The organism is Stenotrophomonas sp. STEN023 (assembly GCF_056760135.1).
Genome location: NZ_JBRREF010000033.1, coordinates 1 through 48,540, shown reverse-complemented (window position 1 = coordinate 48,540; position 48,540 = coordinate 1). Strand labels below are relative to the sequence as shown.

Sequence of the window (48,540 nt, the reverse complement as noted above, 5' to 3'; positions counted from 1 at the left end):
AACAACACGCAGGCCGCATTTCCCGGGGCCAAGCTCGGCCAGCGGGGGTGCCCGGGGGGCCCGGGGGGGGCCGCGGACTTTTGTGGCCGCGGGGAACCCCGCCAAGCCACTGATGCCTGACGCAGCGGTGCGTCCATCCGAACTGCTGGATCATCAGCTTCGCGGCTTACGCCGCTCCCACAAAAGTCAGCGGCAGCCCGCTGGCCCCGCTCTCACCCGCGCTGCCCTAGCTTGCCAGCGGCAATGACGAACTGCTTCTTGTACTCGATGCTCGGGCAGCATCGCGAATCATCGTCGGCATAATCCAGATAGCTGACCTGCAGCTTGCCGCCGGCAATATCGAAGTCGGCCAGCTTGCCCGCTTCCGCGGCGCTGCTGTCGACCAACACCAGCTTGCCGTCGCGCTGCTCGAAGACAAACAGCTGCTGGAAGTCGGTATTGCTGCCTTCGATGGCAAACAAGGTGCTCGCCACCAGATCGGCCAAACCATCACCATTGATGTCGCCACGCACCAGCTTGCGGAACTCTTCCGACTCGATCAGCGAGGTCTCGATGGCTTCGGCCTTGCTCTGTGCGATGTAAGCGGCGACGGCCTGCGCGAGCGCGGCCTTCTCGTCATCAGCAGAAATATGCGCTGCGGGAACGCTGGCCGTGATGGGTGCTGGAGCCTGTTCGGCCACCGTCGCAGCCGGTGCAGCACAGGTGCCGTGTTCGCAGATCCGGTCCCCCTTGCAGTCAATGTCCTTCTGACATTGGCCCGCGTTGGCGTTGGGCAACGCCGGCGCTGACGCCTCGATCGCACCGCAGGCCGACAAGGCCAAGGCAATGGAAGCGGAGAACAGAAATCCACGAACAGCCATGCAACATCCCCTGTGTATGGTGCGTGGAGCGTATGGGCTGCGTCCTGAATAGGCAAGATCAACAGGTGAAGGCGCGGGCGCCAGCTATCGGTTTGTAGGAGCGGCGTCAGCCGCGAAGCTGAGAATGCCGCAGCACAGGTGGTCTCAGTCACCGCGAGCCCGTCAACCACTACCAGTTTCGCGACTTACATCGCTCCCACAACACCGGCTTCGGCCCGCAGACGTTGCACAAACCGCAACTCTGTTTCCCACCGCGTCCGGTTGTGGCAGCTCGCTCCCATGCCCATGTTTTGGCCATGCATGCCGCGACAGCTGCTTGCTTGCAGTCGTCTGCGAACCATCGTCCTTCCCCGCTCAGATCCACCTGGAACACTTAAATGACCAAGCTATTCGAGTCCTACGACCTCGCCGGCACCAAGCTCTCCAACCGTATCGCCATGGCGCCTATGACCCGTGCACGCGCGCCGGACGATATCGCAGACGAGCGCGTTGCACTCTATTACGCGCAGCGCGCCACGGCCGGCCTGATCGTCAGCGAAGGCACGCCGATCTCGCGCGAAGGCCAGGGCTATCTGTTCAACCCCGGCATCTACACCCCCGAGCAGATCGAAGGCTGGCGCCTGACCACCAATTCGGTGCACGCGCTGGGCGGCAAGATCGTCGCCCAGCTGTGGCACGTCGGCCGTATGTCGCATCCCTCCATCCAGCACGACGGCCGCACGCCGGTCAGCGCCAGCAGCAAGCAGCCTGCGAACGCCAAGGCCTTCGGCTACAACGAAGAAGGCCAGCCGGGCATGGTCGATGCACCCGCGCCGCGCCAGCTGAGCACCGAGGAAGTCGCGCGCGTGGTCAACGACTTTGCGCAGGCCGCGCAGAACGCGATTGATGCGGGTTTTGACGGCGTGGAAATCCACGGTGCCAACGGCTACCTGCACGAGCAGTTCCTCAACCCGCTGGTCAACGACCGCAGCGATCAGTACTCGGCGGCCACGCTGGAGAACCGCATCCGCTTCACCCTGGAAGTGATCGACGCCATCGTCGCGCGCATCGGTGCGGACCGCACCGGCATCCGTCTTTCGCCCTACGGCAACATCTTCGACATGCCGGCCTACCCGCAGACCGATGAAACCTACACCGCGCTCGCCGACGCCATCGGCAAGCGCAAGCTGGGCTTCGTGCACCTGATGAACCAGGCCGGTTACTCAAGCAGCGCGCCCAGCCAGGCCGGCTTCAACAACCTGCTCAAGACCATTCGCAGCAAGCTGCCGGAAACCACCTTGATCCTGGCCGGTGGACTGGACCGCGAATCAGCGGAGACGTTGATCGAAGAAGGCTTGATCGACATGGCCGGCTTCGGCGTCCCGTTCATCAGCAACCCGGATCTGGTCGAGCGCCTGCGCCACGGCCACCCGCTGGCCAAGGCAGATCCAAGCACCTTCTACGGCGGCACCAGCAAGGGCTACATCGACTATCCGCCGTACAGCGCCGCAGCCTGATCCTGCTGTTTGTAGGAGCGGCGTAAGCCGCGAAGCTGGAAATCCCAAGGCCGCCAAGTCCATGCAATTGCATCGCACGCGGGCGCGCAACGATACCCAGCTTCGCGACTCACGTCGCTCCTACAATCCCCGGTTCAAGCGGCTCGCCACGACTATAATTCCCGCATGGCCTACGGACTGCGGCACATCCGCGACGGACGCCACTCCCGCAATCCGGATCCAGACTTGATGTCGATCTCGCTTCTGCCGCAGAACATGCTTGGCCATTGGACCGGGCAAACACCCGAGGTCTGCGAGTTCCAGCATGGATCCACGCTGATCTTCGTCGAGTACGTTGACGCCTACCCCATGCAGCGCAAGCTCGCCGCCGCCCGGCAGACCATCAACGAAGCCTTCGCGGAGATTCCATGCGCGCTGGCCTTTGCATCAGCGGTGTCCGCGGCACGACACCCTTCGTTCTGGAAGCATGCCAATCGCCTGGAACTCACACAGCCATTGCTGATCGTCTTCAGCGTTCGCTACACCGCTGATAGTGACCAGCCCATCTATGAGATTTCCTGGAACCCATGCTTCCAGACAGAAACAGGCGTGGTGTATTCCGACGAATGGGTCGAGGAGACGATTGAAGTGAACACACCAGAGGATGGTGAATTCCTGCGCGTGAAGCGCATCGGCACGAACCAGTATCAACTCCTCGACTGATCTCCAGCCTTGAACTGCCCCCGCTCCACACCCTGCTTCCACGACTCCGGCCGCGGCGTCCACTCGCCTTCACCCAATACCGCCTCAAGCAGGTTCTGGATGGGATAACCGAGGTGCTGCTCCGCTGCCAAACCGCCATCGTTCATCTGCGCTGCCACCACGAACCTGCGGAATGCACGCTCATCACCGGCCGCAAGCGCGGTGATCTTCTTCGCCAGATCGTAGGAGAGCCGGTTGCCATCGTCCGCAGCCAGAAATGACTTCCCCGACCAGAACGCCTGGATGCTCTCTTCGTTCCAGTAAGCCGCATGTTGCGCTGCAATCTCATGCGGGAAGTACATCTGTGCGCCAGGGGCCGCCAGCTGTGGATACAAGGTGTGCTCGGTGTTGACGGCCAAGCCCTCGTTCAACCACGCCGGAATCGGCAGGTGTTGCAGCAGGCAGTGCGTGAGCTCATGGGCGATCACCGGCTCCATCGAATCAAGGATCTCCAGCGGCATCACAAAGTGCCCGTATCCCGCCTTGATGAACATGCCCGATGACATGGCGTACTCGCCGCCATCCGGGTAGTAATGCGATACGTAGGCGTAATAGTCCTCCTGGTCGGCAAACACCATCACCACATGCTTGCCAAGGCCAGGCGCGACTGCAAGATCGCCAAGGCTGCGATTGATCCGCGATAGCAGCCGCTGACAGGTCGCGAGGAATACCTCGCCGGGCCTGTCCATCAGGTTCGACAACAGCAGGAAGTCGGCGGACTCGGTGATCCGGTAATGCTCCCCCAACTGCTGGTTGAGCGCTTCCAGCCACTCCTTGGCCGCCGAGGTGCGGTGGATATGCGTGGCGTCGGCATCCAGTCCCGCCGGCGCGTCCTCACTGATACGGTCCCAATCCGCGATTGGCAGCTGGGTGCCGTCATACCAATGCATGCGCACCGGAACACGCGGTAGTGGCGGCGCCGCTTTCCCGGCCTTCTCACGCGAAAAGTGGGTTGCCAGCCATCCAATCAAGGTGAAGATCACCACGAAGCAGGCCACCAGGAAGAGTACGCCCTTGCCCATGTCCCGCCGCTGCTCTGCTTCAGCGTCAGGCTGCGGCACAACCGCAGCAGAGGCCATTGGTGCGATCACTGCGGTGGCGACAGCAGGCGTTACTGCAGTCAATCCAATCCCGATGACGGCACCAGGTTGCGATACCGCCGCAGTACTCATCCCTGCGTGTGCCATCAGAAGGAACAGGGTCAGCAGGTAGCTCATGCGGCGCCCCTCTTTGCCGCCGACGTATGCCGCGCCACACCAATCTCGACTCCATGCATCTGCTTGATCACATCACCTCTCCCTGTGCCTGGCCGCGCATGATAAAGCCTTCGCAATATGGACGGCATCGCAACGCCAGCACCCAGTCCTTATAGCCACGCACACTAAAGAAACCACTGCGCTGGCCGCTGTATCGGGCGGTCGTGTGCGCTATGCACGGGAAAACGGCCGGTATCATCCCCATCGAGATCCAAGGAGTTCCAATGAAGACGACATTGACCGTCGCACTGATCACACTGCTCGCATCGCCTGCCCTGCTGGCTGCCGACTATGGCTCCTACAAAGGCAGCGGCGGCATGAGTGCCCACAAGATCAAGGCCAACGTCTATGAGTACCACTATGACAACGGCTTCACCGGTGCGGACGCGATGGGCTGGGATCCGAACCTGCAGTTCGCCTGGTCACGTGTCGCCGCGGCCAGCGCCTGTGGCGTTGCCGTGGACAAGGACAAGGCCATGGACGCCTTGCAGGCACAGTACCAGCAGGATCCGATGATCCAGGAGATCGTTGGCATCGGCTTCCACGAAGCGCAGGTCAAAGCTAACCCCAGCTTCTGCAGCGAAGCGCGTGTGGCAGCCCTCCGTCAGCTGGTACCCAGCCTTGAGGAAGGCAGCTTCGAGAAGCCCTTCAACTGAGGGTGGCGGACTGCGGTCCGCGCATCAACGCATTGCAGGCGGTGGCACTTACTCCGCGCCTTCGCAGGTGCCGTCGTCCTTCAGCAATGCTGGGTCCAGCGGCCGTATCTCGTCGATGAGCACACGCTGTTCGGCGGTGGGGTTACCCAGCCAAACCGCCTTGCACTGCGAAACCAGTCGGGCAACCAGACGCATCTGTTCAGGCTGATAGAGCATTGCCAACTGGTGCGTCCCGCACTGATGTGCCTGGCAGGCCGTGTAATACCACCAGGTCTCGCGGCCCAGTGTCTTCGGCACGCCCGGTGCACTGGGGCCGCTGAGCAGCCGCTCACGCAGTGATGGCATGTCCGGATCGGCAAGGTCATGCGCGGCAGCTTCCTTCAGCAGCGCATCGAACGCCACCGTCACCTTGGCATCGGCACGGCCGCAGTTGTCAACGGTATTGCCACCCACCAGGGTAAAAAAGTGCGTCGCCAACGGCGCTTCCTCGCAGCTTGGCTCGTAGTCGAATGCCGCCGGTGTCGGGGCGTCGCCCTCGGGGTCGCCTTCTTCATAAGGGGAGGACTCCGTGTCCACGATCTCGGCAGCAGAATCCACGCTGGCCTTGGCAGGTACCCCGGGCGGCGGCGCTGCAACAACGGTGCTCCCCGCATCGCCTGCTGGCATCTGTTTGCAGCCCAGCAACAAGCCGACAAGCAACGACACACCCAGAATCCTGACCGTCATTCTCCCCCCCAAGTAGTAAATTCTCTGCATCCATGTCATTCCCGAGCACAATCGGGAACCGGCTGATTGTAGCTGCTGGGTGCATCAGCTGAATGTGCGGCTGCAGATGCATCATCTCTTGCAGCCCTGCGGATCAGGGACATTGACCAGATGACCGGGCACCTACATTCGGGATCTCCGCTTTTCCCTACGACAAAACCTTCCGCTTCCCAGCTTCAACCAACAGACTGTGATAAAGCTGCAGTCGGATACGCATCAGATTCGAACTCGTCGCAATGAAGTACAGCAGCACAAGAAAAGCCGAAAGAATGGCTTGCCACGCAGGCATGGCAAGGGGATTGCTCCACTGACGAATGAAGAGGAACGCCGAGACAACAACCGGCAGCACGCCTAGCTTGTCCAGACCACCGGCAATCAGCCCGATCTTGGCCGTAAGCTGTGTCAACGACAGTCGCGCCACACGCTCGTTCTCATCCAGCTCGGTCTCTGGGAACCTCGCCAGCCAGTCCAGGATGTACTCGAAGTACTCGCGATCATGATCAAGCTGCCGAACCTGATCATCGCGCCAGCGCCAGAAGCGCAGACCCATGACACCGCAGTTCCTGATGAAGTCGGGAAGACCGGCTAGGACAAGGACGATCAACCCCGACCTGGCCATCCAAACCATCCAGTCTGTCGGCTCCAACCACTTGATTAGAAAGTACGGCGTAGCACCCACCATGGCGCCAACAAAGGCAATGACATTCAGCACCTTCAGTAACGGCGGTGTATTCAGCACCCCGGCCGGCCCCTCTGGAATTTCACGTAGCCGCTGGTCCAGCGCTGCAAATGACAGCCTGGTTGTGTTGCTGGCATCCATACCATTGCTTCCTGACCGGTTGCCGGCAAGCATATCGCGCAAACCCACCTACCGCTGGCCGTAGACGCATGCCGAGGTGTCAACGCCAGGTCCTGTGTACTTTCCTGTTTCACGCCCTGAGAACCCGAGGCGGCTCACTCTTCCCCTGCTTCCAACTGGCCTGTGACTTTGTAGGCCTTGGTTGCAACACCACGAACGTCGTTACCTCAGCGCACACCTTGCAGGAGCCGTTCAATGAATGCCATGAATCGAATCGCTTTCGCTGCTTCAGTCGCACTCACCACGGTTGGCATCGCATCTGCGCGCGGCCAGCCGATCGACAGTTGGCCGGCCAGCAAGGTGGGCGAAGCAACTCCCACGGTGCAGGGAATGCCATCAGCCCTGGCCAGGAACCTCGCCACCTTCGATGACCTGGATTTTCGCGTCTACACGAAGCAGCAATGGGATGACCTGCACCTGAGCCATGCCAAGAACATCGTCGTGCACTACCCCGACGGTCACACCACCACCGGTTTGCCCGACCACATCAAAGAGTTGGACTTCATGTGGACCTTCGCGCCCGACAACCGGATCACCGAGCATCCGGTGCGCTTCGGCTCAGCGAATGCCGAGTGGACGGCGGTCGCCGGTTTCATCGAAGGCACCTTCAGCAAACCCATGGTTCTTGCCGACGGCACCGTGATCCAGCCGACCAACAAGACGTACCGCCTGCCGATGGTCACCATTGGGCATTGGAACGAGGCGGGACAGATGACGGAGGAGTTCCTGTACTGGGACAACGCCGCTTTCATGAAGCAGATTGGCGTTGGCAACTGAGGGCAATATCCGCGCAAGCAAGCCGCTTGCAGTGCCGGGTCAGCCTTGCGGTCCGGGTGGACGTGGTCTGCCCGGATCACGGGAGCAACATGGAAGCTGATGCCGCTCACTAGCGGCGCTGTTCCGGCATGCAGCGCCGCGTGGCGAGCCAGAACACTCCGGCAGCGCCACAGGTCGCCGCGCCAAGCACGCACACACCACTCCAACCTGCCCGTGCATACGTCGCCGTCGTGGCAATCGCGCCGGCCCCGCTGCCTATCGCATAGAACAGCATGTACAGCCCAACCAATCGGCTATGCGCCTCAGGCCGCAAGCGAAGAATCATGCTCTGGTTGGTCACATGCAGCGCCTGACCACCGAGGTCCAGCAACACAATGCCGAACGCCAGCGCCCACAAGGAGGCAGACAACAAGGACAAGGGCCACCACGCCAGCAACAGCACCAGTAGCGCCATCGCGGTAATGGCCTGGCCGCGCCCCTTGTCCACCCAGCGACCCGCACCGGCAGCGCCCAATGCGCCGACCACACCCACCAGGCCGAATGCGCCGATCACCGCGTGTGAGTAGCCATAAGGTGGCGCGTTCAACGGCAATACCAGTGCGCTCCAGAAGATATTGAACGCAGCAAACATCAGCAGTGCCAGCATTCCGCGGATCTGCAGCACCCGCTCCTCTCGCAGCAGTCGCGCCATGGAGCCGATCAGCTGCAGGTAGCCAAGCGTCACCGGTGCTGCAGGCAAGCAGGGAAGTTTGCGATGAAGCACGCCAGCCAGCAGCAGCATTGCCAGCGCGGAAACGACATAGACGCTGCGCCAACCGCCCAGGTCGGCTACGCCACCGGCGACCACCCGCGCCATCAACAGACCAATGAACACACCAGCCTGCGCCGCGCCGACCACACGCCCGCGTTCGTTGTCGCCAGCGGCACTGGCGGCATAGGCAATCAGCCCCTGCGTCATCGCCGTGCCGAGCAGACCAACCGCCAGCATGCCCAGCAACAACAGCCAAGGCGATTGTGCCGAGGCCACCCACAGCAACGCGACCACCAAGGCCAACAGCTGCACCAGCACCAAGCGGCGCCGCTCCAACCTGTCGCCCAAAGGCACCAGCAGCAGCAAGGCCAAGGCACTGCCGATCTGGGTTGCGGTCACCACGCCGCCGACAGCCGCCAGGCTGATGCCCAGCGATGCGGCAAGCAGGTCCAACAAGGGCTGCGCGTAATAGACATTGGCCACGCATAGCCCACTGGCGATGGCGAACAGCAGTACCAGACCTGCCGGCAACGCATCGCCTGCCAATGGCGCAATGGTCTCGCGGTGTTCCATAGCGCTTTGCGAAGGCAGACTCACTGCCGACTCCATTCTGGTTGCAAATCGCAACCAGATAGATGCTAGCGGACCGTGGTTTTAAAATGCAACTACAATGGATGCAGCCACAGGAGCCGCCATGTCCCGCCGCAGCCTCGAACCCGACTCACTCTGCCCGGTAGCCCGCAGCCTCGACCTTGTCGGCGACCGCTGGTCACTGCTCATCCTGCGCGATGCCTTCGACGGCGTACGTCGCTTCGGCGACTTCCAGCGCGGCCTGGGCGTGGCCCGCAACATCCTCACCGACCGCCTGCGCAAACTCGTGGATGCCGACATCCTGCAGCTGCATGCCGCATCGGACGGCACGGCGTATCAGGAGTACGTGCTTACACCCAAGGGCGAGAGCCTGTTCCCCATTCTGGTCGCCCTGCGCCAGTGGGGCGAACAGCACCTGTACCAACGCGGCGAGCGGCACTCACAACTGCTGGACAACCGTACCGGCAAGCCGGTTCCGTTGATGCGCTTGCAGGGTTCGGATGGGTCGGTGTTGGTAGCGGCGGATACGCGGGTTCGCAAGCTGAAGTGATGCCGTGGATGTGGCTTTGAACTACGTGCTGCAGAACATCCAAAACCCGACTCTGACCCCGGTTTTCTTTCAGCTGCCGAAGCGTTGGGCGTAACGGCTGACTACCTCGATATTCTGCTGCGCTACGGCCTGAATCTCCGGGGCAACCTCCGATTCCGCTACCCGCTGCCAGAACCGCATGGCCAGCTGTGCGGCCCAGGCAATGAATGGTGCTTGCCCGGCTCTGCTGGGCGCATTGATGTTTATCGGTGCGAGTGCGCGAATATTTCCGGTTTGCGCGGATGGCGCCATATACATCGGCAGCATGTCGTATGCAGGACACAGGGGTAGCGGGCCATCGTCGATCAGGTGGAAGCCGATGTTGCCGAGATGCATGTCGGTATTGCCAATCAGCCGGCCGAACCAATGCAGCCGGGCCATGTTCTCGGCGGTGTCGTGAGTGATCAATCGCTCGTCAACAAGCTGTTCACCGGCCAGACCCCAGTCACGTGGTCCCTCACCGATGAATGCCGCATCCAGCGCCAACAACGAAACGAAACCGCGGCGGCCCAGTACGTCCGCAGTGCGATCAAACCGCTCCACTTCAAGGAATACATGTTCGTCGCTGCGCAGCAGCTGCGTGCGCGAAGCCGGGAAACCTGCCTCGCGCAGCGTGGATAAGGCCAGATGCTCGCAGACGAGCAGATCCGCCCAACGCGCGCCCAACGGGTTCAACGACGGCAACGCGAACTTGACCAAGGCAGCGTAGCGACCAGTAGTAGTAAAAACAGTCGCGGTGAACTTGGGCTGCTCGCCGCCTGGAGACGAACCAACTTCCTCGCCATCGAGGGCTTCCTTGGCGCGTATAGCGTAGTCGTCGTGCCGGCTGGCTACGTCCACGCGATCCAGTGGCGCATCCACATCCAGCAACGCACGGTCGATGGCAGCCTGTCCCAACAGCAGATCGCCGACACTGGTGCCGCCATGCAGGATGCCGAGCAGGTTGTCGCGCGATTGCCAACTCTTCAGGTCCTGGGGCACGCCCAATGCCCGGCCCAAACGATGCGCCAAGGAACGACCGAGGAAACCTTGCGGACGCACATCATCCAGAAACCAGGGCAGCCCCGGAAAGTAGCCCGCCGGGCCATCTACTGCACGCATCAGGTTCGGACGATCACCCGAGGGTTCAAAAAGGAAGCTGTCTCCACGCAACGCGTGAAGGTTGCCCAGCTCTTCCATGTTCGCGTCCGCGCCCATCCGGTAGAGCGGCCACATATTGGGCCGGACCAGCGCAGTGGCTACGTAAGCCGTGGCGCGCGCCTTGCCAACCCGGCGCACCTGATCACCGGCCTCCGTGACCAACCGCGACAGAACGGGACGGGAGACGGCCAGCTTCTCGACCAACTCGCCGGCCGGCACCGGATCGCCGCCTTGAAGCAGATCAAGCAGTTGCAGGACGCTAGCTGAGGGAGGACGGGCCATGACCAGAGCTCGTTTCTTTACGATTCAAGAAACGATACTTCATGGCGACCCCTGCTGCAATACACTGACCTACATACATATTAATCAACACTCCAGCAGCAATACCGGATCATTTCTTTACGATTCTCTATCGATATTGCGCTCTTTCTGCGGCAGGGCCAGTTGGTCCTGGAGACTCAAGACCCGGCAACGATCCAGGGACAGAGCGGAAGCCCGACTCTGACCCCTGTTTCCCCCTGTTTTCCTTCGTCAGGACAAGCCCAGCACTTGTGACTTCAGCTCTTCCTGACATTGCTCACCAGAGCGCTTCAAGCGCTCTTTGAGACCAACTGCGTTGTTTCCGACTAGTTGCTCATAGCTGGGAGCGTCAGCACTGTACTCCGGGATCCTTGTACACAAGCCCTCTGCCACCAACTTTCCCGTGCGCGTATCGACCAAGCGCATTTTCACGCTGTAGATGACCCGGTAATTGTTCCAGTCGCTGGGAAAGTAGGCAAAGCTCCAGTTGACAGTCTGGATATCCAGCAGCAAGCCAGCACCTGGGTACTGCTTGGCGATGGCGGTCGGGTTGGTTGATTTCAGCGGACTATCAGCCAACCGCACCGGTACGGACAACTGCTCCGCTAGCGTTCGGCTGAGCACATCCGCGATCGCCATGGCCGGGTCCTCAACACGATTGTCCCTCACGATCGCATTCCCGGCAGAAGTCATGGCGGCCGCTCCGATCAGCCCGAACGCGGCCTTACCGGCAGTCGCCGCAGTGAACGAAGGCTGCTCTCGCTTGGCAACGGTTACCACTGGGTGACCGCCTTGCTGCAGCACAGGAAGATCCGCCTTTAAGGCTTTCGTGCTCACACACGCGGACAACATACAAACAATGAGCAACGCAATAAAAATCTGTCGCATACATCACCAAATTTCAGAAGAAAAATCGACGAGCCATCATGTTCCTCAGGGAGGCGGCAATGTGCTCAGCGAGGTATCTTTCCATTATCCAATCCTATTACAGCAACCTGATGTTATCTCCGCCCCAGAACGGAATAATCAAGACGATTCTCATTAAAGCCGTCGCACCCTCGCAAAACAGATCAATTTTACTTTGGGATTTAAAGGTTCATTTAACAGAAAAGGGCCAGAGCGATAACCCGACTCTGCCGCCTGTTTTCACAAGTACTGCGCCAGATATGGAGGACAAGCAGCCCGCACCGGGGTATCAATTCTTGCCAGGGAAACACAAACCCTGCTTTCCTGCGGTGGAAGCGGCCCGCGGCCAAATACAGCGGGATCCAGCGGAAAATTCTCCGCCAGCGCCTGACGCGCCTTCTGCGATGCAACCATGAGCATCGTCATGGATGGCCCTGGCTCCGTCTATCGTGGCGATCCGGGTGGATTCGCCGTACATGCGGACGCGGAGTGGGAAGGAATCAGCGGCTCCATTGTTGCCTGGAACGCCAACTTTCTTCCTGGCTGCAGTCTGGGCGAATCCGAGCACCATCAAAGATGGCTTTGGGCTGCTCATGCTGTCACCTGCGGCACGGGATCGCTGTCGCTCGGCATGCATGATGGGACTGCAACCATAGAGGCCTGCAACAGCAGAGACTAGGGATACATCACTACCGAGATCTGGAGATAGTCCTGTACTGCTGATCTTGCTTGCGGATGATCCAAGGGGCCAGAGCCGACATGCATCTGTCGGCTTCACCAGGAGAAAAAAGGGGCAGAACGGAAACCCGACTCTGCCCCCTGTTTCCCTGACCCCTGTTTCCATTTCCCGAAACCCAACTCTGACCCCTGTTTTTGCTTTTATTTCAAACGAATGGGTACTCATAAAGATCAGCCCGGCCTCGCGGATGGGCGACAATGCTTCCTATCACTACGTATACGTGTTGCCAAATGGCATAGCTGCAGACGTGCACATGCGCATTCGCCATGACAGCACCCTTCCTGGCTTGAACGAAGAGGAAATAAGGGCACGCGCTGCCGCGTCCATGGCGCCATTTCTCGACGACCCTGTCGATGGTGATGAGAAACTACCCGAGCTTCCGTTTCCAAACCTTGTCCAAGCCAAGCAGATAACGCACACGCCATCCCAAGTCGATTCCGGTCTTCTGCACTACAGCTGGACCGCTATACGCGACGATTGGGTACTGCATCTCCGGTCAACATTCGCACCAGAGCACGCGAGCCAGATTTCCACGCAACTGCCCACGCTGTGGGCGGCGATGCAGTGGCCACTCGGCCCTGCGCCCGAGGTAAAAATGTCGCCGTAAACCCACTCGGTCAGCGGGGTGGCTTTCGGGCCGACTGCATGGGATTAGTTCAATCTCGCTCTTCTGGCCGACCGGCACTTCCCCTCAACGCCGATCCCAACTCCGTAAGCCCCAGGACCGTTCTCACGAAGTGGGGCCAGAGCGGAAACCCGACTCTGACCCATGTTTTCCTTCCTTGGCGTCGAGAGGAAACAGCAACAGCAAAAACAAAAAAGCCGAGCGCCAGCTCGACTTCTTTGCCCCTGCAGTCCCGGTTGTGCTGCGCTTACCCGGGCTACGTTGCTTGAGTGACCACGGCACGCCTTGGCAGTACCCGTTCTCCAAAAAGAAGGGGCGGAGCCGGAATCCGAACCCGCCCCCCTTACTCAAGCCAAGGCAACTATTAGTTGCAAGCACCCGCTTGACGTGCGCCATGGGTAGCTTGGCTCACGGTGTATTTCTCTCCAGCGCTCGACGAGAGCTGCTCGATGAGCCCCTTGCATGAGAAACCCTGCATACTGAGATATTGCTGTGCGGACCTGGCCGCTTGCTCGTCCCAGTTAGCATTCAGGCTATCCACCGCAATAGTGGCATCGGCAACACTATAGCCCTCTCCCGCGTCTGCCGAGAGTTGGTGAATAAGTCCGTTTCGCGAAAAACCTGCCATGCTGAGATATTGCTCTGCAGAACGGGACGCATTCTTCTGAGGCCCGGTCAGGCTATCCACCACGGTATTTTCTTTCTTCGCGCCAGCCTCAGCATCATCCTGCTTGACAGCTTCAGCTTGCGCGTTGGAAGCCTTTGCTGCCTCAACTCGGGCGGCCTCTTGTTTCTTCTTATCGGCACGCTCTGCGGCGATCTTCTCACGCTCAGCAGCTTCAGCGGCCTTCTGCTCGGGCGACTTCGTCGCCTGAATGATCATTCCCAGTGCAATGAGACCCACAAAAGCAATAAAAATCCATTTCAAAAACTTCTTCACACTTTCCCCTTAAGTTGTTATAGAGCATGTATTCAATGCTTGTACCGATGGTGTTGCGAACGCAACCTGCCCTTTAAGCAGCCTTTCGCCGCAAATGCGATCAGACAACAATGATCTAGCTCGAAACCATCACTGTCAAACGCCAAAACCCTCTCCACTGAGTTTGTAGCTCCTCCGCTGATGCTGAGCGACCCAAGCCCTCCCATCTACAAACGGCCAGAGAGCAAGCCGGACTCTGGATTTACGCCGGTTTACGCCATTCCCACAGCCGTCAGTTTTCATGCTTCAAAGGAAGTGCCCCTGTCGTAGCCCGCCGAGCACCGGTCAATCCGTAGCCCGGGTAAGCGCAGTGCACACTCGATCATCAGTTCTCCGACCGCTGCCCCGCAGTACATGCAGTAGCCCAGAGGAGCGATGACTTTTGTTTAAGGTGTAGAAGGAGTTGACACTCGCGATATCTCCGCACAAAAAGAAGGGCTAGATACCGTCAAGCATCTAGCCCCACTTACTAGATCAAAGTCTCGCTTATCACCCGCACTTGCTATACCCACAATTCAAGCAAGTCTGGCAGCCGTCCATGATCACCAACGCCTTGGTGCTGCACTTGTGGCACATGGTGGCGGCGGCTGGGAAGGTGCCGTTGTCGGCACTTTCCGGGTCGGCTTCGAGAACGAAAACCTCAGAAGCCAACCCTCCCTGACCCTCCCCTTCGCTTTGCGAAAGGGAGGGGGTTGCAGCTGCACTCGGCGTGGCCGGCGCTGCGATTACTTCACTGTTTTTTTTTGAGCGTTCTTCGAACTGCTTGCGCTTCTCGGCGATCAGGGCGCGCTGGTGGGCGCTCATTTCCGGGTCGTGCAGCAGGCCGATGGTCTTCATGTGCTCTTCGACGATGGAGCCGAGTTCGGCGACCAGCGACGGCATGTACACACCACCCGCCTTGAAGTAGCCGCCCTTCGGGTCGAACACGGCCTTCATTTCGTCAACGATGAAGGTGACGTCGCCGCCCTTACGGAATACCGCGGACATGATGCGGGTCAGCGCCACGATCCACTGGAAATGCTCCATCGACTTGGAGTTGATGAAGATCTCGAACGGACGGCGCAGTTCGTGCTCGGTGCCCTGATTGAGCACGATGTCGTTGATGGTCACGTAGAAGGCGTGCTCCACCAGCGGTGATTTGATCTTGTAGGTGCTGCCGATCAGCACTTCCGGGCGCTCGATGCGCTCGTGCATGTGCACGATGTTGTCGATCGGGGATTCGTCCTGGGCCACCGTGACCGGGGCCTTGGCCGCTGCTGCTTCACGGGCTTTGTCGTCCGGAGTGACGACGGAGTAACCCTTGATTTTCTTGTCGATCTTGACGGCCATGGTACGAATCCTGGTTATGCGTTGCTATACGGATTGGCAGCAACCCCGTCCCTGCGGGACGGGGCGCGCGGTGCGGCTTACTTGCGGGTCGCCTTCTTGGCGGCCTTTTTCACTGCGGTGGCCTTCTTGGCAACCGTCTTCTTTGCGGTAGCGGCCTTCTTGGCCACGGTCTTCTTGGTCAGGGCAACCTTCTTGGCAACCGTCTTCTTGCTGACGGCTACTTTCTTGGCGACCTTCTTTTCAGTGGCCTTCACCGACTTCTTGACGGCGGCAACCTTCTTGGCGGCCTTCTTTTCGACCTTCTTCACTGCTTTCTTGGCAGCGGTGGTCTTCTTGACGACAGCCTTGGCAATCTTCTTCTCGGCGGCCTTCACCGACTTCTTGGCGGCAGCAGCCTTCTTGCCGACGGCCTTGGCGACCTTCTTCTCGGCAGCCTTCACCGTCTTCTTGGCCGAGGCGACCTTGGTGGCGGCCTTCTTCTCGACCTTGGCAATGGCCTTCTTGGTCGCCGCACGCTTGCCGGCGCCCTTCTTCTTCAACTCGGTGGCTTCTGCCTTGGCGCTGGCCTTGGCGGCTTCCAGCTTCTGGCGCACGGAAGCGACCTTCTTCTTTACTTCCTTCTTGGCCGCGCTGGCTTTCTTGGCGACGACCTTCTCAGCCTTCTTGACGGCCTTTTCGGCTTTCTTTACAGCCTTCTTGACCTTGGCCACCTGCTTCTTGGCGCCGGCCTCAACCTTCTTTGCGCCGGCCTTCACTGCGACCACAGCCTCGCTGGCGGTTGCAGCGATGCTCTCGCCCGCGTGGGCGACGGTTTCCTTGACGGTTTCTTTCACGTCCTCGGCAACCTGGGTTACGGTCGCGGTCACACCATTACCATTGCTCATAAAGCCCTCCTAAGGGCATCGGGTCTGTAATGTGGCGATGCTATATCGAAGCCGATGCAACGTGAAACAAGCGCGCAACAGGAAGCTGGCGGCGAAGCCACCGTCATGCCCTCCCAGCGCGCGGCCGGGAGGGCGATGAGGGCACTCAGAACTTGCCGTAATAGCCTTCTTTCAGGGCGTCGAACAGGTTGGCGGCAGTGTGCATCTCGCCGTCGTACTCGATCTGTTCGTTGCCCTTGACCTCCACCACCTGGCCGTCTTCCAACTCGAAACGGTAGGTGGTGTTCTCAAGATCCGCTTCCTTGACCAGCACGCCCTGGAAGGCGGCCGGGTTGAAACGGAAGGTGGTGCAGCCCTTCAGGCCCTGCTCGTGGGCGTAGCGGTAGATGTCCTTGAACTGCTCGTACGGGTAATCGGTCGGTACGTTGGCGGTCTTGGAAATCGAGCTGTCCACCCACTTCTGCGCGGCGGCCTGCACGTCCACGTGTTCCTTGGGCGAGATGTCGTCGGCGCTGATGAAGTAGTCCGGCAGCTGGGCATCAGCCTCGTCGGAGAACGGCATGGCCTTGTCGTTGACCAGCTGGCGGTAGGCCAGCAGCTCGAACGAGAACACGTCCACCTTTTCCTTGGACTTCTTGCCTTCGCGGATCACGTTGCGGCTGTAGTGGTGCGCGAACGAGGGCTCGATGCCGTTGGAGGCGTTGTTGGCCAGCGACAGGCTGATGGTGCCGGTCGGGGCAATGGAGCTGTGGTGGGTGAAGCGCGAACCAACCGTGGCCAGTTCTTCCACCAGCGCCGGGGCCACCGTGGCCACGCGCTGCATGTAGCGGCTGTAGCGGGCGTGCAGCACCTTGCCGGCGATCTTCTGGCCGACCTTCCAGCCGTCCTTCTTCATTTCCGGGCGCTGGCGCAGCATCGCGGCGGTGACCGGGAACTGCTCTTCCATGATCGGGGCGGCACCCTTCTCACGGGCCAGCTCCAGGCCGGTTTCCCAGCCAGCCACGGCCATGTCGCGGGCGATGGCTTCGGTGAACTCGCAGGACTCGGTGCTGCCGTACTTCATCTGCAGCATGGTCATGGTGCTGCCCAGGCCGAGGAAGCCCATGCCGTGGCGGCGCTTGCGCATGATCTCGTTGCGCTGCTGTTCCAGCGGCAGGCCGTTCACTTCGACCACGTTGTCGAGCATGCGGGTGAACACGCGCACCACTTCCTTGTACTCGTCCCAGTCGAACGAGGCCTTGTCGGTGAACGGGTCGCGCACGAACTTGGTCAGGTTCACCGAGCCCAGCAGGCAGGCGCCATACGGCGGCAGCGGCTGCTCGCCGCAGGGGTTGGTTGCGCGGATGTTCTCGCACCACCAGTTGTTGTTCATCTCGTTGACGCGATCGATCAGGATGAAACCCGGCTCGGCGTAGTCATAGGTGGAGACCATGATCATGTCCCACAGGTGACGGGCACGGATGTGGCCATACACCTTGCAGGCCACCAGGCCGTCGTCGCGGACGATGTAGTTTTCGTGGGTCGGCCATTCGCGCCACACCACTTCCTCACCGCTGGACGGGTCCAGCTCGGCCTGCTCCTTGGTGTTGATCGGGAACACCAGCTGCCAGTCGGCGTCGGTGTTGACCGCGTCCATGAAGCCATCGGTGATCAGCAGCGACAGGTTGAACTGGCGCAGGCGGCCGTCCTCGCGCTTGGCGCGGATGAAGTCCTTCACGTCCGGGTGCGACACATCGAAGGTGCCCATCTGCGCGCCACGACGGCCACCGGCCGAGGACACGGTGAAGCACATCTTGTCGTAGATATCCATGAAGGACATCGGCCCGGAGGTGTAGGCGCCGGCGCCGGCGACGAAGGCACCGCGCGGACGCAGGGTGCTGAACTCGTAGCCGATACCGCAGCCGGCCTTCAGGGTCAGGCCCGCTTCGTGGACCTTCTCCAGGATGCCGTCCATCGAGTCGGTGATGGTGCCCGACACGGTGCAGTTGATGGTGCTGGTGGCCGGCTTGTGCTGCTGCGCGCCGGCATTGGAGGTGATGCGGCCAGCCGGGATCGCGCCACGGCGCAGGGCCCAGGCGAAACGTTCATACCAGTAGGCACGCTTGTCGTCGGTCGCCTCGGCATCCGCCAGGGCGCGGGCCACGCGCAGGTAGGTGCCGTCGATGTCGGCGTCCAGCGCTTCGCCCGCCTTGGTCGTGAGGCGGTACTTCTTTTCCCATATGTCCTGCGAGGCAGGCTGCAGAGGGATCATGTCCGACTTGGTTTGATTGCTGACCACTTCCAGACGCACCGTACTCATGATTGTGGAAACTCTCCTGGGGCACCTTGCGGTGCGATTTTCTTTTCCCAAACAGGCCGGGCAGCAAAGACAACGACGCGCAGGCGCGTACTTACGCGCCTGTCGGCGGGATGAGGGGATTCCGGGAATTACCGGTTTTCTGCATCACTGTCGCGGTCATTGCACGCCTTCCGTTGGGGTGCTTGCACCCCGAGCACTAAACCCTACTGCTTGGGGACGCTGTTCACATCAACCCAACATCTAGTGGGTGATGACCAGGCCAAGCTTACCCACCCACGGGGTGATGTCAAACGAAAAATCTGCCGTTCGACTATTGCATTCCGTGCAGGGCTTGGGCCTCTTGGGATTGCGGCACTGCAGAGGTTTCATTGCCGATTTAGGTGGCCGCCGCCACACTCGTGTTCAGCAACCCGCCCCACACCGGCGCGCCCTCAGGCGCCCACGCATGGAACCCCCGGCAATGCGACCCATCCCAACCCTGTTGACCCTGGCCCTGGCCGCCGCCTTTGGCGGCTTCACCGCCACCGCCATCAATGCCCACCTGGACAACCGCGCCGACGCCGCCACGTTGGGCACGGTACTGCCCACCACCGCCGCATTGCCATCCGCAGTCGCCGGGCAGGCGGTGCCGTCGCTGGCACCGATGCTGGATCAGGCGATGCCGGCCGTGGTCAGCGTCAATACCAAGCAGGTGGTGCGGGTCCGCAACCCCTACTTCGACGACCCGTTCTTCCGCCGCCTGTTCCCGCAGGTGCCGCAGGAACGCATCAACGAGTCGCTGGGCTCGGGCGTGATCATCGACGCAGCGCGCGGCTACGTGCTTACCAATCACCATGTGGTCGAGAACGCCGACGACGTGCAGGTCACCCTGGCCGATGGCCGTACGGTCAAGGCCGAGTTCCTCGGCTCGGACCGCGACACCGACATCGCCCTGATCCGCATCCCGGCTGACAAGCTCACCGCCCTGCCGCTGGGCAATAGCGACCAGCTGCGCGTCGGCGACTTCGTGGTGGCGATCGGCAACCCGTTCGGCTTCAGCCAGACCGTCACCTCCGGCATCGTCTCGGCGGTGGGCCGCAGCGGCATCCGCGGGCTGGGCTATCAGAACTTCATCCAGACCGATGCCTCGATCAACCCGGGCAACTCCGGCGGCGCACTGGTCAACCTCAACGGCCAGTTGGTCGGCATCAATACCGCCAGCTACAACCCGCAGGGCAGCATGGCCGGCAATATCGGCCTGGGCCTGGCCATTCCGTCCAATCTTGCCCGCGACGTGGTCGAGCAGCTGATCACCAAGGGCGTGGTGGTGCGCGGCACGCTGGGCGTGGAAACCCAGAACCTGACGCCGCAGATCGCCCAGGGCCTGGGCCTGGAAGAAGCCCGCGGCGCCTTGGTGACGCGCGTGCTGGCCGGTTCCGGTGCCGCTGCTGCCGGGGTAAAGGCGGGCGACGTGGTCACCGCGATCAACGGCCAGCGCGTGGACAGCGCGCAGGCCCTGCACAACTTTGAAGGGCTCTCCACGGTCGGCCGCACGGTCGATCTGGAAGTGCGCCGCGACGGCAAGCCGCTGCAGCTCAAGGCCACCTTGAAGGAACAACCGCGCGCAGTGGCCGGCGACACGCTGGATCCGCGCCTGAGCGGCGCCACCTTTGCCGACCTGCCCGAATCGCTGCGTCAGGCCGGCATCAACGGCGTGCTGGTCAGCGAAGTGGCGCGCGGCAGCCGCGCCGCGCAATCAGGCCTGGCCGGTGGCGATGTGATTCTCGCGGCCAGCAGCGGCGCCTTCACCGACCTTGCCGGCTGGCGCGCCAGCTTCGGCCAACGCCCGCCACAGCTGGTGTTGAGCATCCTGCGCGGTGGCAGCCAGCGTGGCCAATTGATGATGCGATGATGCTCGGGTGAGCATCTTGTGCTGCCGGCGTAACGTTGTTTACACCCGGTAACTGTTATTTGTTGCGTTCTGTTGCAACCGCGCGCCATCCGGCGCACCCGCTGAAACCAGGAGATCATGATGAGCCCCACCAATACCGAGAACTTGAAGGAACACCTGGGCGAGGCTGGCGCACACCTGAAGTCCGCCGCTTCCGCCGCTGGCTCGGCCGTCAAGGGCGCCGCCGGTGCTGCCGGCGACGAACTGCGCCTGGGCAAGGCCAACATGAAGGCCGAACTGTCCGACAGCGCGCTGTCCGGGCTGGCCGCCGCTGAACTGGGCGGTGCCGCTGCCAAGGAACAGGTTGATGCACTGATGGACAAGGGCAAGGACCTGATCGACAGCGCCGCCGACCTCATCCGTGAGCGTCCGCTGGCTTCGTTCGGCGTGGCCTTCGCCGCTGGCTGGATCATCGCCAAGCTCGCCCGCAGCAACGACTGATCGGCGTGAGCGATAACGCAACACCGCCCACCGGCGACGATTCCACTCCGGGCCAGGCGCCCGGGCTGGAAGAAAGCATCCGTCAGGTTGGCGCAGCCGGCCGGCAGACGCTGGACTCGGCTTCCAACACGCTGCGCTCCCTGCGCCGGCTGGCTTCGGCCGACCTGGCCTTGGCGCGCAGCGCGTTTGGTCGCTCATTGGCGTGGAGCGGCGTGGCCATCGTATTCGGTGCCTCGGCCTGGCTGCTGTTGGCGGCCACGGCGGTGGCAATGCTGCAATACATGGGCCTGTCGCTGTTCGTCTCGCTGCTGATCCCCACCCTCACCAGCCTGGCCGTCACCGGCTATGCGATATGGCGGGTGTCCTACTTCTTCCACCACACCGGCATGCACGCCACCCGCCGGCAGTTGTCGCGGCTGGGCCTGTTCGACGAGCCCAATGGCGAAGACCCCGATGCCGAAGTGAAGATCCCCGGGGAGCACACACCGTGAATTTCGAAGCCCTGCAACGTCGTGTGCGCCGCGCAGAAGCCGTGGTGCAGGTGCGTGGCGAGGAAGCCACCCAGCACTGGAGCCAGCTCAACCAGAGCTGGCGCAGTGCATGGACACCCGGCCGCATCGTGGTGGTCGGCCTGGCCGGCGGCTTTCTGGCCGGCAAGCTGGAACCCGGCGGTGCCTTCAGCGGCAGCCGCTGGCTGCAGATGATCGGTTCGGTGTCCGGGCTGGTCAGCAGCGCGCAGGCCTCGGTCGCCTCCTTTGCTGCTGCTGCGGCAGCAGCCGGGGTGATGGCCGGGCAGGCAGCGGCAGATGCTGATGAAGGCGACGACGAGAGCGACGACGACGGCACGCCGCCGCCCGCCGCTGCAGCCGCCACGGCGCGCAGCAACAGCACGCCACCCGGCCCCGCCGAAGCGGCGACAGAACTGTCAGAATCCTGAGCACGGCGCCACCGCGCGCCGTTCCGTTCACGGAGCGCTGCCCGCATGTCTGACCCGTTGCCCGAAGCCACACCCCGCCCTGCCGAAGCCCCTGCACCACGCCCGCGTGCGCCCGTCGCCGTAGTGGTGCTGGCGACGTTGGCGGTGGGCTATACGCTGTGGGCCGCGCAGGAAGTGATCCTGCCGGTGCTGCTGGCGATGTTCTTCGCGTTGATCGGCAACCCCATCATCCGCCTGCTGCAGAAACTGCACCTGCCACGCTTCCTCGGCGCATTGCTGGTGCTGACCGCAGGTCTGGCCGGCAGCGCCGCGCTGACCGTGCAGCTGGCCGGCCCGGCCACCGAATGGGTGCAGGAAGCGCCGCAGCAGATGCGGCAGATCTCGCGGCAGGTGCAGGACTTCGTCAAACCGGTGCAGCAGGCCAACCTGGCGGCGGAGAGCTTTGCCCGCGCCGCCGGCGGTGAAGGCAACCGCAAGGTGCAGGTGATCCGCACCCAGCTCGACGATCCCTACAAGGCACTGGTGCGCACGCCCAAGCTGGCCGCCTCGGCGCTGGCGGTGGTGCTGCTGACCCTGTTCTTCATGATCTATGGCGAAAACCTGCAGCGGCACGTGATCGCGCTGCTGCCCAACCGCCAGCAGAAGCGCTTCACCGCCGAGATCCTGCGCTCGATCGAGCGCGAGCTATCGCGCTACGTATTGACCATCACCCTCATCAATGTCGGACTGGGCCTGATCCTGTCCGGCGTGCTGATGCTGCTCGGCATCGCCCTGCCCGAGGCCCTGCTATGGGGCACGGTGGCCGCACTGCTGAATTTCGCCCCGTATGTCGGACCACTAATCGGCATCGTGCTGATGCTGCTGATGGGCTTCGTCGAATTCCGCGATCCACTCACCGCCCTGCTGCCGGCGCTGGCCTACCTGGCCCTGCATACGCTGGAGGGGCAGTTGATCACACCCATCGTGCTCGGCCGGCGCATGGCGATATCGCCACTGATGCTGATCCTGGCGCTGATGTTGTTCGGCTGGCTGTGGGGCATGGTCGGCCTGCTGCTGGCGGTGCCGCTGCTGGTCTGCGTGAAACTGGTGCTGAGCCGCGTGGACGGCATGCACGGCTGGGCAAAGCTGCTGGAATAGCGTCCTCATTGTGGGAGCGGCGTCAGCCGCGAAGCTGACAATGCTGAAGCAACCAGCACCTCTGCCAACTGATGATGTGCCTGCTTCGCGGCTCACGCCGCTCCCACAAGCAAGAGCGGGCAGCCACGGCCCCTACAGGCCCGGCTCATGGGCTTGGCGTAAAATGCCGGGATGAACTTTCCCGTACTCGCCATCACCCTCGATCTGGACGACACGCTGTGGCCGTTCGCTCCCATCGGCGCCCGCATCGATCAGGTGCTGCATGACTGGATGCTGGAACACAGCCCGGCCACCGCCAGCATGTACCCGGTCACGGCCATGCGTGAACTGCGCGAACGCTCGTTCCGCGACAACCCGCAGCTGCATTACGACCTGAGCGCATTGCGCCGGCTGACCCTGGCCGAGGCGCTGGAAAAGAGCGGCGCAAGCATGGACCTGCTGGATCCGGCCTATGAAGCCTTCTATGCAGCGCGCAACCAGGTCGAGTTCTACCCCGATGCATTGGCCGCACTGCGCCGCATCGCTGCACGCGTGCCGGTGGCCGCAGTGAGCAACGGCAATGCCGACCTGCAGCGGATTGGCATCGGCGAACTGTTTGCCTTCCAGCTGGGCTCGCGCGAATTCGGCGCGGCCAAGCCGGACCCCGGCATCTTCCATGCCGCCTGCGAGCGCCTTGGTGTTGAGCATGCGCAGGTACTGCACGTCGGCGATCATGCCGAAATGGACGTAGCCGGCGCCATGCGTGCCGGCCTGCGTGGTTGCTGGATCAACCGCGAAGAACATTCATGGACCCACACCGAACTGCAGCCCGACCTGCAGTTCGACACCCTGACCGGACTGGCCGACTGGCTGGATGGCAATGCCTCCAACCCGCAGCGCTAAGCCACGGCCGCCAGCAGACGCTTTAGAGAGCACCATGACCCCGATTACCGCTTACACCAACGATTCCACCAACGCCCTGCCGCTGTACGTGCTGGACCGCGACGGCTTTGCCGCGTGGAAGGCACAGCAGCCGGCCGCCGTGCAGGCCTGGGCCGCAGCACAACAGTTCAACGCCGCACCGAACAGCGTGCTGTTGTTGCCCGGCGACAACGGCATTGCCGGCGCCGTGCTCGGCGTTGGCGATCACGCCGACGCCTACGCCTATGCACATGCCCCGTTCGCGCTGCCGGCAGGTACCAGCTGGCAGGTCGCCAACGCGCTGGACGCCAGCAGCAGCGCCAACCTGCAGATCGGCTGGGGCCTGGGCAGCTACCGCTTCGACCGCTACCGCAAGCTGGCGCGCCCGGCCGCACAGCTGCTGGCAACGCCGGCCGCTGAAGTGCTGGACGTGGTGACCGCCTGTCTGCGCGTGCGCGACTGGGTCAATACGCCGACCGAAGACATGGGCCCGCAGCAGTTGGAAGACGCCGCGCGCGATCTGGTCCAAGCCCACGGCGGCGAACTGGAAGTGATTGCCGGCGACGAACTGCTGGAAATGAACTTCCCAACCATCCACGCGGTTGGCCGCGCCTCGCACCGCGCACCGCGTTTGATCGTGCTGCGCTGGGGTAACGCTGGTGCACCGCATCTGGCGCTGGTCGGCAAGGGCGTGTGCTTCGACACCGGCGGCCTGGACCTGAAGCCGGCCGACGGCATGCGCAACATGAAGAAGGACATGGGCGGTGCCGCCCACGCCATCGCCCTGGCGGGCCTGGTGATGGCGCAGCAGTTGCCGGTGCAGCTGACCCTGGTGGTGGCTGCGGTGGAGAATGCCGTCGGTCCGGATGCCTTCCGTCCCGGCGAAGTGATCACCACCCGCAAGGGCATCACCGTGGAGATCGACAACACCGACGCTGAAGGCCGGCTGGTGCTGTGCGACGCGCTGACCTACGTCAGCGAGCAGAACCCGGACACCATCCTCGATTTCGCCACCCTCACCGGTGCTGCACGCATTGCGCTGGGCCCGGATCTGCCGGCCTTGTTCGCCAATGACGACACCCTGGCCAACCAGTGGCTGCAGGCCGGCGACAGTACCCGTGACCCGGTCTGGCGCATGCCGCTGTGGCGTCCCTACCTGCGCTACCTCAACAGCGGCATCGCCGACCTGGCCAACGCCGGCTCACGCATGGCCGGTTCGGTCACTGCTGCGCTGTATCTGGAGCGTTTCATCAACGAAGGCCAGGTGTGGGCACATCTGGATGTGTACGCCTGGAACGACGGCGAACGCCCGGGCCGCCCGGCCGGCGGTGAAGCGCTGGCATTGCGTTCGGCATGGGCGATGTTGAAGGCGCGCTACGGCGCCTGAAGCTTCCCGGCTTTTGGTAGTGGGGGGGCCCGCGCGGGCGCGGGGGGGGTGAGGGGGGAGCACAGACCCCCCAGGGGGGGGGCGGCCCACGCCGCGGCCCCCCGTTGTTTCCCCGGGCCGCCCCGCGGGGGGTCTGGGCCCCCCCCCGCCCCCCCCCCCCGCGCCCCGGCCCCCCCCACTACAGACGGCAAGAGCACCCCTCCCCAGCCCTCCCCTTGCCTACGGCAAAGGGAGGGAGCAAAGCCGAAGCCCCCCTCCCCGGCCCTCCCCTTGCCTGCGGCAAAGGGAGGGAGCAATGCATCAACCCTTCAGCGCTGCCAGCGACTCGGCCTGCAGGCGCTCGTAGATCGCGAACTCGTCGCTGACCGTCGCACCCAAGGCCTGCTCGAAAGCATCGCGGTTGGCACGCGCGGCATACGCACGCTGCTCACCGCCACCGAGGTTGGACTGGAAGATACCCGCCGCACTCACCGGCAGGAAGTCCTCATAGATGATCGGATCAGCGCTGGCCAAACCACGCTCGATCAATACTTCCGCCGGCAAGGCACGGGTTTGAGCATCAGCGGCAAGACCGGCATCGGTCAGGCTGTAACGGTAATAGCCCAGGCCTTCGCGGCGCAGAATTGCATGGTCATCCGGGAACGCGGTGAACGCGCTCTGCAGACGCTGCATGTAGTCACTACCGGCACTGCCCTCACCACCGCGCGCCTGCGCAAGCAGGGCGTCATACAGATCGCGGCCCTTCGGCGTCAGCGCGAGTCCGCGCTGTTCGATTTCACCAAAGCGCGCGGTATGCGTACCGGCATCGTTATCCGCACCGGACGGGAAATGCACCAGTTCCTCCAGCGCCTTGAAGCTGGTCTGGCGCAGCAGGATGGCGCAGTCGCGGCGCGGCGGGCCTTCGATCACGGCCTTGGCCGCCAGACCACGCTCCTGCATCGCCACCTGCGCGGCATCGATGTCCAGCGTGCGCGGGGTGAGGTGATTGATATGCGGGCCGCGGAAACTGACCACGTCGGCAACCAGGCGATGCGCGCCGTGCAGTGCGTGATAGGTCTCCAGTGAGACGGTGGCTTCGTTGTGCCAGCGGAAGGTCTCCAGCGACTCGACTACGAAGCGCCAGGCATCGTCTTCGCTCAAGCCACCATCGCGCTCGCATTGCTCGATCAGCTGCAACGCGCCAGCGGTGAAGATGTTGCGGCGGGCAAGGATCTCGGCGGCCTGCTCGCGCAGTGCGGCGTCTTCGATCAACTCCAGCCGCAGCAGCGAGGTGAACACGCGGAACGGATTGCGGTTCAAGGACTCGCCATCCACCGGGCGGAAGGCGGTGGAATGCACCGGCACGCCGGCCACCGACAGGTCGTAATACCCCACCGGCTGCATGCCCATCACCGCGAACAGGCGGCCAAGCGTGGCCAGTTCCTGCGCAGTGCCGACGCGGATCGCGCCATGGCGCTCCACGTCCAGGCGCTCGCGTTCGCCGCTGCGCTGCATCTGCGCGGCCAGTTCCGGCTGCGCGGCGAGGACGTCGGCGTTGATCGCGCCAACCAACTCCACCAAGGTGCCGTACAACGGCACTTCGGTGCGGTACATATGCGACATCGCCTGCGAGAACAGGCTGCGGATGTGATCGGGCGAAACGAAACGGTCGGCGGTCATGACAAAGCGCTTTGACGCGAAATCGAAGGAACGCCATTTTCGCCCGGAATCGCCCCCTGCGCCTATCTGCAGGGCAGCAAATACCGCCGCGGTTTACTCCGCGTCACTCCTGCGCGCTGCCGCTTCGCGCTGGGCGCGGTCGCCGAGCTGGCGCTGCAGCAGCGGATCCAGCGTGATTGGCCGGTCCCAGTGGTCGAAACTGGCGACGATGGCGTGGCGCAGGGCGCGCCAGCGCAGGTTGTCCGGTGGCGGCTGCAGGCCGGCCAGCACCTCTTTCCAGCTGGCCTCGGGCTGTTGTGCGCGCGCCTTCACCGCGGTACGGCAGTTGCTGCCGTTGAGCTTGCCCCAGAAGCAGGCCAGATAGACATCGCCGGGCTTCCAGCCATGGTCCTGCAGCAAGGCCTGCACATAGCCCGGACGGGCGCTGGCATAACGCGCCAGCTCATCGACGAAAGCTTCCGGGTAGCGCGCGGCATAGGCGTTGATATCGGTCAGCTGCTTGTCCACCCAGGCGTCACCGGTGGCCGGCGCATAGGCCTCGGCCACCGCTGCCGTTGCCGACTGTTGCGCCAGCAACGGCAGTGGCAGCACGGCAGCTGCCAGCAGACCCAGTCGCAGCAGCAACGCTGGCCGACGCAGGTATTGCCGGGAGCTGGCCGCGCTCATCTCAGTTGCCTTGCGCCGCTGCAGCCTGCGCGGCGACGGCACGCACCGCTTCCGGCCATTGGTGGGCGGTATCGGCGTGGTGCAGACGCGGCTCTTCTGCGGAGACGCCGTGCTCGGCCTCATGCGCCCAGGTCATCGCGTACGGGGTATGGATGCCCCAACCGCCCAGACCCAGCACCGGCTCGATATCCGAGCGCAGCGAGTTGCCGATCATCACGAAACGCTCGGCCGGCATGTTGAACTCGGCCAACACCTTGGCGTAGGTCGACTGATCCTTCTCCGAGATGATCTCGATGCGCGGGAACAGGTCCAGCAGGCCGGAACGCTCGATCTTCTGCTCCTGATGGAACAGATCGCCCTTGGTAATCAGCACTACCGGGTATTCGGCAGCGATGGCAGCCACGGCTTCGCGGACACCATCGATGACATCGACCGGATGCTCAAGCGTGCGGCGGCCGATCTCGACGATCTGGCGCAGGTCATGTGCGGAGATCTTCTCGTCGGTAAGCTCGATGGCGGCCTCCAGCATCGACAGGGTCATGCCCTTGGCGCCGTAGCCGAACACGGCCAGATTGCGGCGCTGCACCTTGAGGAGATGCTGGGCGGTGCCGGCGTCATGCAGGTCGATGTAGTTGCTGAGGATCAGGCCAAATTCGTGCTCGGCCTTCTGGTAATAGTCTTCGCTCTTCCAGAGCGTGTCATCGCCGTCGAAGCCGACCAGGCCGATGGCGGAGGGGGAAGTCTGCATGTTCATGCCGCACAGGATAGCAATCTGCCCTGCAGTGAATAGGGGATTGCGTCTGGAAGGCAGGGTTTGACTGGCTGGATTGGCAGCTCAAGCAAAGTGCACAGCAAAAGCCCCCCTCCCCGGCCCTCCCCTTGCCTGCGGCAAAGGGAGGGGGAAGAGCAGGCGCTCAGCGCTAACCGGCGGCGCAGGGGTTCAGCCCCCTCCCTTTGCCGCAGGCAAGGGGAGGGTTGGGGAGGGGTGCTCTTCGAGCCCTGCCCGGTTACCAATTACTTCTTATGCGCAGCCGCATAAGCCCGGTATTCCTCGGGCGTCAGCTTGCCGTTCTTGTCGCTGTCGGCCTCATCAAACACCTGTGCAAGGCCGGCATTGGCCTGCGACTCGGTCTTGCTGATGGCGCCATCACCATCGGCGTCAACATCGGCCCAACTCTGGCCGCCACCGGCCGCTGCCGATGCCTTGGCGGCGCTGCTTGATGCGCTGGCTGCGGCGCTCTGCGCCTGTGCGGCCGAATCCTGTGCTTCTGCAGCCTGTGCCTGCGCGGCGGCGGCCTGATCCTGTGCGTCCTGGGCCATGGCCGGCAGTGCAAGCGCGGAACCAACGATGGCAACCAGGGCGAACAGCGGGGTGCGATTACGTACGGTCATCAGGTCTTCCTCGTGTGTTGGCAAAAGCGCGGAAATTCCGCACACCCCAACCCTGACAAGCTGCGACTGAATCGATTGCACCCCTGAAAACCGCAGCGAACATCCTGTTAACCACTTGCACGGGATCAGCGGTTACCGCCCCTGTTAGCCGTGCATGAAGTGAAAGTAAGCCGATGATTAGAGCGTTCCAAGCATCGTGCCTATCGATGCAATGCCGACGCCTCACGCATCATGCGTGGTGTCAACCAGCGGCTGCCGCGAACTGAACAACAACCAACCCAGGCCGACGCCAACGGCTACACCGATCAGCTCAAACAACACGCGCGTGCCCAATTGGTCCGGATCATGGATCGACGCCAATGCCAACTTGGCGTACAGCGGCGACTGCAGGTTGACCATGCCCAGCGAAAACAGCTTCCAGCCATCCACGCCCGCAGCAATAGCCGCCGCTATCAGAGCGGAATAGGCGATGGCATGGCCGTGGCGCAGCCCTGCACGCCGGCACACCTGCCACCACAGTGCGAACACCACAAAGCCAATCGCCAGGGCGATCAAGCCAGCTTCCAGCGAGCCCAGCAGGCCGTAATGCAGAACCAGATTCATGGGCGCGGCGCGGTCCATTCAGGGAACCGCAGTCTAACCGCCCCTGCCCCGCTCAACGCACCGGGAAGTCATAGGCCGTGGCCGGCGTGGGCTCGGGCTTGAAGGTGTAATGCCACCATTCCATCGGATAGTTGGCAAAGCCCTGCGCCTGCATCGCATCCAGCAGCAGCTGCCGGTTCTGCCTCTGCGCCGCGCTGATATCGGGATTGGCGGTATGCGCCAGCACGTCGAAGCGGTCGAAGCCGGTACCCATATCCAAGGCGCTGCAAGGCATGCTGCGGCAATCCAGCACGCCCAGGTCCACCGTCGCCGCCCGGCTATGACCAGAGGTTTCGGCGATGTAGCCGTCGAGCAGGCGGCTCTTGTCGATATTGGGGTAGTAGCGCTGCTTGGCGATCTGATCCTTGCCATCGTGTACCCAGGCGACGAACGAGGTCACCGAATGCACCGGCCGGTAGCAGTCAAACACCTGCAGTCGATAGCCCTGCGCGCGCAGGCCGCGCTGCACCCGCGCCAAGGCCTGCGCCGCCGGCTGCAGCAGATAGCAACGCGGTGCTTCATAGCCGGGGACGGCGCGACCGGTGAAGTTGTCGGTGCCGGCGTAGCGGATATCCAGGGCGATGTCCGGGGCCAGCGTGGTGACATCGACGATACCGGCCTGTGCGGGCACCTTTGCCCCCGATACCTGCACCTGCTGGGCAAGCGCGGTGAACGGCAACAGCGCCAGCAACAACGGTAGCGATTTAGTGGCAATCGCCACTACGTTTGAATTCCAGATCGGGGTAGTCATAGCTGAAGTCGATATCCGGGTCGAGGGCACGTAGATGCAGCAGCGGCTGTTGCGCGTCGCCGGAAAATTCCAGCCAGGCATCAGCATCTTCGCCCAATCCTTGCCAAGCCACATACCAGCGTTCACCGGCACGCATCACCTGCCCACTCATGCGCGGCGACTTGACCGAGGCGAACTGCAGCTTGCCATCACGCGGGCACAGGGACACTTCGCCGAACCACGGATCCTGCCAGACGCCAGCCTTGCTGCCGAACTCTGCCGGCGTGGCCGCACGTGCCTTCGGCAATGCCGGGCGCACATGCCCCGCCGAGCGCCGCTGCGCGGCAGCGTCGTCAATCAACTTGGCGTAATGCAGCACGTCATTGTTCGCGGCCGGTGCGGTGTAGTGCTTGAGCATGGCCTGCATCAACGCGGTACGCGCATCTTCGCCTTCACCGTTGATCAGGATCACCACGCCGGTCTTGCGGTCCGGCAGCAAGGCCAGCGAGGAGTACATGCCGGACAAGGTGCCGGTATGCGCGACCTTCCACTGCCCATCCATATCCGACAGACGCCAACCGTAGCCATAGGCGTAGAAGTGCGTGTTGTCCCACTCGCGCAGGCGCTGGCTGATCGGCATCGGCATATGCGCCGTCCACAGCGCTCGCCGCTGGGTCGCGTCCAACCAGCCCGGCGCCTGTGCCGGGTCCAGCAGAACCTGCATCCAGCGCAGCATATCGTTGAGGCTGCAGCGTATTCCACCAGCACCCATCGACGGAAAATCGGTGACCTGTGCAGGATCGCGTTCGGCGGCGATGTTGCGCTTGCCGTCGCGATGATGCGGCTGGGCGATATTGCCAAGCGCCGCCGGTGACCATGCACCTACCTGACAGCGCAGCATGCCCAGCGGCTGGAAGATCTCCTCACGCACCAGCTGTGCATAAGGTTTGCCGCCTGCAGCAGCGGCAACTTCGCCGGCAACTACATACATCAGGTTGTCGTAGGCGTACTCACTACGAAAACTACCGGTCGACTTCAGATGTGCCAGCCCGGCAATGATGTCGGCGCGATCAAAGTTGTTCGGTTCGGGCCACAGCATCAGATCGCCTGCGCCCAGCCCAAGGCCGCTGTTGTGGATCAGCAGATCGCGCACCTGCATGTTGCGGGTAACCCAAGGGTCCTGCATGCGGAACTGCGGCAGGTGTTTGGTGACAGGGTCGTCCCAGCGCAGCTTGCCGTTTTGCACCAGCCGCGCCAGCACCGCTGCGGTCATCGCTTTGGTATTGGAGGCAATCTTGAACAGGCTGTCGTCGTTGACCGGCATGCCCTCACCTGCGACCAATTCACCGCGCGTATCGCGATAGACGATCTTGCCGTCTTCTATCACGCCCATGGCGATACCAGGCAGTTCGTAGCGCTGCACCGCCTGATCGAGCAATGCATCGAAACGCGCGTACTCCGCGTTCTCAGCGCCAGCGGCCTGCAGCGATCCGCTCAACGCGAGGCCAGCCGCCAACAACCAGATCCTCAATCCCACGATCACTCCTCCCAAAAGCGAACGGCCCGCCGAAGCGGGCCGTTCTCACAAACTACATCAGAAGTTCCAGGTCACAACAAGGTTGGAGTAACGCGGTGCCTGCCAATTGGTGCCCTCGGCGAAGTAAGGCATCTTCGTACCGGGAGTGCTCTCGTAGCGGGAGTGCACGTTGACCACCGTCTGCCGGTTGAGCAGGTTATAGACCGACAGGCGTGCCGTCAGGTCGATACCTTCCACCGGCAAGGTCCACATCACGCTGGCACCGAGATCGATTACCCAAGGCATGCGGCCGAACGCACCGCGCTCGGAGTACTCCAGCTCGCGGGTAGCCCAGGTCGAGCAGTTGGCTTTGCACAGCCAGCCCGAACCACCACCACTGTATTCACCCGGGCCGCCAGCATTGCGGTTGTCGTTCGGCCAAACCACGCCGAATGCGGTGATCGGACCACCCGAGCGGGCCGACAGCGTGCTACCGAAGGACCACTGCTCATTCAACTTGTACGCACCACGCAGCTTGAACTGGTGACGGGCGTCATTGAAGGTGACGCCGAAGCGCTCGTTGACCGCCGGGTGATCGTAGTACTGCACCAGATTGGTGTCGTTATAGCCGGTATCCGAATTCACCGGCCCTTCGATATTGCCCTCGCTCTTGGACAGCAGGTAGCTGGCATTGAACGACCACTTGTCATTCCAGGCACGGTCGATCTGGAACTCCAGCGCCTTGTAGGTACGCTTGGGCCGCTTGTAGCCCATGATGGTGCCGCTGCCCAAGGCCTTGTAACCATCCGTGGACGAATCCAAGTTCACCCAGCTGTTGGTAGTCGGGCACCACAGCTGATTGGTTTCACCCGGGTTGATGATCGGCCACTGACCCGAGGAGTACCAGCTGCAGCCTTCCACATGGTTGATTCGCGCATCTTCCACGGCGCGTGTCATGCGACGGTAGGTGGCATTGACGCCATACGACCATTCCTCGTTGATCGCCTGCTGGAACCCGAGGATGTACTCATCCTGGAATACCTGTTTCAGGTCACGTGCCACCGCGGTACGCACGTCGGTCGGTGCTGGGGCGTTACCTTCTGTGTTGACCGGACCGATCTGCTGGCCGAGCACCGGAACCTTGTAGGTGTTCCCGGTTGAGCTCTGCTTCTCCGCCCAACCATTGAACACGTAGTAGGTATGCTCATCGGTGGTACCGCCACCGAAGTAGTCGGTGAGCTTGTTGGTGAGCGGGGTGTAGTAACGACCCGCGTTACCGAACACCTTCATCGAGCCATCACCCTTCACGTCCCAGCTGAAGCCAAGACGCGGCGAGATCATGTCATTGAACTTGGATTTGGCGAAGGTGGCGCCCGAGGCCAGTTTGTTGTGGAACTGGTCGAAACGCACGCCAAGGTTCAACAGCAGGTTCGGGGTGACATTCCAGTTGTCTTCCAGGTAGAACGCCTGGGCCTTGGTACTGACGGGTGCACCGGTGACCTTGTAGCGTGCATCAACAATGTCGGTAACACCGGCTGGCAACACCGTACCATTCACCGCACTGCCCGCCTTGACCGAGAGCACCTGATACGTGGATCCGTCGCCCGGGTAGAGCGTCGAGCTGTCTGAATCCATCACCTCCTGGTCCACACCAAAGCGGACCAGGTGATCGCCCAGGGTCCACTCAAAATCCAGGCGCGCCGCTTCGCGCTTGTCTTCACGGCTGCTGATGGCGCTATTGGTCGGGTGACAGCCCACGTTTTTCTGCTGGCCATACTTCTGGGTGTAGCTGGACGCCACAGTGATGATGCTGCACTCGCCATCCATCGGGCTATCACTGACCGCACTACGCTTGTTGACGCCGTACATCGCCTTGGCGACAAAGTTGTCGGTCAGATGGCCGGTGTAGGTCAACGACCAGTTATCACCACCGGAGGAGCCACTGCTCTGGCCGGTGGACTCACCCAGATTATTGGTATTCCAATCGTACTCATCGCCGCCGTAGCTGGTGGTCAACGAATCCGCCTTGTCTGAGAACGCAAGCAACTCCAGCAGGTGGTTGTCGTTGATACGCCAATCGAGCTTGGTGCCCCAGAAATCGTTGTTGCTCTTGGTCTTCAGCGCCTCGGAGGTATCGATATCCTGCGACTTGCTGTCGCGGTTTTCGTACATCGCGAAGAAGAACAACTTGTCCTGCATGATCGGGCCGGACGCCCATACATTGGTCTTCGTCAGCGGGGCGCGATCGCGACTGGTGCGGTCACGCTCGTCGATGGTGCCATCATGGTGGAAATGATCCTTCTTTTCCGAAGCCCATGCCGACGGCTCCATGGTGACCTGCACACCACCCTTGAACTCATTGCCGCCCGAGCGGGTAATGGCATTGATGACGCCACCGGTGCTGCGACCAAACTCGGCCGAATAGCCGCCGGTCTTGACCTGAAACTCTTCATAGAAGTTGAAGGGAACCGTCGAGAAGCCCTGGCGACGATAGGGATCGGTGACGTTCAAACCGTTGATATAGGCCACGTTCTCGGCCACGGAAGAGCCACCAAAGCTCAAGCCACCAAAGCTCGAACCGGAATCCACCACGCCCGGCGCCAACAAGGCGACCGCGGCTACGCTCTGGTCCACCGGCATGCGCGCCAGCTCTTCGCGCTTGATGTTGAACGAGGATTCGGTCGAGTAGACGTCGACGCGATTGACGATCTTCGAGCCGACTACCTGCACCGAGTCCAGGTTCACCGCGCCGTCCGCGCTGCTACCACCCAGGTTGACCGTGGTGGTGCCACCCAGCGAAACATTGACTGCCAGCGGCTCCTTGTCGGTCTGCCCGTCACGCTTCACCTGCAGGCTGTAATCGCCGATCGGCAACTGGCTTAGGCGGTACGAGCCATCACTGCCGACGGTGATGCTACGGGTCAAACCCGTTGCCTTGTTGACGATGGTGATCTGATCACCTGAGCTTGCGCGACCGGCGATGGCGCCGCTTGCGCTCTGTGCCATCACGCTCGGCGCCATCACGCCAAGACAGGCACCCAATGCGACGGTCAGCGCCGCCCTTTTCAACATTTTCCTGTTCATCCCCTGCTCTCTCCTGCAGACGTAAATCGATAAGTAAGACAACGGTTACGACGTTCTATTACTTGGACTCCGGCGCCAGAACCTGCGACTGGAAGTCGTATTGCCACTGGTTGAAGTAAAGGTTCCCCCCTTCCCACTCAACCTCACCTCGTTGCAGATCAACGGTCTCCGAACGGAAGTGCTGCTTGGCAGGCACGAACGCGCGTGAGTAGTCATCGTTGAACGCTATGCGGTAGGCATCCAGCCCGCCGAAATAGAAATTGCGCTGCTCGGGTTGGTCGCTGTCCAGTGCACCCGTGCTTACATCCATCGGCACCCAGCCGTAGGGCGCAAGATAGAGCGCGCCCCAATCGTGCAGGTTGTTGTAGCCGACCTCGTTGTCCGAATACACCATGCCCGACTGCCAGCGCGCCGGGATGCCATTCATGCGCAGCAGCGAGATCAGCAGCAAGGTCTGCTGGCCGCAATCGGCGTGACCTGCATGCAGGGCGTAATCGGAAATATTGCTGATCGTCGAATACTCGCGGGCGCCGCCCCACGGAATCGCATCCACCGCGTCGAACAGCTTCTTGGCGACGCGGTAGGGATTGGTTTCATTGCCCACCGCCTTGCGCGAGAACTCACGCATGGCCGGAGTGAACACCACATGCGGTGCGCGCTCGGCCAGATAGGGTTGCAGCTCTGGATCCCGTGGCGTTGGCAGCACTTTGTCGGGATCGATGATGAAACGACGCGCGGAGATGGTGAGCTCGTAGCTGACCGAGAACTCGGTAGGCGTGCCAGCCACGGCCTTGCGCTCAAGATAGGCGGTGCGCTGCAACGTGTCTTCGGGCGCGATCTGAGCGCCTTGCGGCACGCTGCCCAGCCATTGGATGTTGTCCTGCTGGCCGGGTATCGAACGCGGATACGGCAGCCAGGCGCGCACCGTCTTTCCAGCCGGCACCGCATCGGCGTCGACCGTGATGGACTGGGTGATACGCACCCGCCGCGGAGTGATGCTGGTCTGGCCGCTCTGCTCCGAGGCCTTGATCACCTCGATATGGTGCGAGCCCAGTCGCTCGTACGGACCCGGGCGGGAAACACGCTTGTCCGGCGGCCGCCGGTTGGAGGCCTCGGTACTGAACAGGAACAGATTGTTGGGTGCGCGCTTGAACCAGCGGCGCTGACCATCGATGTCCAGGTGCTCGATCAGGCCGGCGTCATCCCAAGCCTTGAATTCTTCATCACGCAGATCCGGCACAGATTTGCGCACCGCAGCCTTGGCTTGCGCTTCGTCGAGGGTGAAATCCAGGCGGATGCGGCGCATGCGTTCCTGCTGGAACAGGTAGGCGGCACGGCTGTCGGCATCGGTGCCGGTCGCCGCCAATGCCTTGTCGATCTCGGTCTGCGCGCCGGCAAAATCGCCACGGTCCACACGCGCCGTCAACGCGGGCAGCGCCGTCGATGGTGACTCCCCGGCATAGGCAGCACAGGCCACTCCCATGCATAGCGCAGAGGCGAGGACCGTACGGGCGAACGGGACGCGGGCAAAGCGGGCAGAATCGGCGTTTGATGCCACGGCAACACTTCCACGTGCAGGGTGGTTAACGCTGTGTAACACGCACCCGATAGCCGGTCAATAATTTATTCTTGCTTTCGACGGCGAAAGGAATAAATATTCCTGAGCATCAACGAGGGGAGCTTCCCAATGCTTGCTTTGCCGCCGCTATCCCAGCGCCGACGCCTTGCCCCGCTTGCGCGGGCTTTGATCCTCGCCACGGCGCTATGCGCCGGGCCGGCTTTTGCGCTATCGCCACCACCTGCGGCAACGGTTGCGCCCTCTTACGCCGGCATCATCGGCCTGGAAGAAGCCCTGCTGACGCCGCAGCCGTGGATCAGCAGGCTGCCCAACGCCGACGCCGTGATCCTGGATCGCGCCGCCATCGAGGCGCAGAACGCGCGCATGCGCCAGCTCGACGCCTCCATCATCGACCTGCACAAGCTGCCCGCGCTACTGCCACAAGTATTGGTCCGCGAGCAGATCGCCGGCATCTCCAAGGCCCCGACCCGAACTCTGTACGACGTACACGGCAAGCAGGTCACACCGGCCCAAATGCAGACGGTGACCGCCAACCTCGGCCTGGATGCGATCCCGGCCACCCGCCCGATCCAGTACGGTCTGGTCGTGCACCGCGCCGCGCTGCGCGCCTTCCCCACCGAGCTGCGCGTATTCAGCAGCCAGGGCGATACCGATATCGACCGCTTCCAGGAGTCGGCACTGTTCCCCGGCGACGCGGTGGCAGTGCTGCATGAAAGTGCCGACGGCAAGTGGGTGTTCGTTGCCAGCGAACGCTATGCGGCATGGATGGAGAAACGCTTCGTCGGCATCGGCAGCGCCGAGCAGGTCTTCGGCTACGGCGCCAAGGGCCCGTACCGGGTGATCACCGCTGGCAAGGCCTTCACCGCACACACCCCGGAAGAGCCGCGCGTCTCCGACCTGCAGCTGGAGATGGGCGTGCGCGTGCCGGTGCTGGCCGACTGGCCAGTGATGGACCCGGTCAACGGCCAGCAGGCACATGGCGGCCATGTGATCCAGCTGCCGGTGCGCAATGACGACGGCAGCCTGGCGCTGGTGCCGGCCCTGCTGCCACGCACGCAGGAATCGGCCAGCGACTACCTGCCGCTGACCCAGGCCAACCTGATCACCCAGGCCTTCAAGTTCCTCGGCGAACGCTATGGCTGGGGTCACTCCTACGACACCCGCGACTGCAGCGGCTTTGTCTCGGAGATCTACCGCAGCTTCGGCGTGCTGCTGCCGCGCAACACCAGCGCACAGGCAATCAGCCCGGCCTTGAACCGCGTGCCGTTCACCGACAAGGACAGCAAGGCCAAGCGCAGTGATGCGATCGCCAAACTGCAGGTCGGCGACCTGATCTACATCCCCGGCCACGTGATGATGATGCTCGGTGAAGCCAATGGCATGACCTGGGTGATCCACGATACCTCCGGTGGCAGCTGGTTCGATGCCAGCGGCAAGCGCGTGCATGCCAGCCTCAACGGCGTATCGGTAACCCCGCTGCAGCCGATGATGGCCAGCGACACCGCCAGCTACATCGACCGCATGACCAACATCCAGCGCATCCGCCTGCAAGACACCAAATGAAGATCACCGACATCGAACTTGGCATGCTCCGCGTGCCGCTGAAAACCCCGTTCAAGACCGCGTTGCGCACCGTGGAAACGGTGGAAGACATCGTGGTGATGGTACGCACCGACACCGGCCACACCGGTTACGGCGAGGCGCCGGCCACGGCGGTGATCACCGGCGACACCCACGGCTCGATCATCGAGGCCATCAACAGCTTCATCAAGCCGCGCCTGATCGGCGAGGACATCAGCAACCTCAACCGCATCTGCGGACTGATCCAGACCTCGCTGGAGCGCAATACCAGCGCCAAGGCGGCGGTGGAAATCGCCATCTACGACCTGTGGGCGCAGCTGCACAAGGCACCGCTGTACCAGATGCTCGGCGGCGGCGATCCGGTGATCACCACCGACATCACCATCAGCGTCGACTACATCGACAAGATGGTGGCCGATTCATTGTCGGCGCTGGAGCGCGGCTTCGAGTCGCTGAAGATCAAGGTCGGCAAGGACATCGGCCTGGACATCGAACGGGTCAAGGCCATCCACGCCGCCGTCGAGGGCCGCGCCCTGCTGCGCCTGGATGCCAACCAGGGCTGGACCGCCAAACAAGCGGTGTATGCGATGAACGTGCTGGAGAACGCTGGCGTCGTGCTGGAACTGCTGGAACAGCCGGTGAAGGCTGCAGACATCGCTGGCATGAAGTACGTCACCGAGCGCGTCAACACGCCGGTTATGGCGGATGAAAGCGTGTTCAGTCCGCACCAGGTCTTCGACCTGATCCAGCAGGGCGCAGCCGACATCATCAACATCAAGCTGATGAAGACCGGCGGCATTTCCAACGCGATCAAGATTGCCGATATCGCCTCGCTGTATGGGGTGCCGTGCATGATCGGCTGCATGCTGGAGTCCAGCATCAGCGTTGCCGCAGCGGTGCATTTGGGCGTGGCCAAGTCCGGCGCGATCAGCAAGGTGGATCTGGATGGGCCGTCGTTGAGCCAGTTCAATCCGGTGGTGGGCGGCGTGATCTTCAACGAATCGGAGATCAGCATCACCGACGCACCCGGCCTGGGCATCATCGAGGTACGCGGGTTGGAGATGATCAAGCCGTGATCATCCGAGCGGCGGCAACCGGTCTCTCCTCGGTTACCGCCGCCGTGGTTGCGCATGCGGGGCAAACAGAAACAGCACCGGCAAAGCCCGGTGCTGTTTTGTTTTGGAGGTGGTCTTCCAGCCATCCAACGCACCAGGACACAGTCATTCCCGCGAAGGCGGGAATCGCTCTTGCTTCTGCTTCTGCTTCTGCTTCTGCTCCCGCCCCCTCCCTTGCGCGCAGCGCAGGGGAGGGTTGGGGAGGGGTAGCCTCGGCTTCGGCCGTCGCCGTCGCCATCGCTGTTGCTGTTGCTGTTGCCCCAGCTCTTGCCCCACCGGGTCCCCTTCCGCAGCGACGCAGCCGACGGACAAGACCCCGCAGGGGCGATGCGCATGGATGCACGTCGTTTTTCGACGAGACAGGGATGTCTCGTCGAAAAATCCCGGCGGCGGAGTGGACCCGCGGCGCGCAGCGTCGTGGGCGCGGAGGCAGGGTGTGCTTTCTTTGGGCCACCTTTCTTTGCACAAGCAAAGAAAGGTGTGCTCGCGCCCCGAAGGGGAGCGAAAGCCTTTGCACTTGCCGTTGCTCCCCACTCTTCACAAAGAAGAGCAAAAGATCAGGAGCAAGGGCTTTCTCTCCCCTACGGGGAGCGAGTCACTTTTCTTTGCTTGTGCAAAGAAAAGATAACCAAAAGAAGTGCTTTTTCAACAGCCGAATGGCTGGTCAAGCACACCCTGCCTACGCGCCTTCCGCGCTGCGCGCTCCAGGTTCACTCCGCTGGCAGGATTTTTCGACGATACATCCCTGTATCGTCGAAAAACGACGCACATCCTTGTGCGTCGCCCCGTTCGGGGTCTTGTCTGCCAGCTCCGTCGCTGCGGAAGGGGACCCGGTGGAGCACGAGCAACGGCAGGAGCCGGAGCAACTGCAACTGCAGAAGCTACCCCTCCCCACCCCTCCCCTGCACTACGTGCAAGGGAGGGGGCTGGAGCAAAGACACGGGCACAGGCGAAAGCCCAAAGCGCCCTCACCCCAACCCCTCTCCCGCTTCGCAGGAGAGGGGCTATGGAGCAACGGCCAAAAAATCAGCACTGCTCCACTTGCTTGCGCAATCCCTTAAAGTCTTCATCAGATAAACACCCATACGCCCATGCCACCTCTGGTAAAAATCCGCTCCGAACGCGAACAGATGTCGGCCATCGAACGGCGCATCGCCGACTTCATCCTCGACAACGCACACCTGCTGCGCGATTACTCCTCACAGCAGCTCGCGAACGCGCTGGATATCAGCCAGTCCAGCGTCGTCAAGTTCAGCCAGAAACTCGGCTTCAAAGGCTATCCAGACTTGAAATACTCGGTAGGCGCCGCCGTCGCCGCTGCCGGCAATGGCGAAAGCACCAGCTGGCCGCCGGAGGACCAACCCGGCGGCTATCTACTGGTTGCCGAAACCCTGCGCCGTGCCAAAGCCGCTGCCGAAGAAGAAACCATGGCGGCCAACCCGCAGGCCGACGTCGAAGACGTCATCGCATTGATCGACAACGCTCCAAAGGTCTTCATCTATGGACTGGGCGACGATGGTCTGTACGCGCGTGAGTTCGCCATGCGGCTGTCGCTGCTGGGCATCCTCACCGTGCAGCAGGCTGATCCCATCCTGATGACCGCCAACCTCTCCGCCGCCCGTCCCGGCGACGTGCTGCTGGTGTTCTCCGAGTTCGGCAAGCTGCCGCAGCTGTGGCAGCTGTCGCGGCAGTTCCAGGAAGTCGGTGGCAAAGTGGTATCGATCACCCGCCATACCGCCAATCCATTGCGTGCCCATGCAGATGCCTCATTGGCCATCTGCGCGCATGACCCGCAGCCGCCAATCGCGCAGCTGCTCTATCGCAGTTCGCTGCAATACCTGCTGGATTTCGTGTTCGTCCTGCTGTGCCAGACCAATCCTGATCGGCAACGACAGCTGGCATTGAACCAGGAACGCATCCAGCACCTGATCGACATCTGACCGCAGGAGCCGCCGCCATGCTCACTTTGTTCCAACGCAACTTCCGACACCTGCTGGGCTGCGTGTTGATGGTCATCGCACCGGCCAGCATCGCTGCGCCGCTCGCCACACCAATGAGCGAAGCCCGCCAGCTTATCGTGGTCACTGCGCCTGCGTGGGATGCGACCAACGGGCATCTACAGGCCTTTGAACGCACCGACAGCGGCTGGAAAGCACGCGATGCCGGCTTCGATGTCAGCCTCGGCCGCAGCGGCAGCGCGTGGGGCATAGGCGTGCATCCGCAGCAGAAGGTTGGCCCGCAGAAGCAGGAAGGCGATGGCCGCAGCCCGGCAGGCATCTTCAACATCGGTCCGGCGTTCGGCTATGCCGAGCACATCACCAGCACCATGCCTTACCAGCCGATGCTGGCCAGCAGCTATTGCATGGATGTACCTGCCTCGCCGCTGTACAACCAGATCGTCGATGCCGCCAAGGTCGGCGAGGCCGCGGTGAAGGGTTCCACCGAGGCCATGCGCCTGGACCTGCACAACAGCGGCGACCGTCGTTACCGCGAAGGCTTCGTCATCGAGCACAACCCCGCTGCGGTGCCCGGCCAGGGCAGCTGCATCTTCGCCCATCTGTGGCGCCAACCCGGCGAAGCGACCGCCGGCTGCACCGCGATGGAGCCGGAGCGCATGTCGGCCTTGCTGGAATGGCTGTCACCCGAGGCCAAGCCGCTGTTCGTGCTGCTGCCCGATGCCGAGTACCAGCGGCTGCAGCGCAGTTGGGATTTGCCCGCACTTTCAGAAACTACTCGTTGAGCATTTGTCCGGTTCCGGGCATCTTCCCTTCTCTTTAGCCAAGCCATCCCTTCATGACCGACAGCGCACCCGCAAAATCTTCCAAGGTCTCGGCACCGGTCAAGGTGCTGATCGCGCTGGTGCTGGCCGCCATCGTCGGGCTGGCGCTGACCGCCTATGACCAGACGCTCGCACTGAAGATCGCCGACCTGCTGCGGCCGATCGGCCGGCTCTGGCTCAATGCCTTGCAGATGACCGTGGTGCCTTTGGTCACCGCACTGGTCATCGTCGGCGTCAATACCGCCAGCAATGCCGCGGCTTCCGGGCGTACCGCCCGCAACGCGATCATCGTGTTCCTGATCCTGCTGGTCGGCTCGGCCGCGTTCTCCGCGGTCATCACCCCGTTCCTGCTGGACCTGCTGCCGCGCGACGCCGACAACATACAGGCGTTCCGCGATGCGCTGCGTTCGCCAACGACCGCCGCCACGCCGCTTAGCGCCGCGCAGTGGATCAGCTCCTTGATTCCCAGCAATGCGCTGGCAGCCGCCGCCTCCAGCGCGATGCTGCCGCTGGTGGCCTTCGCCATGTTCTTCGGCTTTGCCTTGAGCCGGCAGGAACCGGAGCGCCGCGATCGCATACTGGACATCATCCGCATCATCGCCGACACCATGATCACCATCGTGCGCTGGGTGCTGTGGGCGGCGCCGGTGGGCGTGTTCGCACTGGTATTCGTAGTCTGCGCCGAAGTTGGAATGAGCATCATCGGCGTGCTTGGCTATTACATCGTGCTGATGTGCGTGATCTACATCCTGATCACCCTGCTGCTATACGTGGTTGCCCGCTTCGCTGCCGGCGAACCGTTCGGCCGCTTTGCCCGGGCACTGGTGCCGGTACAGGTGATTGCCGGCAGCACCCAGTCCTCGCTGGCCTCGTTGCCGGCAATGATCGACAGCGCGCGCAATCGCCTTGGTTACCCGGCAGCACTGACCTCACTGGTGCTGCCGATGGCGGTGTCGCTGTTCCGCATTACCAGCCCGGCGCAGTACATCGCCGTGGCCAGCTTCATCGCCTGGCTGTATGGCATCGACGTGCATGCCTCGCAATATGCGGTGGCGGTGTTGCTGGCAGCGGCAATCAGCATGGGCTCGACCGGCTTGCCCGGACAGGCCAACTTCATGACCAACAACATGCCGATCACCCAGAGCCTGGGCCTGCCGGTGGAACCGTTGGGCGTGTTGCTGGCAGTGGACACCATTCCCGATGTGTTCTGCACCATCGGTAATGCCACCGGCGGCGTTACCGCCACCGGCATCGTTGCCCGGCACACGGCACAGCATCCGGAGCAGGATCAAACCAACGACAGCTGATTGCCTGCAACCACTCCCGCCAGCGGCGGGAGTGGCGTTCAATCATTCCTGCGGCGGCAGCGGCGGGGTGCCGTAGGCAGCGTCGGCCGCCATCACGTCGCGGGTGTTCTTCTGCACGGCGACTGCGCCGAACAGCGACAGCGCGAACGACATGCCATAGAAGCCCTTCTCGCTGAGCAGCAGGGTCGCATTCCACAGGCCGACCAACAGCAGCAACAACGCGCACAGCAATGCGAACCAGCACAGGCTGTAATACAGGCTGCTCACCGGGATACCCTCCAGGCGGTCGCGCACGCTCTTCTGCAGCGAAACCGCCGAGAACAGACCGAACAGCAGCAGGGTCAGGTAATAGCCCTTTTCGTTGAGCAACATCTCGGCATTGAACAGGCCGACCAGATACGCCACCGCCCCCAGCAACAATGCCGTCCATGCGGACGCGATGAACGCGGCAGAGGGGCGATAGATCTGTTGTTTCGACATGAAAACTCCTTTTTTGTGGATGCAGGGGCCCAGTTCCACGGGCGCTCGGCCGCTACGGTAAGCGATTCCGTGCGCCAGTCCCATCCCCCGAACGGACAGCATCGGCCGCCATGGTGTACAACCCTGCACTGGTATCGCATCCCGCTTCCGGAGACCTCCATGCCCCGTACCCTCCTGCTCAGCATGAGCCTGGCCCTGGCCCCCGCCCTGTTCACCAGCGCCTGCGCCGCTGATCCCGACCCGGCCGCCGAGGCCGCGGTGAAGCCCGCACAATGGCCGTTCACCGCCACCGAGACGGCTCGCTTTGATGAGCCCTGGGCGATGACCTTCCTGCCCGACGGCAGCCTGCTGGTCACCGAGAAGGCCGGCAAGCTGGTCCATTTCGATCCGGCCAGCGGCAAGCGCGGCAACATCAGCGGCGTCCCAACCGTGGCCTACGGCGGCCAGGGTGGCTTTGGTGACGTGCTGGCCCACCCGCAGTTCGCCAGCAATGGCCTGGTCTATTACAGCTATGCCGAAGACGGCCAAGACGATACCCGCGGTGCCGCCGTCGCTCGCGCCAAGCTGGTGTTGAATGCCGATGGCAGCGGCACCTTGAGCGATGCGCAGGTGATCTGGCGGCAGACGCCCAAGGTCACCGGCCGTGGCCATTACGGCCATCGCCTGGCCTTCGGCCCGGATGGCAAGTTGTGGATCAGCTCCAGCGAACGGCAGAAGTTCGACCCGGCGCAGGACATGACGACCAACCTGGGCAAGATCATCCGCCTCAACGACGATGGCAGCGTGCCGGCCGACAACCCGTTCGTGGCACAGGGCTCACCGGCCGACCAGGTGTGGTCGCTGGGCCACCGCAGCGTGCTCGGGCTCGCCTTCGACGGCAACGGCAAACTGTGGGAACACGAGATGGGTCCGAAGGGCGGCGACGAGCTGAACCTGATCCAGCGCGGCGGCAACTACGGCTACCCGATCGTCTCCAATGGCGACCACTACGACGGCCGCCCGATTCCCGATCACGACACCCGCCCGGAATTCATCGCCCCGGTGGTGACCTGGCGCCAGGTGATCTCGCCGGCCGGCTTCATCATCTACAACGGCAAGCAGTTCCCGCAATGGCAGGGCAGCGGCTTCATCGGTGGGCTGTCATCCAAGTCGCTGGTGCGCGTCGCCTTTGACGGCGACAAGGCCCGCGAAGCCGAGCGCTTTGACATGGGCCAACGTATCCGCGAAGTGGAGCAAGGCCCGGACGGCGCACTGTGGCTGCTGGAAGATGGCGCCAACGCAAAGCTGCTGAAGCTGACGCCGAAGGCAGGCTGACGCTTCCGCCCCTGTAACGGTAAGGCCCCACCTGTAGTGGGGGGGGGGGGGGGGGGGGGGGGGGGGGGGGGGGCGGGGGGGGGGGGGGGGGGGGGGGGGCGGGGGGGCGGCGCGCCGCGCCCGCCCCCCCCCGCCCCCCCGCCCGCCCCCCCCCCCCCCCCTCCTCGGCCCCCGCCCCCCGGGCGCACGCCCTCTCTCCGCCCCCCCCCCCCGCCCCCCCCGCCCCCCCACTACCGACATCAGCGCAGGCGTACCACCAGACCTATCGCCTGCACCAATCCATAGCTGATCAAGGCCGCCGCCAGTCCCAAGGTCAAGGGACTGGCATTGCCCATGCCCGGTCCCATGCCCTGACTGAAAGCACCGCCATACCAGCGCCAGGCCAAGCGCCCGATCAACAGCACCGCCAGCGCACCGCCGATCCAGGGATTCGGCGTATAGCCCAGCCGCCCATCGCGCGGGCTGATCAACGTGTGTTTGAGTGCGAACAAGCCCAGGCCAATGCCGGCAACCGCACCGGCGGCAATGCCCAGCGCGACATGCGGGATATATATCGCCGCAGCCACCAACGCAGCACTCACCAGCGTCAGGATGCCGATGCGGATGCCATTGCGAACCGGCCGCCACGGCTGCCAGCCGAAGTGGCGACGGATACGCCGGTAATACAACCAACCGAAACCGGCCGTCATCAACCAAGGCATGTAGACAGGCAATGCAGCAGGCATGAAGCGTCCCCGTGTTGTAGGAGCGGCGTAAGCCGCGAAGCTGACAATAAACCAGACATCGTAGTGCCGAGCCATGCTCGGCAAGGGCCTTACCAGCAAAACCTCACCTGTAGTGGGGGGGGGGGGGCGGCGGCGGGGGGGGGGGGGCTGACCCCAGACGCGCCCGGGGGGGGGGGGGGACGCCGACCACCACCACACCCCCCCCCCCCCCCCCCCCCACCCGCCTCGGCCAAACCCCAAAAACCCCCCCGTTTCGCCCCCCCCCTGGCGGGGCTGGGCCTTACCGGTAAACCCCTTTGCCCCCCTTGGGCGCGGCGCTACAAGAAGCACAGCATACCCCTCCCCAACCCTCCCCTTGCCTGCGGCAAAGGGAGGGAGCAAAGCGCCTGGATCAGGGGCCCAGCAGCTCGAAGCTCACCGCTTCGCCGCTCACCGACGAAGCGCATACCCACACATCGAACAGACCAGGCTCTGCTCGGTAGTCACCATCCACCCCGGTGAAAGCGAGCTGCTGCCGATCCAGACGGAACTCCACCTCCACCGATGCGCCCGCCGCAACTGCCACTTTCTGGAAGGCCTTCAGCTCGCGCACCGGGCGCACCCGGCTGGCGACGCGATCGTGCACATACAGCTGCACCACTTCCTCACCCGCAACCGTACTGGTGTTACGCACAGTGGTACGGATCACAAGCGCGCCGTCCCAATCCAACTGCGACGTGCTCAGACGTGGCGTTTCATACTCAAAGCGTGCATAGCCAATGCCATGGCCGAACGCATACAAAGCCGTATTCGGGAACTCGCGCCAACGCGACTTGAACTCCGACATGCTCGGCAGCTCCGGGCGGCCGCTGCGCGGATGGTTGTAGAAGTACGGCTGCTGGCCAGAAGCGTGCGGAAAACTCACCGGCAGACGTGCCGACGGGCTGTAATCACCAAACAGAATATCCGCCATGGCATGGCCATTCTGCGTACCCAGGTACCACGTCACTGCAATGGCCTGGGCATCACGCACCGCGCCCTGCAGCGCCAGCGCGCGACCATTGCGCAGCAACACCACCAGCGGCGTGCCGGTGGCGGCGACGGCTTCGGCCAATGCCTGCTGTACTGGCGGCAAGGTGATCTCCACCCGCGATTGCGCCTCACCGCTGTAGCGCTGCGGCTCACCGACAGCAAGCACCACCACATCGGCACGTTGCGCGGCAGCGACTGCGGCTTCGATGCCACCTTCCAGCGACTCTTCCAAACCGCAGCCCACCACGACTTCCAATGCCGCTGCATTGCCAAGAGCAGCACGTACGCCGCTTTCCAGCGTGACGTAACGCGACTTGTCACCGAACAAAGTCCAGCAACCTTCGATGTTGTCGCGGTCCTGTACGAAGGGGCCGATCAAGGCGATCTTCTGGCCCTGTTTCTTCAACGGCAGCAGATCGCCTTCGTTCTTCAGCAGTACCACCGAACGACGCGCGGTATCGCGTGCCAGTGCATCGTGTTCTGCGATATGCGATTGGTCAGCCTCGCGCGCAGGATCCAACGAACGGTAGGGGTTATCGAACAGACCGATCGCATCCTTCAAACGCAGGATGCGGCGTACCGATTCGTCGAGCACGGCCATCGGCACGTCGCCGGCATGCACCAGCCCGGCAAGATGCTGGTCGTAGAAGCCGCTCTGCATGCTCAGGTCGAGGCCGGCCAGGAACGCCTTGCGAGTTGCATCCACTTCATCGGCCGCATAGCCATGGGCGATCAGCTCCATGTCGGCGGTGTAGTCAGAAACCACCACGCCTTGGAACTTCCATTCATTGCGCAGCAGGTCGGTCAGCAGCGCACGGTTGGCGCTGGCCGGCACGCCATTGATGTCGTTGAAGGCACTCATCAGCGACAGCGCGCCGGCATCCAGGGCTGCCTTGAACGGCGGCAGGTGCACATCGCGCAGAGTCTGCGGCGAGATATCCACCTGCGCGTACTCCATGCCGGCGGCAACCGCACCGTAGGCGGCGAAGTGCTTGGGCGTGGCCAGCAGCGAATCTTCGGCGGTCAGGTCATCGCCCTGGAAGCCACGCACGCGCGCGGCGGCGAATTCGCAGCCCAGCACCACGTCCTCGCCTGCCCCTTCGGCACCGCGGCCCCAGCGCTGGTCGCGGGCGATATCCACCGCCGGTGCATAGGTCCAGTGGATACCTGCGGCGGTCGCTTCGATGGCGGTGGCGCGGGCGGTGCGACGGGCCAGGTCCGGCTCGAAGCTGGCGGCCTCGCCCAGCGGAATGGGAAACACGGTGCGCATGCCATGGATCACGTCGGAGGCAAGGATCACCGGAATACCCAGGCGACTTTCTTCCAGCGCCACCTGCTGGATGCGCCGGCCCAGCTCGGCACCGACGCCATTGAACAGCGAGCCGACCCGGCCGGCACGCACCTGTTCCAGCACCTGCTCGGCATTGCGCACATTGGCCTCCGGGTTCACGTCCGGAGCGAACGGCCGAACCATGTCGGCAAACACGCTGAGCTGGCCGACCTTCTCGTCGACGGTCATGCGGGAGATCAGGGATTCAATGCGGTCGGGGGCCACCGGCAGTCCTTCATGTAAACGATTTCAAGCGAGTAATTCTAGCGCTACAAGCGTGAAGCGATTGCCGCACGGCTGCATCGGTGGTGCCGAGCCATGCTCGGCAGGGGCATTACCGGTAGAGCCCCTTGCCG

Annotated in this window: 43 protein-coding genes; 20 read left to right on the top strand and 23 right to left on the bottom strand. The window is 62.9% G+C overall.

The window, feature by feature from the left end; genetic code table 11:
- Positions 1-212 precede the first annotated feature (212 nt).
- Positions 213-860: a hypothetical protein gene (locus ACVOLV_RS11325; protein WP_481554494.1), complete on the bottom strand. Its 648-nt coding sequence runs from the start codon at positions 858-860 to the stop codon at positions 213-215.
- A gap of 377 nt (positions 861-1,237) precedes the next feature.
- On the opposite strand from ACVOLV_RS11325, the gene ACVOLV_RS11320 reads away from it, so the two are divergent.
- Both ACVOLV_RS11320 and ACVOLV_RS11315 read left to right on the top strand, forming a co-directional pair.
- Complete coding sequence (locus tag ACVOLV_RS11320; protein ID WP_481554493.1) at positions 1,238-2,356, top strand: alkene reductase; 1,119 nt, start codon at positions 1,238-1,240, stop codon at positions 2,354-2,356.
- Between the two features lie 165 nt (positions 2,357-2,521).
- Complete coding sequence (locus tag ACVOLV_RS11315; protein ID WP_481554492.1) at positions 2,522-3,058, top strand: hypothetical protein; 537 nt, start codon at positions 2,522-2,524, stop codon at positions 3,056-3,058.
- On the opposite strand, the gene ACVOLV_RS11310 is transcribed toward ACVOLV_RS11315, so the two are convergent.
- Positions 3,043-4,314 (bottom strand): DUF2268 domain-containing putative Zn-dependent protease, encoded by a 1,272-nt coding sequence (locus tag ACVOLV_RS11310; protein WP_481554491.1) that lies wholly within the window; start codon positions 4,312-4,314, stop codon positions 3,043-3,045. The genes ACVOLV_RS11315 and ACVOLV_RS11310 overlap by 16 nt on opposite strands.
- A gap of 263 nt (positions 4,315-4,577) precedes the next feature.
- Here ACVOLV_RS11310 and ACVOLV_RS11305 point away from each other — a divergent pair, with 263 nt between their 5' ends.
- Entirely contained in the window at positions 4,578-5,009 is a 432-nt protein-coding gene (locus ACVOLV_RS11305; RefSeq protein WP_481554490.1) for a hypothetical protein, read from the top strand.
- A 48-nt stretch (positions 5,010-5,057) separates the two neighbouring features.
- Here the strand turns inward: ACVOLV_RS11305 and ACVOLV_RS11300 are convergent, their stop codons facing one another.
- Both ACVOLV_RS11300 and ACVOLV_RS11295 read right to left on the bottom strand, forming a co-directional pair.
- The gene (locus ACVOLV_RS11300; RefSeq protein WP_481554489.1) at positions 5,058-5,735 is read right to left on the bottom strand and encodes a hypothetical protein; all 678 of its coding nucleotides are present in this window, start codon (positions 5,733-5,735) and stop codon (positions 5,058-5,060) included.
- A 187-nt stretch (positions 5,736-5,922) separates the two neighbouring features.
- Entirely contained in the window at positions 5,923-6,594 is a 672-nt protein-coding gene (locus ACVOLV_RS11295) for a hypothetical protein (protein ID WP_481554488.1), read from the bottom strand.
- Positions 6,595-6,837: 243 nt separating this feature from the next.
- On the opposite strand from ACVOLV_RS11295, the gene ACVOLV_RS11290 reads away from it, so the two are divergent.
- Positions 6,838-7,410 carry an ester cyclase gene (locus ACVOLV_RS11290; protein WP_481554487.1) on the top strand — a complete coding sequence of 191 codons (573 nt, stop codon included), beginning with the start codon at positions 6,838-6,840 and terminating at the stop codon, positions 7,408-7,410.
- Between the two features lie 109 nt (positions 7,411-7,519).
- On the opposite strand, the gene ACVOLV_RS11285 is transcribed toward ACVOLV_RS11290, so the two are convergent.
- The gene (locus ACVOLV_RS11285) at positions 7,520-8,758 is read right to left on the bottom strand and encodes an MFS transporter (protein WP_481554486.1); all 1,239 of its coding nucleotides are present in this window, start codon (positions 8,756-8,758) and stop codon (positions 7,520-7,522) included.
- Positions 8,759-8,855: 97 nt separating this feature from the next.
- Between ACVOLV_RS11285 and ACVOLV_RS11280 the strand changes: the two genes are divergently transcribed.
- Positions 8,856-9,302, top strand: a complete 447-nt coding sequence (locus tag ACVOLV_RS11280) for a winged helix-turn-helix transcriptional regulator (RefSeq protein ID WP_481554485.1) — start codon at positions 8,856-8,858, stop codon at positions 9,300-9,302.
- Positions 9,303-9,371: 69 nt separating this feature from the next.
- On the opposite strand, the gene yjjJ is transcribed toward ACVOLV_RS11280, so the two are convergent.
- A complete protein-coding gene (gene yjjJ, locus ACVOLV_RS11275; RefSeq protein WP_481554484.1) occupies positions 9,372-10,763 on the bottom strand; it encodes a type II toxin-antitoxin system HipA family toxin YjjJ in 1,392 nt (463 codons plus the stop codon).
- Positions 10,764-11,012: 249 nt separating this feature from the next.
- Positions 11,013-11,669 carry a hypothetical protein gene (locus ACVOLV_RS11270; protein WP_481554483.1) on the bottom strand — a complete coding sequence of 219 codons (657 nt, stop codon included), beginning with the start codon at positions 11,667-11,669 and terminating at the stop codon, positions 11,013-11,015.
- 430 nt (positions 11,670-12,099) lie between these two features.
- On the opposite strand from ACVOLV_RS11270, the gene ACVOLV_RS11265 reads away from it, so the two are divergent.
- A complete protein-coding gene (locus ACVOLV_RS11265; protein ID WP_481554482.1) occupies positions 12,100-12,366 on the top strand; it encodes a hypothetical protein in 267 nt (88 codons plus the stop codon).
- Between the two features lie 313 nt (positions 12,367-12,679).
- Positions 12,680-13,033: a hypothetical protein gene (locus ACVOLV_RS11260; protein WP_481554481.1), complete on the top strand. Its 354-nt coding sequence runs from the start codon at positions 12,680-12,682 to the stop codon at positions 13,031-13,033.
- Between the two features lie 382 nt (positions 13,034-13,415).
- Here the strand turns inward: ACVOLV_RS11260 and ACVOLV_RS11255 are convergent, their stop codons facing one another.
- The 4 genes from ACVOLV_RS11255 to ACVOLV_RS11240 form a co-directional block, all read right to left on the bottom strand.
- Positions 13,416-13,991, bottom strand: a complete 576-nt coding sequence (locus ACVOLV_RS11255) for an Ltp family lipoprotein (RefSeq protein ID WP_481554480.1) — start codon at positions 13,989-13,991, stop codon at positions 13,416-13,418.
- Positions 13,992-14,519: 528 nt separating this feature from the next.
- Positions 14,520-15,359, bottom strand: a complete 840-nt coding sequence (locus ACVOLV_RS11250; protein ID WP_481554479.1) for a TSCPD domain-containing protein — start codon at positions 15,357-15,359, stop codon at positions 14,520-14,522.
- Between the two features lie 77 nt (positions 15,360-15,436).
- Positions 15,437-16,243, bottom strand: a complete 807-nt coding sequence (locus ACVOLV_RS11245; protein ID WP_481554478.1) for a hypothetical protein — start codon at positions 16,241-16,243, stop codon at positions 15,437-15,439.
- Between the two features lie 145 nt (positions 16,244-16,388).
- A complete protein-coding gene (locus tag ACVOLV_RS11240; protein WP_481554477.1) occupies positions 16,389-18,542 on the bottom strand; it encodes an adenosylcobalamin-dependent ribonucleoside-diphosphate reductase in 2,154 nt (717 codons plus the stop codon).
- A 460-nt stretch (positions 18,543-19,002) separates the two neighbouring features.
- On the opposite strand from ACVOLV_RS11240, the gene ACVOLV_RS11235 reads away from it, so the two are divergent.
- The 7 genes from ACVOLV_RS11235 to ACVOLV_RS11205 all read left to right on the top strand — a co-directional run bounded on the left by ACVOLV_RS11235 (position 19,003) and on the right by ACVOLV_RS11205 (position 25,274).
- Positions 19,003-20,433, top strand: a complete 1,431-nt coding sequence (locus ACVOLV_RS11235) for a Do family serine endopeptidase (RefSeq protein ID WP_481554476.1) — start codon at positions 19,003-19,005, stop codon at positions 20,431-20,433.
- A 120-nt stretch (positions 20,434-20,553) separates the two neighbouring features.
- Positions 20,554-20,913, top strand: a complete 360-nt coding sequence (locus tag ACVOLV_RS11230; protein ID WP_481554475.1) for a hypothetical protein — start codon at positions 20,554-20,556, stop codon at positions 20,911-20,913.
- Positions 20,914-20,918: 5 nt separating this feature from the next.
- Positions 20,919-21,404 (top strand): phage holin family protein, encoded by a 486-nt coding sequence (locus ACVOLV_RS11225; protein ID WP_481554474.1) that lies wholly within the window; start codon positions 20,919-20,921, stop codon positions 21,402-21,404.
- The gene (locus ACVOLV_RS11220; RefSeq protein WP_481554473.1) at positions 21,401-21,850 is read left to right on the top strand and encodes a protein sip-5; all 450 of its coding nucleotides are present in this window, start codon (positions 21,401-21,403) and stop codon (positions 21,848-21,850) included. The genes ACVOLV_RS11225 and ACVOLV_RS11220 overlap by 4 nt, the downstream gene beginning before the upstream one ends.
- 45 nt (positions 21,851-21,895) lie before the next feature.
- On the top strand, positions 21,896-22,987 hold the full coding sequence (locus ACVOLV_RS11215; RefSeq protein ID WP_481554472.1) for an AI-2E family transporter: 1,092 nt from the start codon (positions 21,896-21,898) through the stop codon (positions 22,985-22,987).
- 171 nt (positions 22,988-23,158) lie between these two features.
- Complete coding sequence (locus tag ACVOLV_RS11210; RefSeq protein WP_481554471.1) at positions 23,159-23,869, top strand: HAD family hydrolase; 711 nt, start codon at positions 23,159-23,161, stop codon at positions 23,867-23,869.
- Positions 23,870-23,903: 34 nt separating this feature from the next.
- Complete coding sequence (locus ACVOLV_RS11205; protein WP_481554470.1) at positions 23,904-25,274, top strand: leucyl aminopeptidase family protein; 1,371 nt, start codon at positions 23,904-23,906, stop codon at positions 25,272-25,274.
- 300 nt (positions 25,275-25,574) lie between these two features.
- Here ACVOLV_RS11205 and hglS read toward each other — a convergent pair whose 3' ends face one another.
- The 9 genes from hglS to ACVOLV_RS11160 form a co-directional block, all read right to left on the bottom strand.
- The gene (gene hglS / locus ACVOLV_RS11200) at positions 25,575-26,933 is read right to left on the bottom strand and encodes a 2-oxoadipate dioxygenase/decarboxylase HglS (RefSeq protein ID WP_481554469.1); all 1,359 of its coding nucleotides are present in this window, start codon (positions 26,931-26,933) and stop codon (positions 25,575-25,577) included.
- A 93-nt stretch (positions 26,934-27,026) separates the two neighbouring features.
- The gene (locus ACVOLV_RS11195; RefSeq protein WP_481554468.1) at positions 27,027-27,599 is read right to left on the bottom strand and encodes a hypothetical protein; all 573 of its coding nucleotides are present in this window, start codon (positions 27,597-27,599) and stop codon (positions 27,027-27,029) included.
- 1 nt (position 27,600) lies between these two features.
- Positions 27,601-28,353 (bottom strand): HAD family hydrolase, encoded by a 753-nt coding sequence (locus ACVOLV_RS11190; RefSeq protein WP_481509778.1) that lies wholly within the window; start codon positions 28,351-28,353, stop codon positions 27,601-27,603.
- Positions 28,354-28,613: 260 nt separating this feature from the next.
- A complete protein-coding gene (locus ACVOLV_RS11185) occupies positions 28,614-28,991 on the bottom strand; it encodes an EF-hand domain-containing protein (RefSeq protein ID WP_481554467.1) in 378 nt (125 codons plus the stop codon).
- Between the two features lie 222 nt (positions 28,992-29,213).
- Positions 29,214-29,594, bottom strand: a complete 381-nt coding sequence (locus tag ACVOLV_RS11180) for a hypothetical protein (RefSeq protein WP_481554466.1) — start codon at positions 29,592-29,594, stop codon at positions 29,214-29,216.
- Between the two features lie 52 nt (positions 29,595-29,646).
- The gene (locus ACVOLV_RS11175) at positions 29,647-30,384 is read right to left on the bottom strand and encodes a M15 family metallopeptidase (RefSeq protein WP_481554465.1); all 738 of its coding nucleotides are present in this window, start codon (positions 30,382-30,384) and stop codon (positions 29,647-29,649) included.
- Positions 30,338-31,900 carry a serine hydrolase domain-containing protein gene (locus tag ACVOLV_RS11170; RefSeq protein ID WP_481554464.1) on the bottom strand — a complete coding sequence of 521 codons (1,563 nt, stop codon included), beginning with the start codon at positions 31,898-31,900 and terminating at the stop codon, positions 30,338-30,340. Before ACVOLV_RS11170 ends, ACVOLV_RS11175 begins: the two co-directional genes overlap by 47 nt.
- A 57-nt stretch (positions 31,901-31,957) precedes the next feature.
- A complete protein-coding gene (locus ACVOLV_RS11165) occupies positions 31,958-34,963 on the bottom strand; it encodes a TonB-dependent receptor (protein ID WP_481554463.1) in 3,006 nt (1,001 codons plus the stop codon).
- Positions 34,964-35,021: 58 nt separating this feature from the next.
- A complete protein-coding gene (locus ACVOLV_RS11160; RefSeq protein WP_481554496.1) occupies positions 35,022-36,446 on the bottom strand; it encodes a transglutaminase-like domain-containing protein in 1,425 nt (474 codons plus the stop codon).
- A 204-nt stretch (positions 36,447-36,650) separates the two neighbouring features.
- Between ACVOLV_RS11160 and ACVOLV_RS11155 the strand changes: the two genes are divergently transcribed.
- The 5 genes from ACVOLV_RS11155 to ACVOLV_RS11135 all read left to right on the top strand — a co-directional run bounded on the left by ACVOLV_RS11155 (position 36,651) and on the right by ACVOLV_RS11135 (position 43,324).
- On the top strand, positions 36,651-38,105 hold the full coding sequence (locus ACVOLV_RS11155) for a C40 family peptidase (protein ID WP_481554462.1): 1,455 nt from the start codon (positions 36,651-36,653) through the stop codon (positions 38,103-38,105).
- Positions 38,102-39,199 carry a dipeptide epimerase gene (locus tag ACVOLV_RS11150; protein ID WP_481554461.1) on the top strand — a complete coding sequence of 366 codons (1,098 nt, stop codon included), beginning with the start codon at positions 38,102-38,104 and terminating at the stop codon, positions 39,197-39,199. The genes ACVOLV_RS11155 and ACVOLV_RS11150 overlap by 4 nt, the downstream gene beginning before the upstream one ends.
- 1,130 nt (positions 39,200-40,329) lie before the next feature.
- Complete coding sequence (locus tag ACVOLV_RS11145) at positions 40,330-41,178, top strand: MurR/RpiR family transcriptional regulator (protein WP_282270744.1); 849 nt, start codon at positions 40,330-40,332, stop codon at positions 41,176-41,178.
- A 68-nt stretch (positions 41,179-41,246) separates the two neighbouring features.
- The gene (locus tag ACVOLV_RS11140; RefSeq protein WP_481554495.1) at positions 41,247-41,978 is read left to right on the top strand and encodes a L,D-transpeptidase family protein; all 732 of its coding nucleotides are present in this window, start codon (positions 41,247-41,249) and stop codon (positions 41,976-41,978) included.
- A gap of 53 nt (positions 41,979-42,031) precedes the next feature.
- On the top strand, positions 42,032-43,324 hold the full coding sequence (locus tag ACVOLV_RS11135) for a dicarboxylate/amino acid:cation symporter (RefSeq protein WP_481554460.1): 1,293 nt from the start codon (positions 42,032-42,034) through the stop codon (positions 43,322-43,324).
- 42 nt (positions 43,325-43,366) lie between these two features.
- On the opposite strand, the gene yiaA is transcribed toward ACVOLV_RS11135, so the two are convergent.
- A complete protein-coding gene (gene yiaA, locus ACVOLV_RS11130; RefSeq protein WP_303748551.1) occupies positions 43,367-43,804 on the bottom strand; it encodes an inner membrane protein YiaA in 438 nt (145 codons plus the stop codon).
- Between the two features lie 159 nt (positions 43,805-43,963).
- Here yiaA and ACVOLV_RS11125 point away from each other — a divergent pair, with 159 nt between their 5' ends.
- Positions 43,964-45,118 carry a PQQ-dependent sugar dehydrogenase gene (locus ACVOLV_RS11125; RefSeq protein WP_481554459.1) on the top strand — a complete coding sequence of 385 codons (1,155 nt, stop codon included), beginning with the start codon at positions 43,964-43,966 and terminating at the stop codon, positions 45,116-45,118.
- Positions 45,119-45,357: 239 nt separating this feature from the next.
- Here ACVOLV_RS11125 and ACVOLV_RS11120 read toward each other — a convergent pair whose 3' ends face one another.
- Together ACVOLV_RS11120 and ACVOLV_RS11115 are read right to left on the bottom strand one after the other, a co-directional pair.
- Positions 45,358-45,843, bottom strand: coding sequence for a CcdC protein domain-containing protein (locus tag ACVOLV_RS11120; protein ID WP_481554458.1), 486 nt, complete (start codon positions 45,841-45,843; stop codon positions 45,358-45,360).
- A 391-nt stretch (positions 45,844-46,234) separates the two neighbouring features.
- Positions 46,235-48,409, bottom strand: coding sequence for a glycoside hydrolase family 3 N-terminal domain-containing protein (locus tag ACVOLV_RS11115; RefSeq protein ID WP_481554457.1), 2,175 nt, complete (start codon positions 48,407-48,409; stop codon positions 46,235-46,237).
- Between the last annotated feature and the right edge of the window lie 131 nt (positions 48,410-48,540).

Excerpts from the sequence above, each read along its gene's own strand:
- ACVOLV_RS11325 (WP_481554494.1), bottom strand. The coding sequence starts at position 860 with ATGGCTGTTCGTGGATTTCTGTTCTCCGCTTCCATTGCCTTGGCCTTG.
- ACVOLV_RS11320 (WP_481554493.1), top strand. The coding sequence starts at position 1,238 with ATGACCAAGCTATTCGAGTCCTACGACCTCGCCGGCACCAAGCTCTCC.
- ACVOLV_RS11315 (WP_481554492.1), top strand. The coding sequence starts at position 2,522 with ATGGCCTACGGACTGCGGCACATCCGCGACGGACGCCACTCCCGCAAT.
- ACVOLV_RS11310 (WP_481554491.1), bottom strand. The coding sequence starts at position 4,314 with ATGAGCTACCTGCTGACCCTGTTCCTTCTGATGGCACACGCAGGGATG.
- ACVOLV_RS11305 (WP_481554490.1), top strand. The coding sequence starts at position 4,578 with ATGAAGACGACATTGACCGTCGCACTGATCACACTGCTCGCATCGCCT.
- ACVOLV_RS11300 (WP_481554489.1), bottom strand. The coding sequence starts at position 5,735 with ATGACGGTCAGGATTCTGGGTGTGTCGTTGCTTGTCGGCTTGTTGCTG.
- ACVOLV_RS11295 (WP_481554488.1), bottom strand. The coding sequence starts at position 6,594 with ATGGATGCCAGCAACACAACCAGGCTGTCATTTGCAGCGCTGGACCAG.
- ACVOLV_RS11290 (WP_481554487.1), top strand. The coding sequence starts at position 6,838 with ATGAATCGAATCGCTTTCGCTGCTTCAGTCGCACTCACCACGGTTGGC.
- ACVOLV_RS11280 (WP_481554485.1), top strand. The coding sequence starts at position 8,856 with ATGTCCCGCCGCAGCCTCGAACCCGACTCACTCTGCCCGGTAGCCCGC.
- yjjJ (WP_481554484.1), bottom strand. The coding sequence starts at position 10,763 with ATGGCCCGTCCTCCCTCAGCTAGCGTCCTGCAACTGCTTGATCTGCTT.
- ACVOLV_RS11270 (WP_481554483.1), bottom strand. The coding sequence starts at position 11,669 with ATGCGACAGATTTTTATTGCGTTGCTCATTGTTTGTATGTTGTCCGCG.
- ACVOLV_RS11265 (WP_481554482.1), top strand. The coding sequence starts at position 12,100 with ATGAGCATCGTCATGGATGGCCCTGGCTCCGTCTATCGTGGCGATCCG.
- ACVOLV_RS11260 (WP_481554481.1), top strand. The coding sequence starts at position 12,680 with ATGCGCATTCGCCATGACAGCACCCTTCCTGGCTTGAACGAAGAGGAA.
- ACVOLV_RS11250 (WP_481554479.1), bottom strand. The coding sequence starts at position 15,359 with ATGGCCGTCAAGATCGACAAGAAAATCAAGGGTTACTCCGTCGTCACT.
- ACVOLV_RS11245 (WP_481554478.1), bottom strand. The coding sequence starts at position 16,243 with ATGAGCAATGGTAATGGTGTGACCGCGACCGTAACCCAGGTTGCCGAG.
- ACVOLV_RS11240 (WP_481554477.1), bottom strand. The coding sequence starts at position 18,542 with ATGAGTACGGTGCGTCTGGAAGTGGTCAGCAATCAAACCAAGTCGGAC.
- ACVOLV_RS11235 (WP_481554476.1), top strand. The coding sequence starts at position 19,003 with ATGCGACCCATCCCAACCCTGTTGACCCTGGCCCTGGCCGCCGCCTTT.
- ACVOLV_RS11230 (WP_481554475.1), top strand. The coding sequence starts at position 20,554 with ATGAGCCCCACCAATACCGAGAACTTGAAGGAACACCTGGGCGAGGCT.
- ACVOLV_RS11215 (WP_481554472.1), top strand. The coding sequence starts at position 21,896 with ATGTCTGACCCGTTGCCCGAAGCCACACCCCGCCCTGCCGAAGCCCCT.
- ACVOLV_RS11210 (WP_481554471.1), top strand. The coding sequence starts at position 23,159 with ATGAACTTTCCCGTACTCGCCATCACCCTCGATCTGGACGACACGCTG.
- ACVOLV_RS11205 (WP_481554470.1), top strand. The coding sequence starts at position 23,904 with ATGACCCCGATTACCGCTTACACCAACGATTCCACCAACGCCCTGCCG.
- hglS (WP_481554469.1), bottom strand. The coding sequence starts at position 26,933 with ATGACCGCCGACCGTTTCGTTTCGCCCGATCACATCCGCAGCCTGTTC.
- ACVOLV_RS11195 (WP_481554468.1), bottom strand. The coding sequence starts at position 27,599 with ATGAGCGCGGCCAGCTCCCGGCAATACCTGCGTCGGCCAGCGTTGCTG.
- ACVOLV_RS11190 (WP_481509778.1), bottom strand. The coding sequence starts at position 28,353 with ATGAACATGCAGACTTCCCCCTCCGCCATCGGCCTGGTCGGCTTCGAC.
- ACVOLV_RS11185 (WP_481554467.1), bottom strand. The coding sequence starts at position 28,991 with ATGACCGTACGTAATCGCACCCCGCTGTTCGCCCTGGTTGCCATCGTT.
- ACVOLV_RS11180 (WP_481554466.1), bottom strand. The coding sequence starts at position 29,594 with ATGAATCTGGTTCTGCATTACGGCCTGCTGGGCTCGCTGGAAGCTGGC.
- ACVOLV_RS11175 (WP_481554465.1), bottom strand. The coding sequence starts at position 30,384 with ATGACTACCCCGATCTGGAATTCAAACGTAGTGGCGATTGCCACTAAA.
- ACVOLV_RS11165 (WP_481554463.1), bottom strand. The coding sequence starts at position 34,963 with ATGAACAGGAAAATGTTGAAAAGGGCGGCGCTGACCGTCGCATTGGGT.
- ACVOLV_RS11160 (WP_481554496.1), bottom strand. The coding sequence starts at position 36,446 with ATGGGAGTGGCCTGTGCTGCCTATGCCGGGGAGTCACCATCGACGGCG.
- ACVOLV_RS11155 (WP_481554462.1), top strand. The coding sequence starts at position 36,651 with ATGCTTGCTTTGCCGCCGCTATCCCAGCGCCGACGCCTTGCCCCGCTT.
- ACVOLV_RS11150 (WP_481554461.1), top strand. The coding sequence starts at position 38,102 with ATGAAGATCACCGACATCGAACTTGGCATGCTCCGCGTGCCGCTGAAA.
- ACVOLV_RS11145 (WP_282270744.1), top strand. The coding sequence starts at position 40,330 with ATGCCACCTCTGGTAAAAATCCGCTCCGAACGCGAACAGATGTCGGCC.
- ACVOLV_RS11140 (WP_481554495.1), top strand. The coding sequence starts at position 41,247 with ATGGTCATCGCACCGGCCAGCATCGCTGCGCCGCTCGCCACACCAATG.
- ACVOLV_RS11135 (WP_481554460.1), top strand. The coding sequence starts at position 42,032 with ATGACCGACAGCGCACCCGCAAAATCTTCCAAGGTCTCGGCACCGGTC.
- yiaA (WP_303748551.1), bottom strand. The coding sequence starts at position 43,804 with ATGTCGAAACAACAGATCTATCGCCCCTCTGCCGCGTTCATCGCGTCC.
- ACVOLV_RS11125 (WP_481554459.1), top strand. The coding sequence starts at position 43,964 with ATGCCCCGTACCCTCCTGCTCAGCATGAGCCTGGCCCTGGCCCCCGCC.
- ACVOLV_RS11120 (WP_481554458.1), bottom strand. The coding sequence starts at position 45,843 with ATGCCTGCTGCATTGCCTGTCTACATGCCTTGGTTGATGACGGCCGGT.